This is a genomic window from Shinella sp. M27, assembly GCF_049199905.1.
Classification (GTDB): Bacteria; Pseudomonadota; Alphaproteobacteria; order Rhizobiales; family Rhizobiaceae; genus Shinella.
In genome coordinates, this window is record NZ_JBLZPK010000011.1 from 52,131 (window position 1) to 106,586 (window position 54,456).

Annotated in this window: 61 protein-coding genes and 1 pseudogene (1 of these 62 cut by a window edge); 33 read left to right on the forward strand and 29 right to left on the reverse strand. The window is 62.3% G+C overall.

Annotated elements, in window-relative coordinates:
* Positions 1-186: 186 nt before the first annotated feature.
* Genes ACOZK4_RS03450 through ACOZK4_RS03460 form a run of 3 tightly spaced genes read left to right on the forward strand, consistent with a single transcriptional unit; the run spans position 187 to position 5,634 of the window.
* Positions 187-945 (forward strand): ImuA family protein, encoded by a 759-nt coding sequence (locus ACOZK4_RS03450; protein WP_421590450.1) that lies wholly within the window; start codon positions 187-189, stop codon positions 943-945.
* Complete coding sequence (locus tag ACOZK4_RS03455) at positions 863-2,377, forward strand: Y-family DNA polymerase (RefSeq protein ID WP_421590451.1); 1,515 nt, start codon at positions 863-865, stop codon at positions 2,375-2,377. The genes ACOZK4_RS03450 and ACOZK4_RS03455 overlap by 83 nt, the downstream gene beginning before the upstream one ends.
* The gene (locus tag ACOZK4_RS03460) at positions 2,374-5,634 is read left to right on the forward strand and encodes an error-prone DNA polymerase (RefSeq protein WP_421590453.1); all 3,261 of its coding nucleotides are present in this window, start codon (positions 2,374-2,376) and stop codon (positions 5,632-5,634) included. The genes ACOZK4_RS03455 and ACOZK4_RS03460 overlap by 4 nt, the downstream gene beginning before the upstream one ends.
* Positions 5,635-5,679: 45 nt before the next feature.
* On the opposite strand, the gene ACOZK4_RS03465 is transcribed toward ACOZK4_RS03460, so the two are convergent.
* Complete coding sequence (locus ACOZK4_RS03465) at positions 5,680-6,720, reverse strand: RcgR family putative quorum lactone hydrolase (protein ID WP_421590455.1); 1,041 nt, start codon at positions 6,718-6,720, stop codon at positions 5,680-5,682.
* The gene (locus ACOZK4_RS03470; protein ID WP_313526218.1) at positions 6,710-8,326 is read right to left on the reverse strand and encodes an RcgA family putative transporter; all 1,617 of its coding nucleotides are present in this window, start codon (positions 8,324-8,326) and stop codon (positions 6,710-6,712) included. Before ACOZK4_RS03470 ends, ACOZK4_RS03465 begins: the two co-directional genes overlap by 11 nt.
* A gap of 194 nt (positions 8,327-8,520) precedes the next feature.
* Between ACOZK4_RS03470 and ACOZK4_RS03475 the strand changes: the two genes are divergently transcribed.
* Entirely contained in the window at positions 8,521-9,294 is a 774-nt protein-coding gene (locus ACOZK4_RS03475; RefSeq protein WP_313526215.1) for an SDR family oxidoreductase, read from the forward strand.
* Positions 9,295-9,377: 83 nt separating this feature from the next.
* Here ACOZK4_RS03475 and ACOZK4_RS03480 read toward each other — a convergent pair whose 3' ends face one another.
* The 15 genes from ACOZK4_RS03480 to ACOZK4_RS03550 all read right to left on the reverse strand — a co-directional run bounded on the left by ACOZK4_RS03480 (position 9,378) and on the right by ACOZK4_RS03550 (position 22,968).
* Positions 9,378-11,498 carry a type IV secretory system conjugative DNA transfer family protein gene (locus ACOZK4_RS03480; protein WP_421590458.1) on the reverse strand — a complete coding sequence of 707 codons (2,121 nt, stop codon included), beginning with the start codon at positions 11,496-11,498 and terminating at the stop codon, positions 9,378-9,380.
* Positions 11,495-12,493 carry a P-type DNA transfer ATPase VirB11 gene (gene virB11, locus ACOZK4_RS03485; RefSeq protein WP_421590460.1) on the reverse strand — a complete coding sequence of 333 codons (999 nt, stop codon included), beginning with the start codon at positions 12,491-12,493 and terminating at the stop codon, positions 11,495-11,497. Before virB11 ends, ACOZK4_RS03480 begins: the two co-directional genes overlap by 4 nt.
* Positions 12,490-13,908 carry a type IV secretion system protein VirB10 gene (virB10, locus tag ACOZK4_RS03490; protein ID WP_421590461.1) on the reverse strand — a complete coding sequence of 473 codons (1,419 nt, stop codon included), beginning with the start codon at positions 13,906-13,908 and terminating at the stop codon, positions 12,490-12,492. The genes virB11 and virB10 overlap by 4 nt, the downstream gene beginning before the upstream one ends.
* Entirely contained in the window at positions 13,905-14,687 is a 783-nt protein-coding gene (locus ACOZK4_RS03495; protein ID WP_421590463.1) for a TrbG/VirB9 family P-type conjugative transfer protein, read from the reverse strand. Before ACOZK4_RS03495 ends, virB10 begins: the two co-directional genes overlap by 4 nt.
* The gene (locus ACOZK4_RS03500; protein ID WP_313526202.1) at positions 14,687-15,421 is read right to left on the reverse strand and encodes a virB8 family protein; all 735 of its coding nucleotides are present in this window, start codon (positions 15,419-15,421) and stop codon (positions 14,687-14,689) included. The genes ACOZK4_RS03495 and ACOZK4_RS03500 overlap by 1 nt, the downstream gene beginning before the upstream one ends.
* Positions 15,422-15,575: 154 nt before the next feature.
* On the reverse strand, positions 15,576-15,947 hold the full coding sequence (locus ACOZK4_RS03505; protein WP_313526200.1) for a hypothetical protein: 372 nt from the start codon (positions 15,945-15,947) through the stop codon (positions 15,576-15,578).
* 16 nt (positions 15,948-15,963) lie between these two features.
* Entirely contained in the window at positions 15,964-16,197 is a 234-nt protein-coding gene (locus ACOZK4_RS03510; protein WP_313526198.1) for a hypothetical protein, read from the reverse strand.
* Between the two features lie 55 nt (positions 16,198-16,252).
* A complete protein-coding gene (locus tag ACOZK4_RS03515; protein ID WP_313526196.1) occupies positions 16,253-17,272 on the reverse strand; it encodes a type IV secretion system protein in 1,020 nt (339 codons plus the stop codon).
* Positions 17,273-17,276: 4 nt separating this feature from the next.
* Complete coding sequence (locus ACOZK4_RS03520) at positions 17,277-17,450, reverse strand: hypothetical protein (RefSeq protein WP_313526195.1); 174 nt, start codon at positions 17,448-17,450, stop codon at positions 17,277-17,279.
* A gap of 6 nt (positions 17,451-17,456) precedes the next feature.
* Positions 17,457-18,173: a type IV secretion system protein gene (locus ACOZK4_RS03525; RefSeq protein ID WP_313526193.1), complete on the reverse strand. Its 717-nt coding sequence runs from the start codon at positions 18,171-18,173 to the stop codon at positions 17,457-17,459.
* Positions 18,174-18,184: 11 nt separating this feature from the next.
* Positions 18,185-19,348 (reverse strand): transglycosylase SLT domain-containing protein, encoded by a 1,164-nt coding sequence (locus ACOZK4_RS03530; protein WP_421590465.1) that lies wholly within the window; start codon positions 19,346-19,348, stop codon positions 18,185-18,187.
* Positions 19,341-21,752 carry a VirB4 family type IV secretion/conjugal transfer ATPase gene (locus ACOZK4_RS03535; protein WP_313526187.1) on the reverse strand — a complete coding sequence of 804 codons (2,412 nt, stop codon included), beginning with the start codon at positions 21,750-21,752 and terminating at the stop codon, positions 19,341-19,343. The genes ACOZK4_RS03530 and ACOZK4_RS03535 overlap by 8 nt, the downstream gene beginning before the upstream one ends.
* Complete coding sequence (locus ACOZK4_RS03540; RefSeq protein ID WP_421590466.1) at positions 21,749-22,039, reverse strand: type IV secretion system protein VirB3; 291 nt, start codon at positions 22,037-22,039, stop codon at positions 21,749-21,751. Before ACOZK4_RS03540 ends, ACOZK4_RS03535 begins: the two co-directional genes overlap by 4 nt.
* A gap of 1 nt (position 22,040) precedes the next feature.
* Positions 22,041-22,364: a TrbC/VirB2 family protein gene (locus ACOZK4_RS03545; protein ID WP_313526182.1), complete on the reverse strand. Its 324-nt coding sequence runs from the start codon at positions 22,362-22,364 to the stop codon at positions 22,041-22,043.
* 43 nt (positions 22,365-22,407) lie between these two features.
* Positions 22,408-22,968, reverse strand: coding sequence for a lytic transglycosylase domain-containing protein (locus ACOZK4_RS03550; protein ID WP_421590468.1), 561 nt, complete (start codon positions 22,966-22,968; stop codon positions 22,408-22,410).
* Between the two features lie 236 nt (positions 22,969-23,204).
* On the opposite strand from ACOZK4_RS03550, the gene ACOZK4_RS03555 reads away from it, so the two are divergent.
* Together ACOZK4_RS03555 and ACOZK4_RS03560 are read left to right on the forward strand one after the other, a co-directional pair.
* Positions 23,205-23,675 carry a hypothetical protein gene (locus tag ACOZK4_RS03555; RefSeq protein WP_421590470.1) on the forward strand — a complete coding sequence of 157 codons (471 nt, stop codon included), beginning with the start codon at positions 23,205-23,207 and terminating at the stop codon, positions 23,673-23,675.
* Positions 23,665-24,171: a thermonuclease family protein gene (locus ACOZK4_RS03560; RefSeq protein ID WP_421590472.1), complete on the forward strand. Its 507-nt coding sequence runs from the start codon at positions 23,665-23,667 to the stop codon at positions 24,169-24,171. Before ACOZK4_RS03555 ends, ACOZK4_RS03560 begins: the two co-directional genes overlap by 11 nt.
* Here ACOZK4_RS03560 and ACOZK4_RS03565 read toward each other — a convergent pair.
* Complete coding sequence (locus tag ACOZK4_RS03565; RefSeq protein ID WP_313526171.1) at positions 24,121-24,378, reverse strand: hypothetical protein; 258 nt, start codon at positions 24,376-24,378, stop codon at positions 24,121-24,123. The genes ACOZK4_RS03560 and ACOZK4_RS03565 overlap by 51 nt on opposite strands.
* Positions 24,379-24,831: 453 nt before the next feature.
* Between ACOZK4_RS03565 and ACOZK4_RS03570 the strand changes: the two genes are divergently transcribed.
* Together ACOZK4_RS03570 and ACOZK4_RS03575 are read left to right on the forward strand one after the other, a co-directional pair.
* Positions 24,832-25,611, forward strand: coding sequence for a hypothetical protein (locus ACOZK4_RS03570; protein WP_421590474.1), 780 nt, complete (start codon positions 24,832-24,834; stop codon positions 25,609-25,611).
* A 708-nt stretch (positions 25,612-26,319) separates the two neighbouring features.
* Positions 26,320-26,577, forward strand: coding sequence for a hypothetical protein (locus tag ACOZK4_RS03575; protein WP_421590475.1), 258 nt, complete (start codon positions 26,320-26,322; stop codon positions 26,575-26,577).
* 74 nt (positions 26,578-26,651) lie between these two features.
* Here ACOZK4_RS03575 and ACOZK4_RS03580 read toward each other — a convergent pair whose 3' ends face one another.
* Positions 26,652-27,224: a UbiX family flavin prenyltransferase gene (locus ACOZK4_RS03580; RefSeq protein ID WP_313526162.1), complete on the reverse strand. Its 573-nt coding sequence runs from the start codon at positions 27,222-27,224 to the stop codon at positions 26,652-26,654.
* Positions 27,221-28,732: a UbiD family decarboxylase gene (locus tag ACOZK4_RS03585; RefSeq protein ID WP_313526160.1), complete on the reverse strand. Its 1,512-nt coding sequence runs from the start codon at positions 28,730-28,732 to the stop codon at positions 27,221-27,223. The genes ACOZK4_RS03580 and ACOZK4_RS03585 overlap by 4 nt, the downstream gene beginning before the upstream one ends.
* 107 nt (positions 28,733-28,839) lie before the next feature.
* Here ACOZK4_RS03585 and ubiT point away from each other — a divergent pair, with 107 nt between their 5' ends.
* The 3 genes from ubiT to ubiV are packed head-to-tail and all read left to right on the forward strand — an operon-like array spanning position 28,840 to position 31,257.
* Positions 28,840-29,346 (forward strand): ubiquinone anaerobic biosynthesis accessory factor UbiT, encoded by a 507-nt coding sequence (gene ubiT / locus ACOZK4_RS03590; RefSeq protein ID WP_421590478.1) that lies wholly within the window; start codon positions 28,840-28,842, stop codon positions 29,344-29,346.
* Positions 29,337-30,314 (forward strand): ubiquinone anaerobic biosynthesis protein UbiU, encoded by a 978-nt coding sequence (gene ubiU, locus ACOZK4_RS03595; RefSeq protein ID WP_313526154.1) that lies wholly within the window; start codon positions 29,337-29,339, stop codon positions 30,312-30,314. Before ubiT ends, ubiU begins: the two co-directional genes overlap by 10 nt.
* Before the next feature lie 10 nt (positions 30,315-30,324).
* The gene (gene ubiV, locus ACOZK4_RS03600; protein WP_313526151.1) at positions 30,325-31,257 is read left to right on the forward strand and encodes a ubiquinone anaerobic biosynthesis protein UbiV; all 933 of its coding nucleotides are present in this window, start codon (positions 30,325-30,327) and stop codon (positions 31,255-31,257) included.
* 8 nt (positions 31,258-31,265) lie between these two features.
* Here the strand turns inward: ubiV and ACOZK4_RS03605 are convergent, their stop codons facing one another.
* Together ACOZK4_RS03605 and ACOZK4_RS03610 are read right to left on the reverse strand one after the other, a co-directional pair.
* Positions 31,266-31,727, reverse strand: a complete 462-nt coding sequence (locus tag ACOZK4_RS03605) for a hemerythrin domain-containing protein (protein WP_313526148.1) — start codon at positions 31,725-31,727, stop codon at positions 31,266-31,268.
* 9 nt (positions 31,728-31,736) lie between these two features.
* Positions 31,737-31,892: a hypothetical protein gene (locus ACOZK4_RS03610; RefSeq protein WP_199564264.1), complete on the reverse strand. Its 156-nt coding sequence runs from the start codon at positions 31,890-31,892 to the stop codon at positions 31,737-31,739.
* Between the two features lie 99 nt (positions 31,893-31,991).
* On the opposite strand from ACOZK4_RS03610, the gene ACOZK4_RS03615 reads away from it, so the two are divergent.
* The 6 genes from ACOZK4_RS03615 (at position 31,992) to ACOZK4_RS03640 (ending at position 37,640) form a co-directional block, all read left to right on the forward strand.
* Entirely contained in the window at positions 31,992-32,552 is a 561-nt protein-coding gene (locus tag ACOZK4_RS03615; RefSeq protein ID WP_313526144.1) for a cytochrome c oxidase subunit 3, read from the forward strand.
* Positions 32,553-32,562: 10 nt separating this feature from the next.
* Entirely contained in the window at positions 32,563-32,838 is a 276-nt protein-coding gene (locus ACOZK4_RS03620) for a cytochrome C oxidase subunit IV family protein (RefSeq protein ID WP_313526142.1), read from the forward strand.
* A 158-nt stretch (positions 32,839-32,996) separates the two neighbouring features.
* A complete protein-coding gene (locus tag ACOZK4_RS03625) occupies positions 32,997-33,449 on the forward strand; it encodes a c-type cytochrome (protein ID WP_160862022.1) in 453 nt (150 codons plus the stop codon).
* A gap of 11 nt (positions 33,450-33,460) precedes the next feature.
* Entirely contained in the window at positions 33,461-34,807 is a 1,347-nt protein-coding gene (locus ACOZK4_RS03630; RefSeq protein ID WP_313526136.1) for a nitric-oxide reductase large subunit, read from the forward strand.
* 121 nt (positions 34,808-34,928) lie between these two features.
* Positions 34,929-35,732: a CbbQ/NirQ/NorQ/GpvN family protein gene (locus ACOZK4_RS03635; RefSeq protein WP_313526133.1), complete on the forward strand. Its 804-nt coding sequence runs from the start codon at positions 34,929-34,931 to the stop codon at positions 35,730-35,732.
* Between the two features lie 9 nt (positions 35,733-35,741).
* Positions 35,742-37,640, forward strand: a complete 1,899-nt coding sequence (locus ACOZK4_RS03640) for a nitric oxide reductase activation protein NorD (RefSeq protein ID WP_421590483.1) — start codon at positions 35,742-35,744, stop codon at positions 37,638-37,640.
* A gap of 58 nt (positions 37,641-37,698) precedes the next feature.
* Here the strand turns inward: ACOZK4_RS03640 and hemN are convergent, their stop codons facing one another.
* A complete protein-coding gene (gene hemN, locus ACOZK4_RS03645) occupies positions 37,699-39,051 on the reverse strand; it encodes an oxygen-independent coproporphyrinogen III oxidase (protein WP_313526125.1) in 1,353 nt (450 codons plus the stop codon).
* A gap of 225 nt (positions 39,052-39,276) precedes the next feature.
* Here hemN and ACOZK4_RS03650 point away from each other — a divergent pair, with 225 nt between their 5' ends.
* From ACOZK4_RS03650 to ACOZK4_RS03665, 4 genes are read left to right on the forward strand one after another with little or no spacing between them, the layout of a single operon-like run.
* On the forward strand, positions 39,277-39,558 hold the full coding sequence (locus ACOZK4_RS03650; RefSeq protein WP_313526122.1) for a DUF2249 domain-containing protein: 282 nt from the start codon (positions 39,277-39,279) through the stop codon (positions 39,556-39,558).
* A gap of 25 nt (positions 39,559-39,583) precedes the next feature.
* The gene (locus tag ACOZK4_RS03655; RefSeq protein ID WP_313526119.1) at positions 39,584-40,942 is read left to right on the forward strand and encodes a hypothetical protein; all 1,359 of its coding nucleotides are present in this window, start codon (positions 39,584-39,586) and stop codon (positions 40,940-40,942) included.
* Positions 40,942-41,457: a DUF2249 domain-containing protein gene (locus tag ACOZK4_RS03660; protein ID WP_421590486.1), complete on the forward strand. Its 516-nt coding sequence runs from the start codon at positions 40,942-40,944 to the stop codon at positions 41,455-41,457. Before ACOZK4_RS03655 ends, ACOZK4_RS03660 begins: the two co-directional genes overlap by 1 nt.
* A gap of 5 nt (positions 41,458-41,462) precedes the next feature.
* Complete coding sequence (locus ACOZK4_RS03665; RefSeq protein ID WP_421590488.1) at positions 41,463-41,762, forward strand: metal-sulfur cluster assembly factor; 300 nt, start codon at positions 41,463-41,465, stop codon at positions 41,760-41,762.
* Between the two features lie 40 nt (positions 41,763-41,802).
* Here ACOZK4_RS03665 and ACOZK4_RS03670 read toward each other — a convergent pair whose 3' ends face one another.
* Positions 41,803-43,020, reverse strand: coding sequence for an NnrS family protein (locus ACOZK4_RS03670; RefSeq protein ID WP_421590490.1), 1,218 nt, complete (start codon positions 43,018-43,020; stop codon positions 41,803-41,805).
* Positions 43,021-43,236: 216 nt separating this feature from the next.
* Here ACOZK4_RS03670 and nirK point away from each other — a divergent pair, with 216 nt between their 5' ends.
* The 9 genes from nirK (at position 43,237) to ACOZK4_RS03715 (ending at position 51,069) form a co-directional block, all read left to right on the forward strand.
* Complete coding sequence (nirK, locus tag ACOZK4_RS03675) at positions 43,237-44,379, forward strand: copper-containing nitrite reductase (protein ID WP_313526108.1); 1,143 nt, start codon at positions 43,237-43,239, stop codon at positions 44,377-44,379.
* Between the two features lie 131 nt (positions 44,380-44,510).
* Complete coding sequence (locus ACOZK4_RS03680; protein WP_421590492.1) at positions 44,511-45,425, forward strand: SUMF1/EgtB/PvdO family nonheme iron enzyme; 915 nt, start codon at positions 44,511-44,513, stop codon at positions 45,423-45,425.
* Positions 45,426-45,496: 71 nt separating this feature from the next.
* Complete coding sequence (locus ACOZK4_RS03685; protein WP_313526104.1) at positions 45,497-46,192, forward strand: Crp/Fnr family transcriptional regulator; 696 nt, start codon at positions 45,497-45,499, stop codon at positions 46,190-46,192.
* Positions 46,193-46,442: 250 nt separating this feature from the next.
* Positions 46,443-46,634, forward strand: coding sequence for a periplasmic nitrate reductase, NapE protein (gene napE, locus ACOZK4_RS03690; protein WP_313526101.1), 192 nt, complete (start codon positions 46,443-46,445; stop codon positions 46,632-46,634).
* 10 nt (positions 46,635-46,644) lie between these two features.
* Positions 46,645-47,145: a ferredoxin-type protein NapF gene (gene napF, locus ACOZK4_RS03695; protein ID WP_421590495.1), complete on the forward strand. Its 501-nt coding sequence runs from the start codon at positions 46,645-46,647 to the stop codon at positions 47,143-47,145.
* On the forward strand, positions 47,138-47,422 hold the full coding sequence (locus ACOZK4_RS03700) for a chaperone NapD (RefSeq protein WP_313526095.1): 285 nt from the start codon (positions 47,138-47,140) through the stop codon (positions 47,420-47,422). Before napF ends, ACOZK4_RS03700 begins: the two co-directional genes overlap by 8 nt.
* On the forward strand, positions 47,397-49,901 hold the full coding sequence (gene napA, locus ACOZK4_RS03705; protein ID WP_421590497.1) for a periplasmic nitrate reductase subunit alpha: 2,505 nt from the start codon (positions 47,397-47,399) through the stop codon (positions 49,899-49,901). The genes ACOZK4_RS03700 and napA overlap by 26 nt, the downstream gene beginning before the upstream one ends.
* On the forward strand, positions 49,871-50,362 hold the full coding sequence (locus ACOZK4_RS03710) for a nitrate reductase cytochrome c-type subunit (RefSeq protein ID WP_313522993.1): 492 nt from the start codon (positions 49,871-49,873) through the stop codon (positions 50,360-50,362). Before napA ends, ACOZK4_RS03710 begins: the two co-directional genes overlap by 31 nt.
* Positions 50,363-50,364: 2 nt before the next feature.
* Complete coding sequence (locus ACOZK4_RS03715) at positions 50,365-51,069, forward strand: cytochrome c3 family protein (protein ID WP_313523150.1); 705 nt, start codon at positions 50,365-50,367, stop codon at positions 51,067-51,069.
* 494 nt (positions 51,070-51,563) lie between these two features.
* On the opposite strand, the gene ACOZK4_RS03720 is transcribed toward ACOZK4_RS03715, so the two are convergent.
* The 5 genes and pseudogenes from ACOZK4_RS03720 to ACOZK4_RS03740 all read right to left on the reverse strand — a co-directional run bounded on the left by ACOZK4_RS03720 (position 51,564) and on the right by ACOZK4_RS03740 (position 53,327).
* Positions 51,564-52,016, reverse strand: coding sequence for a hypothetical protein (locus ACOZK4_RS03720; protein ID WP_313523162.1), 453 nt, complete (start codon positions 52,014-52,016; stop codon positions 51,564-51,566).
* Positions 52,017-52,074: 58 nt separating this feature from the next.
* A pseudogene (locus tag ACOZK4_RS03725) lies at positions 52,075-52,269 on the reverse strand (hypothetical protein); the annotation flags it as partial.
* 19 nt (positions 52,270-52,288) lie between these two features.
* Entirely contained in the window at positions 52,289-52,462 is a 174-nt protein-coding gene (locus tag ACOZK4_RS03730) for a hypothetical protein (RefSeq protein WP_313522994.1), read from the reverse strand.
* 79 nt (positions 52,463-52,541) lie between these two features.
* Positions 52,542-53,003 (reverse strand): hypothetical protein, encoded by a 462-nt coding sequence (locus ACOZK4_RS03735; protein WP_421590500.1) that lies wholly within the window; start codon positions 53,001-53,003, stop codon positions 52,542-52,544.
* Positions 53,004-53,126: 123 nt separating this feature from the next.
* Complete coding sequence (locus ACOZK4_RS03740) at positions 53,127-53,327, reverse strand: helix-turn-helix transcriptional regulator (protein ID WP_313522997.1); 201 nt, start codon at positions 53,325-53,327, stop codon at positions 53,127-53,129.
* 109 nt (positions 53,328-53,436) lie between these two features.
* Here ACOZK4_RS03740 and ACOZK4_RS03745 point away from each other — a divergent pair, with 109 nt between their 5' ends.
* The 3 genes in view from ACOZK4_RS03745 to ACOZK4_RS03755 are tightly spaced (at most 33 nt apart) and all read left to right on the forward strand, a layout consistent with a single transcriptional unit that may run on beyond the window.
* Positions 53,437-53,946: a hypothetical protein gene (locus ACOZK4_RS03745; protein ID WP_421590502.1), complete on the forward strand. Its 510-nt coding sequence runs from the start codon at positions 53,437-53,439 to the stop codon at positions 53,944-53,946.
* A 33-nt stretch (positions 53,947-53,979) separates the two neighbouring features.
* On the forward strand, positions 53,980-54,297 hold the full coding sequence (locus ACOZK4_RS03750) for a single-stranded DNA-binding protein (protein WP_313523001.1): 318 nt from the start codon (positions 53,980-53,982) through the stop codon (positions 54,295-54,297).
* Positions 54,294-54,456, forward strand: partial view of a thermonuclease family protein gene (locus ACOZK4_RS03755; RefSeq protein WP_421590504.1) — the start only. Its footprint extends 290 nt past the window's final position; only the first 163 of its 453 coding nucleotides appear in the window; it begins with the start codon at positions 54,294-54,296; its stop codon lies beyond the right edge, outside the window. Before ACOZK4_RS03750 ends, ACOZK4_RS03755 begins: the two co-directional genes overlap by 4 nt.

Below are 54,456 nucleotides of genomic sequence, written 5' to 3' on the forward strand. Positions count from 1 at the left end.
AAATTTTCCTGACCCTCCATCGGCCAGATATCCCCTTGATGCAGCTAACGGATTCGTTTCAACGGCTTAGCGGCGGCGGGTCATCCGGGGCGGAGGCCCGATTGACTCGTTTCGCCAATCGGAACAAATAATGAACATATCAGCTTGAAGACCTGCTGGAAACCCTGAAGGAGCAACAATTCTGCCGTGGCCAACCATGCCCTCAATCCTGTCCTTGCCGAACTGCGGGAGCGCATTGGCCGCCTCGAAGGCGGCGCGCAACGCGCAAGGCAGACGCTTCCGTTCGGTGTCGCGGACATCGATCGGGTACTGCCTGGAGGTGGGCTGGCCTTCGGCGCGCTGCACGAGGTTGCCGGCGGAGGAGGCGGCACTGTCGACGGTGCGGCTGCGGCGCTGTTTTCCGCAGGCGTCGCCGCGCGGACGAAGGGAAGGGTGCTGTGGTGCATGACGCGCCCGGACCTGTTTTTCCCGGCGATCTCGCAGGCAGGGCTGCATCCCGATCGCGTCGTCTTCTGCGAAAGCGACCGGGAGGAGGAGGTATTGTCGGCCTTCGAAGAAGGGCTGGCCTTCGGTGGTCTGTCCTGTGTCGTCGGCGAACTGGTCCGCCTGTCGATGACCGCATCCCGTCGGCTGCAGCTCGCGGCCGAGATGACCGGCAGCATGGGCATCGTCCTGCGCCGATGGCGGCGACAGAACGAGGCCTCGGACTATGGACAGCCGACGGCCTCGACGACGCGGTGGCGCATCAGCACGGTACCGTCCGAGAAGCTGCCGGTGGCCGGCGTCGGGAGGGCGCGCTGGCTGGCGGAGATAATGCGCGTGAAGGCGGGCGAATGCGCCGAATTTGAAATTGGAGCCCCCGATGACAAGGGTCGTATCTGTCTACTTCCCGCATCTGGCGACCGAACGCATCAGACGCCGCGCTGGCGAAGCCTTGCCGGCTGACAAGCCGCTCGTCGTGATCGCGCGGCGCGGATCAAAGCGCTGGATCTCGGCGGCCGATCCGGCGGCCGCAAAACTCGGCCTGCGCGTCGGCATGCCGGCGAGCAAGGCGCAGGCCATGGTTGCCGATCTCCTGATGATCGACGCCGCGCCCGTCGAGGATGCGGCCGCGCTCGAGCGGCTGGCGCTCTGGGCGCTCCGCCAATATAGCCCGGTGGTCGCCGTCGACGGCGCCGACGGTCTGGTGATCGATACCGAGGGCGCGGACCATCTTCAGGGCGGCGAGGATCTTCTCATCTCTGGGCTGGTCAATCGGCTGCGCGGTCATGGCCTGACGGCACGGGCAGCCGTCTCGGACACATGGGGCGCCTCGCACGCCATCGCCCGGCTGATCTTGGCGGAAACGACCGTTGTTCCGGTCGGGAATGTTGCGAAAGCGGTGGTCGACCTGCGGGTCGTCGCCTTGCGGCTGCCGGCCGAGACAATCCAGGGGCTTCGTGTTCTCGGTATCGATACAGTAGGCCAGCTTTCCGCCATGCCGCGCGCGCCGCTGACCCTTCGCTTCGGCCCGGAACCCGCCCGCCGGCTCGACCAGTTGTTCGGGCGGGTGGCGGAGCCGATCGAGCCGATCCGCACGCCCGAGTTGGTGGAGGTCGTGAAGAATTTCGCCGAGCCGATCGGCGCGCCGGAGACCATCGCCAAATATGTCCGGCGGCTGGTCGGGCAGCTGTCCGCCAAGCTTGCCGAAAATGGCCTTGGCGCGCGGCGCTGCGACCTCGTCATCCACCGCGTCGACAACACGCGCCAGCATCTTCGCGCCGGTCTTGCCAAGCCGGTGCGCGATCCGGCGCGCCTGTCCAAGCTGCTGTGCGATCGTATCGAGAAAATCAATCCCGGTTTCGGCATCGAAAAGCTTGTGCTCGTCGCCGTTTTCGCCGAGGCGCTGGAGGAGCGGCAGGTGGTCTCCTCACTGGTCGAGGAGGAGATTGCCGATATCACGCCGCTCGTCGACATCCTCGGCAATCGCGGTCATCGGCTGTTCCGGGTCGCGCCGGTGGCGTCCGATGTTCCGGAACGCTCCGTTCGGCGGATCCCGGCAACCGCGCCCGATATCGGGCAGACATGGGCCACCAAGTGGCCGCGGCCATCGCGGTTGCTGGCGAGCCCTGAACGTATCGACGTCATGGCGCTCCTGCCAGACCAGCCCCCCGCAGTCTTCACCTGGCGCGGCAAGCGCCGCAAGGTCCTTCGCGCCGACGGCCCAGAAAGAATTTTTGGGGAATGGTGGATGCGGCCGCGCGAATTCCAGGCGGTCAGGGACTATTTCGTGGTCGAGGATGAGCTTGGCGAGCGCTACTGGGTCTATCGCGCCGGCGACGGTATCGATCCGGAGACCGGTTCACATCTGTGGTTCCTGCATGGGGTGTTCGGATGAAATACGCCGAGCTGCAAGTCACGACGCACTTCTCGTTTCTGCGCGGGGCGTCCAGCGCGGACGAGCTGTTTGCGACCGCGGCCGCGGTCGGTATCGATGCGCTCGGTATCGTCGACCGCAACAGTCTCGCCGGTATCGTGCGCGCCTGGGAGGCGTCCAAGGCGAGCGGCGTGCGCCTCGTCGTCGGGTGTCGGCTCGATCTCACCGACGGCATGTCGATCCTCGTCTATCCCACGGACCGTCCGGCCTATTCGCGGCTGACGCGCCTGCTGTCGCTCGGCAAAGCGCGCGGCGGCAAGGGCAATTGCCTGATCGATTTCGCCGACCTTTCCGAGCACGCCGCCGGCATGATCGGCGTGCTAGTCCCAGACGAGGCCGATGAAGCATGCGCGGTACAGCTCCGCAGGATGGCCGATCTCTTCGGTGATCGTGCCTATGTCAGCCTGTGCCTGCGCCGTCGCCCGAATGATCGCGTGCGCCTGCACGGCATCGCCACGATGGCGGCACGCCACAGGGTAAGAACGGTCGTGACCAACGACGTGCTGTTCAACGAGCCGGGACGCCGGCAATTGCAGGACGTCGTGACCTGCATCCGCACCCGCACGACCATCGATGATGTCGGTTTCGATCGCGAGCGTCACGCCGACCGGTTCATCAAAACACCGGAGGAGATGCACCGGTTATTCGCCGACTATCCGCAGGCGCTGGCCCGTACGCGGGAAATCGCCGCGCGCTGTACGTTCGATCTTAAGGAGCTGCAGTATCAATATCCCGAAGAGGCGATCGTGCCGGGGCTCGACGCGCAGCAGTCCCTGATAAAATTTACCTGGGAGGGCGCGGACGTGCGCTATCCCGAGGGTATTCCGGAGAAGGTCCGGAAATCCGTGCGCGACGAACTCGAGCTGATCCGGGCGATGAACTACGCGCCCTATTTCTTGACGGTGTTCTCGATCGTTCGCTATGCGCGGTCGAAGGGCATTCTCTGCCAAGGTAGGGGATCGGCTGCGAACTCGGCGGTCTGCTATTGCCTCGACGTGACGTCCATCGACCCTGATACCAACGACCTGCTGTTCGAGCGGTTCATTTCCCAAGAAAGGGACGAGCCGCCGGATATCGACGTCGATTTCGAACACGAACGACGCGAGGAGGTCATCCAGTGGATCTACGAAACCTATGGCCGGAGCCGATCCGCCCTTTGCGCGACCGTCACTCGCTACCGCGCCAAGGGAGCATTGCGTGATGTTGGCAAGGCGCTTGGTCTACCGGAGGACATGATCGGGCAATTGTCATCCGGGGTCTGGGGCTGGTCGGAAGGGGTTTCGGAGCGTCAGTTGCGGGAGAACAACCTCAACGCCGCCGACTACAGGCTGAAGCTGACGCTGGAGCTGGCGCACCAGCTCATGGGCGCACCGCGCCATCTCGGCCAGCATCCCGGCGGCTTTGTGCTGACCCATGACCGGCTCGACAATCTCGTCCCGATCGAGCCGGCACGCATGGATGATCGGCAGGTCATCGAATGGGACAAGGACGACATCGAGTGCCTCAAGTTCATGAAGGTCGACGTCCTGGCGCTCGGCATGCTGACCTGCATGGCCAAGGCCTTTGCGCTGATGGCGGAGCACAAGGGCGACGTCCGCGACCTCGCCTCGGTCCCGGCGGAGGATCCCCGGACCTATGCGATGATCCGCAAGGCCGACACGCTCGGAACCTTCCAGATCGAAAGCCGCGCGCAGATGTCGATGCTGCCGCGCCTGAAGCCGCGCACGTTTTACGATCTCGTCATCCAGGTGGCCATTGTCCGGCCAGGCCCGATCCAGGGCGACATGGTGCATCCCTATCTCAGGAGGCGTGAAGGTCGCGAGCCGGTAGAGTACCCGACGCCGGAGCTTGAGGCCGTGCTGTCCAAGACGCTCGGCATTCCCCTGTTTCAAGAGTCTGCGATGAAGGTGGCGATGGTCTGCGCGGGCTTTACCGGCGGCGAGGCCGATCAACTGCGAAAATCGATGGCTACGTTCAAATTCTCCGGCGGCGTCTCGAGGTTCAAGACCAAGTTGGTCGCCGGCATGGTGAAGAATGGCTACACGGAAGAGTTCGCCGAGCGCACGTTTTCGCAGCTGGAAGGCTTCGGATCGTATGGCTTTCCGGAAAGTCATGCCGCCAGTTTCGCGCTGATCGCCTACGCGTCGAGCTGGGTCAAATGCCATCACCCGGACGCCTTTTGCGCCGCGCTGCTGAATTCGCAGCCAATGGGTTTTTACGCTCCTGCCCAAATCGTATCCGACGCGCGGACCCATGGCGTTGAGGTCCGGCCCGTCTGCGTCAACGCGTCTCGATGGGACTGCACGTTGGAGGACGCCGGCGAAGGCAGCCTGAAAGCCGTGCGCTTGGGCATGCGGATGGTAAAGGGGCTCTCGACCGCGGATGCCGCCCGGATCGTGGCGGCGCGCGCCGACGAACCATTCGCCTCCGCCGACGATCTATGGCGCCGTTCCGGCGCACCGACGGCGGCGCTCGTCAAGCTGGCCGAGGCAGATGCGTTTTTGCCGTCGCTCAAGCTCCAGCGACGCGACGCGCTTTGGGCGATCAAGGCTTTGCGCGATGAGCCACTCGCCTTATGGAGCGCGGCGGCGGAACGTGAAGCGCGCCAAGTTTCCGAAGCGCAGGAACCCGAGGTTCTGCTACCCGCCATGAGAACCGGGCATGAAGTCGTCGAGGACTACTCCCATGTCGGCCTGACGCTCCGCCAACACCCCGTTTCGTTTCTTCGCGAGGATCTTCGCCGCAAGCGGATTGTGACATGCGCCGAGGCGATGGCCGAGCGGGATGGCCGATGGCTGATGAGCGGCGGGCTTGTCCTCGTGCGTCAGCGCCCCGGCTCGGCCAAGGGGGTCATGTTCATGACGCTTGAGGACGAGACGGGCATCATCAACGCAGTTGTCTGGCCGAAGGTGTTCGAGCGCCAGCGCCGGCTGGTGCTGACGGCATCGATGCTCGCCATTAATGGCAAGATCCAGCGAGAAGGCGACGTCGTGCATCTGGTGGCGCAGCGGCTGTTCGATCTATCCGAAGATCTTTGCCAGCTGGGTGAGCGGGACGAGCAGTTTCCTTTGCCTCACGGGCGAGGGGACGAGTTTGCCCGCGGCAACGGGGCGCCTGACCCGCGGGAGCGACCCAAGGCGTCCGCGCCGCCGCGAGACATTTTCGTACCTGATCTGCTGATCGATCGGCTGAAGGTCAAGAGCCGGAACTTTCATTGAAATTCTGCGGCAATCACCGTTTACCGGTTTACATCCTTTTAAGGCTCACAGTGCTCGTAACCCAAGCTGTGGGTTTGGCCGATTCCTCGCATGCAGAAACCGATCTAAGCTCAAACCTGCCATTAGACTGTAAGGCGGCATTGCCAGTGAATAGTGGCCACAGTTCAAATCCAATATGCGTGGCCTTGCACCGGCGCCAGACAATTTCTGCATGAAGTTCTCTGACACCTCCGGTTTTACCGCTTTGTCCCTCTTTCCTAACACAACCTGGAGATTGAGACCGGATCTTGCCAAACGGTGCCCATAATTCTCCATATTGACATGACACCAGGCTCTTCTCAGATCGGTCAGCTCAATTCGGGGGGCGAGGCAACCTTGTATTGTGCGTGTCGCTCTCCCCGTCCAAACCATATCCGCCAGGCTTCCAGCCGTCAGAAACAACGAGGCTTTCGACACAGTCGAATCGTGCGCGGCGATGAGCCCTGCAACCCACGAGCCTAGGCTCATACCGAGAACAGATATCTGTTTGTAACCCTCGCTCTTCAGCCAGCGTATAAGCTTTCGCCCATCCAAAACGGCCTGCCGGATCGATTGAATCGTTCGGCCAAGACTTGCGCTGAGCATGTAATCAGCGTGCGTGGAGCCCGGGCGGCTACGCTCGAAGTGATAAGGCATGGCAATCTCGACGACGGTAATGCCACGCCGCGAAAGAAATCTGGCAAGCTGGTTGTTTCGCGCCCTCGCATTCCAATGATGAAAAACCACCAGCGCATGATCAAGCGATCCACTCTCGGCTATCTTCGCCCAAACGGTATTGTTTTCCTCAACGTCGGTCGTGATATCCGAGGGAAATTTGAGCCATTCATCTTGCCTCTGAAACCCTTGGTCGCCTCCATCAGGTCGTTCGAAGAAAGACTGATCGGCTTGAGCCTCTTCCGCAAGGAGGCAGAATTCCTCGATGCTCCGAACCTTGTCGGCTCCGGGAAAGGCGAGCTCCGCGTCGAGCGCGAAGGCGGTCGGGTGCTTCCCTTCCTCTCCCCGCCGCGCACGCCGCTCATCCCATCGATCTAGCCATTTATGATACATTTATCTTGGCTCCAAAACCCCGTGCTCGCCATGTTCCGAACCCCGGATTAAACAAGCCATAGAGCGCGGAAAGCACTGATAGCGCCAAAAGTATCGAGAAGCCACGGAACGCATCGATCAACAGATACGATGCAATAAGAAGGGCTACGACCATCGACATTCTCCAGAGAGTCTTGCGAAACCGGGTGTTCAATCCTAAGCGAACACAAGCGAACAAGAATACAATGCTCGTCGAAACAACGATGAGGAGGCTACTATAGTGCGTCGGCATTCTATATCCGGTTGCGACGTTCGGACTAATTCCTCCATGTAGGGCTGAGGACATGTCGCTGATCAACCACACCGCGATGTTCCGGCCAGCAGATGAGAGATAAGAGCTTTGGCCCTTCATGCATATAGCGACCAGGATGCCCAACGCAGTGCATCGGAAAATCGCACACATGGACTTGAAGGCGATCTCGTTGATCTCGCAAAGTTGATGTCCCTCCGGCCGAAGTTTCAGTTTCTTTGTAATTGTCGAGAAATCGTGGGCGATGGTGTAAAGCAGAATTAGGCCAACGAAGAAAATATAAAAGCAAATCGCCATATACGAGTAGGCGAGGCCTGTAAAAATGACCGCCTCGGGCACAGAAATGACATCCGGGCGCACGATCGCTATTTTACCCCAATCTATCGCATAGTCGCCTCCACCTTTCATCAAAGGAAGCAAACACACTTCGGCCCACTGGATCACTCCCGCGAATACGATGCAAACCAGAAAAACAGCCCAGCAGGTGAAGGAAGAACTTACAACAATGCGCGCCCATCCGTTTAGTCTTTCGCCCTGATCGCGTGACGCTCCGACCGCAAAGCGCCCCTCAGATTTCCAAAAGACGAGAAGGTCTATCGTAAAAGCCAGAAACAGCGGCAGCAACACCATGAAGACGAAAGTCCAATTCGGCGCCCAAAGAAATCCAACCTGCTTTGTGACCCCGTCCATCCGTTCGACGTTTGCGCTGTGAATACCAGTCACATAGGACAAAAAGCCAAGGGCGGTGGCGCCCGCAAATACCGCTGCGGGCAGGTTCAACGGGGATCCGCTGCTGAAGAGCGCCTCAGATCTCATTGCTAGCCCTGAAGGACGGGTTTTCCCATCAGCGGCATGGGAAAATTGCACCAGCCCTGCCGCGGACTCTAGGCCGGCGATCTCGGTTGCGGTGGGCGCCAAATCCCGGCCTTCGAATGGCGCACTTCCCGCCTCCCGCTTCCCTTCGCGCCTCTTAGCCGTCAGTCGAGCTTGCGCCGCGCTCAGTTCCATCTGCCATTCGCTGGTTGCGGCCGCATCATCACATCCGAAAATCCTCGCCAGCCACCGGATGTTGGCGGTGCTGATTCCTTTGTCATTGTCCTGGAACCAAAGCTGCACCGTGCGCAGATCGACCCCGACGCGGTTCGAATCAATTTCCGAAATCGCCGCTGCAAGAAGCTCCGGCGTCCACGGTCCTGCGGGAAATCCATCGCTTCCTAAGGGCCGTCCCGCTCCCGCCGCGGCCAATCGTTTGAAGAGTTCTTTGAAATCGCTCCCGTCTTTCGGCGGCGGGAAAAAAAACTTTCCATTGTTCAACAAGGACTTATCGCCTCGCGTTTCGTTTCGTTTCGCTCGATTTCGTGTCGTCTCGTGGCTTCGCCTCCAAAAAGAGGCGTCCCACGGCGCTGGATACCCACGACGATGCGGACCGATCGCGCCGCGCCGGCGGTACGTGACAGATGATTGTGTTTTCTCGTGGTCCTAAGCTCTGAATATTCACGGAGGTGAAGTGAATGATGGAACGGCATGTGGATAAGCCTCTGCGTGGGCAGACAATCCTGGTCACCGGAGCGTCGGGGGGCCTTGGGGCAGCTATTGTCGAGCGCGTCGCCCTGGAGGGCGGACGGCCGATCATTCACTATTGCCAGGACGAGCATACAGCGGAGACGCTGTTGGATCGGATCGACGGCAACGGCCTCGTTCTCCAAGCAGATCTGTCTGACGTCGACGGCCCGTTCGAACTATGGCGGAAAGCAGTTCATTTTGCGGGCCGTGTTCATGGCCTCGTCAACAATGCCGGCATCCGAACCGAAATCTCCATTGAAAGTTCGCCTGGGGACTGGAGAGCGGCGTGGCAGAATGAGTTCCAGGTTAATATTTTCGCCGCCGCCGATCTTTGCAAGGAAGCCCTCCAGCATTTCAGAACCGAAGGGGGAGGGCGCATCGTGAACATAGCCAGCCGTGCCGGCCAACGTGGGAGCGCGTCGGATTCCATCCCCTATGGCGCTGCGAACGCGGCAATGATCAATCTCACCAAATCAATCGCCCGCAGCTTTGGTCGCGAAGGTGCATCCGCGGTGTGTATCGCACCGGGGCTGGTGCGCACCGGTATGGCTGAACACTACATCGCGGCGCAAGGCGGGGAGACGGTGATGGACGAGATACCGGTGGGCGATATGGCCGAGCCCAAAGAAGTTGCAGAGCTTGTCGCCTTCGTGCTGCGGTACGGCCAGGACTCGTTGAACGGCGCGACGCTTGACGTCAATGGCGGCAGTCACATCCGTTGATCGATGTACTTCGTCGCCGCTATAGTGGCAACGGTGTTGTAGCGGTCCGTCTCTATCGGTGGCGATATGCGACACGATCGGCGCTAACTGTCGGAAAAGGCGGACGCTATCTCTTTCTGGACCTTCTTGGCCACCCGCTTCTTCGCGAGTGCGTTTTCGAGGGCGGACAGGATTTTCTCAAGCGACTTTTCCGCGTCGGCCCTTCGCTCTGCGCTTTTTCTCATGGCGGATTTGAAGTCCTGCCCGCGGGCGTCCACATCCCTGATAGCCGGTCCCTCGCGATGTTCTGATTTATGCGGAGCCGGTGAAGTGTACAGGTGACCTTCAGGATTCTTCGTCTTCGAGGGCGGCGCGGCGTCCGAACACCTTGCGGCAAACTTCGCTCCCGCTGCCGCAGGTGCAGGAGAAGGCCAGTCTGCGGATGCGTTGCTCTCGAAGTCCAATTCGGGAAAGGGCGTTGCGGGGCCGACGATGGATTGAGCCTTTTGCGCCTGGACCCGCAACCATGCCCGCTTCATCAACTCGCCATCAGCATAGTAGAAATTGCGAACACCGAATATCGGCTGCTGGTTACGCAGCTTGATGATGCATCTGGTCTCGTTCATCGCGCCGAGCTCGTCGGGCCGCATAAGCGGCCGCATCGTTGTCTTGTGCGACATGGTCGCGCCCTTGCGATCGAACAGGGTTACACCTGTCGACACCGCTTTGTCGACCGTGACTTCCTTCCGTTCGCCGAGAAGCTGCGAGACATAGCGCTGATCCTCTGGATCCTGCGCGCCGAGGAAGATCTGCGCGCGTGCCGAGTTCACCAGCGTCTGCCGGCCCTCGCGGGTATAGACGTTGTCGATCGAGCGGAGGGACTGGACGAAGAACCAGCATGGAATGCCATACCCGCCGAGCACGGCAGCGACGGTCAGCGCGTTTTCCAGCTTGCCGAGGTTCTGGAATTCGTCGAGAAGCACGAGCACGCGGCGCTCGCCGCGCTTCATCATGTTGCGCGACATGTAGTCCATGAACTGGACCATCAGCACATTGAAGATCGGCCCAATCGAGGCGATCTGCTGGATGCGGAAATCCAGATAGAGGCTCATGTTGTCGCGCCGCATCGCGCGGATGTCGAAGGTTGACCGCGCCGTCGCGCGCAGGATGCGATTGTTCTTGAAGGGGCGCACGGCGGCGGCGAGGGAGCCATAGACGCCGTCGAACTGTTTGCTGGCCATAACGGCAAATCGGGCGAGGGTGGTATAGGTGAAGGAGCTGATCCACTCGGCGCGAAGCTCGGGATTGGCAACCTCCTCCAACCACTCGCGGAGCGGCTGATCTCCACCCTCGACGACATTGAGGACGGTCCCAAGGTTCTTGTCCTTGTCGAGAATACCGGGGTTTTCCAATACCCAGGATGTGACGCCGGCAAACAGCGCTCGACCATCGGAAATCCAGTAGGCATCGCCCTTCGGCGTTGGCAGCAGCGCGGTCGCGATGGAGTTGATGTCGATATCGCGCTGGTCCGGGTCGATGGCCACGAAATCCAACGGGTTATAGCATTCGGTATCGCCATTCTCATCCGCCGGCGAGAATCGCAGCACCCGCGAGAATTTCGAGCGATAGCCAGCCGTCGCCTCATAGGTCTCGCCACGCATATCGAGCACAACGATACTATCAGGCCAGAGCAGGCAGTTGGGGACGATCAGCGAGGCGCCTTTGCCCGACCGCGGCGGCCCGATCACGAAGCCGCCGACGTCATCGCCATCGATCCAGAGCTTCTTGCCGCCGAACAGCATGGGCTTCAGGAACCGCCGCCGGCCGGACCCGCGCTGCGTGAAGCCGCCCGGTACCCTTATCAGGCTGCCGCCGATCCGGCCGACGAATACGCCGCCGGTACGGGTAAGGCCGAGGGATCGCGCTTCCAGCGGGGTCAAAAACCGCGCATCCGTCGATTTCTTCTTGCCCGTCATCGCCGTGATGAGCATTGCGAAACCAGCAACTGCGCCGGCGCCAGCCGCGATGGCGGGCCGATGCCAGTCGCCGGCGGCGAGGTCGAGACGCGCCGCGCGATAAGACGCGAGCATGTCGTCCTGCAGCGCCTGGAACATCCAGGTCGAGTTGTCGAAGGCACAATAGAGGCCGGCATAGGCAAGCGAGGCGACGAACACTGCCATCGCAGCCGCGATGACCAGTCCGAACAGCAAGATCGCCGGGTTCACAGCACGTCTCCCTTGGTGAAGATGATTTCCGACACGACGCGCCGTCCGTCTGGGAACCGATGAAGCTGCACAACCACCGGAATCACCTCCTTCAGATAGTCGATGATCTCGTGCTTCTGCAGCCGAACGCCACTTTGCATGACCATCAAGGCCAGACGGTCATAGGCGTCGCGAGCGGAATTGGCGTGGACCGTGGTCAGCGAGCCGGGATGTCCGGTATTGATCGCCTGGAGGAAGGAGAACGCCTCCTCGCCGCGAAGTTCGCCCAGCATCACGCGATCGGGCCGCATGCGTAGCGACGCTTCCAGCAACTGCTGTGGCGTCACCTTGGCCCGGCCCTGATCTCCCTTCGACGCGAGCAGGGCGACGGTATTCCGAGTAGGGGGCTTAAGCTCGCGCGTGTCCTCGATCGTCACGATGCGTTCCTCGTTTGGAACCTCCTTCAGAAGCGCATTGAGGAAGGTGGACTTGCCGGTCGAGGTGCCCCCGGAGACGGCAATCGAAACCCGCGAACGCACGGCGGTTCGGAGAAACTGCATGACGTCGACATCGCCCTGCAGCATGGCGGCAAGGGTCTCTTCGGCCGGTGAAAGCCTGAGTTGGCGACCAACCCGCGTATCCTCGAAGGCACCGCGGCTCTTGTAGACGTCCAGGCCGATGTCATGGATGACCTGCTTGCGGATGGAGATCGCGCCGCCGGCGGGTGCTGCCGGGGGCAGCACGCACTGGAAGCGCTCGCCGGTCGGAAGCGAGGCCGACAAGATGGGATGTTCCTCGTTGACAACCTGGTTGGTGGAGCCCGCCACCCGCTCGCTGAGCATCCTGATCCAGTCGGCGGTAAACTGCGCGTCGACAATACGTTCCATCCCGGCGACGCCAAGTCGCTCGATGAACACCTCGCCGGGGCGATTGACCGAGATTTCGGAGACGCGATCGTCCGAGAGGAACGGCTTCAGCCGTTCAAGAGCTTTATCGAGAAACGGGAACTGCTTCATTTGTAGACCGGCGCGATCGGATAGTAGGGCGTCGGGTCGACATTGCGGCGGATTTGGCCACCGCGCTTCAGGCGCATCATCTCCTGCCGGACCGGGTCGGCATAGAAGGCGGAGAAGTCGAGATCACGCCTGAGATAGACGATGATCGACTCGCCCTGGGAGACATAGATCGTCGGCGGGATCTTCGAGCTTTCCTTAAAGGCTTCGTTGGCGATGTCCTGGAGAACGGCCGACGATTTCTCGGTGGCGATCGAACGGGCTTCAGCGGCCGTGCGGCTCGGTTCCGTGGTGATCGTCGTCACCGCGCCGGTGATCGGATCGACCGTCGAGATCGACCGGGCGCTTTCCGTGGCGGTATTGCCCATCGCCGAGATATATTCGGCCGCGCCGCCGATCACCGACAGCATGATGGCCGATCCGAAACGCTCCCAGAAATGCGTGTCGATTTCACCGGTGAGCCCAGCGCGGCCGAGGCGATCGGCGCCAGGGGAAGCGATCTCGACGGAAACGCCGTCCGAGCGGATGACGCGGGACCAGACGATGAAGATGCGCTTCTGGCCGCGGGCCAGGCCGGAATTGTACTCCCCGATCAGCCGCGAGCCCTTCGGAATGAGGATGCGGCCGCCGTCGAGAGAGCGAACATCCTCGCGCACGACGGCGCGCACCATTCCAGGCAGGTCGGTGTTGATCGCCGTCTCTAGGAAACCACGGATCATGGTGCCTTGTGCGAGCAGCGCATCCGTCCGATCGAAGCGGGTTGCCTTAACGATGCCGGCGGTCTGCTTTTCCGACTGGGCGAGGAATGCCTTGTTGGCATCGCTTTCCGCGCCGGGGACGGCGACGAGCTGGCCATCGTCGGCGATGGTCACAGCCTGGTCGCCGGACAGCGTCTCCCGGGTCGAGCCATCGAGGACGATTTGCTCGGAGCGCAGCCGTTCCCACCGCGCTTTCTCCTCATCCGCCAGCCGCATGGCCTCCAGTTCGGCGAGACGAGCGTTTTCTTCCGCGCGCCGGCGGGCTTCTTCCATCCGCAGCCGTTCTTCCTCGGCCTTGCGACGCGCTTCCTCGATCTGCCGCAGCTTTTCGAGATCGTCGCCCTGGTTGACAGTGACGTCGACATCAGCGGAATCCACCGGCTTCTTCTCCGCGACCGGAATCTCCACCAGGTTCGGATCGGCCGCCTGCTTGACCGGCTCATCAGGGAAATCGCGGATGCTGGAATTCGAGGTCTCGAAGCTCTCACCGCTGCCTTCGGAGAGGCTGGGGTTCTGTGGTCCGGTCGGCCAGTTGACGTATGCCAGGACGCCCACGCCGACGACGAGCAGGACCGGAAGGGCGAGCTTGCCGAGGCGACCATTGCGGTCGCTTGCCACGCTGCTTTGTCCATCGAGATGATCGAAGTCGATTTTGCTCACCGCTGGCGCTCCTCTTTGTGGCCGAGGCGCTTCGGCCCGTAGGCGTCCTCGACGAGGTCGAAGGATTGGCGATTGGCCTGCCGGTTATAGAGGCAAAGCCATTTGTCGCCGGCGCGCAGGGTGAACTGTGCCGCGATCTTGTCGACGACGACATATTTGCCTTGAGTGCGCAGGTTCACGAGCGACTCTTGACGCTTACCCTCGACCACGAAGATCGCGGGGATTTCGTCGGGGAACTCCAGGTACATATGCGTGCCATCATCGAAGGCGACGCGCGGCTTCAGGCTCGTGTCGCCCTTGAATACGTAATCGTAGTTCAGGCGGTTCGGATCGAGATCCTTCAGCAACGGATCCTTTGCGCTCTCCTGCGCGGCGGCCAGCAGCCGGGCATTGACGTCCTCATCAGGATATTTGAACCGCACCTGAAACGCGGCGCGAAGGTCGGCCGCTGCGGACCCTTTGAGGAGCAGGGCATAGACGCGCTGGTTGGTGACGATATTGACGTTGGTCTCGGCATTTTCCCGCAAGGGCTTGACGAACAGGATGCCGGATCCCTTCTTCGGCACGATCGACCAGCTGGCGGTGTCGCCGGCGGAGATCGTCTCAATCACCTCGGAGCTGCCAAGCTGGATCATGGTGGAAACACCGAGACCGGCCGGCACGGTGACGACGGCATTGTTGTTGAAGGTGATGTAGCGGATGCGGGGATCGGCCGCAGGCGAGACGGTCGCGGTAGCGAGCAGCGCGAGCGCTGCGAGGGCGAGGATAGGTTTCCGCATCACCGCACCGCCTTGTCCGCCGGCAGAACTTCGGGCAGCGATTCCTGGTCGCGCCTATATTCGGTAGCCTGGAAGCCGAGCGGATTGTCAAAACGATATTCGTTCTTCAGCGGCGCGGTCGTGTAGCGGAAGCGAATCACCGAGACCCAATGCTCGCGGCGCAGGGTGTTGTCGCGGCGGGTTTCCGTCGAGAAGCGGACGGTTGCCGTCGAGGCATTTAGAAAGGATACCGATTTGATGGTGACGGCAATACGCGTGTCGCGGCCGAGCAGCTTGTCCTTCGACTGCGGGTTCGACGGCTCGAATTCGTGGCGGAGGTCGGCCGCGGCCTGCCCGGTCGAATAGAGCTGGGCGAGATCGTAATTGTCCTTCAACGCCCTCGGATCGTAGGTCTCGCGCGCCCGGATATAGCGGACGATGTTGGCGGTCTTGATGGCATCGTTCTCGGGAAGCTTGCTCTCGTTCAGGGACCGTGCGACCTCGACGAAGCCGGTGGTCTTGTCTGCGATCACCACCACGGCCTCGAACTGCTTCAAGGGAACGAGGAGATTGAGGGCTGACAGGCTGAGCAGCGTGGAAATGCCGGCGACGGTTGCGACCGTCCACGCGATCTTCCGCGAGCGGCGCTCCTTTCGATAAAGCTCGGCCTCCCAGGATGCGCCGGCTTTCCAATAGGCGGTGAGATCGATCGGCGGGGTCTCTGGCGTGTTTCCTGCGGCGTCTTCGTTGGTCATTTTGGCATCCGGTGATCGCCGACGGCGAAGAAAGAAACTATAGTTTATTCGCTTGGCAGAGCGATCTCCTCGACCGGGTGGACCGGCATCGGGATCAATCCGCGAAGCCTGAGTTCAGGGAGCGCTCAGTTCCTCGGTGCAGCCGAACGAGGCCCTAGCTGCACCGGCGCATCAGTGTTTTCTTGGACGCCGTATTGGAGAAGAAGAAGGAGCGATCGCCCTTCACCTCGATCGTGACGGTATCTCGGTCGCCATCCGCTTCGTCGGCGCCGGCCTCGATCCACAAAACATCGAGCGTATAGGCACTGCCGTCCTGTTTGACGGACAGCACCTTGCCGGCGGTCTTGTTGGCGCCGATGGCCTTGTCCTCGACATAGATAAATGCGGCGGCCGCGGCTTCGCAGCCGCTTTGAGCGGGCGCATAGGCACCGGTCAGCACAGGAAGGATCGAACTTGGCGATTGCGCCTGCGCCGCCCCGGGAAGCAGCAGGCCGAGCGCAAGCATCATCGACACGATTTTCTTCATTCTCACGCCTCCTTGTTCAGAAACCGAACAATGCGCTCAGGCTTTGGGCATAGCCGGCGAGCGTGTTGTGAAGATCGCTGCAATAGTCTGCGAACGGCTTGATGAAGATGACGACCAGGATGAAGACGACGGCCCACTTGGCTTCCCCTGGCTTCGCGTCCGATTTGGATTGTTCGGCGATCTCTTCGTTGATCCGGATTTGCTCGTGCATGGCGCCGTTAAGGCGCCGAGCTTCGTCGAGATTTCGCATGCCGGTCTCCTCTTGCCGAAACTATATTTAACTCGCCACGCCGGCATGTTCCACCTCAAAGTTGGCCATTTTTCTCGGTTTCGCGTTGGATTTCTCTCGCTCGTGCGACCTTCACGTCTGCAGCGGTCCGGCGTTTTCCAAGACCCGCCGACATTATTCTGGCTCGCCCTGTTACCTGTCTTGTCGCCCATAGGGTGGAGCGCCAACCGCCGAGCGCTGGGGTGTCTCCCTGACCGAGTGGCATGCCGCCGACGATCGCGCTCGCGAAGGAGGGAATGAAACGAAACACCACGATCCCGAGGAGGCAGACGATCACGAAGGGAGCGACATAGGAGAGCTTGCTTTCCGTCGCCGTGTTGTTGGCGGTGTTGATGGCGAGCTCGATCAGCTGGTAGAGAAACGCGAGGAACGCCATCATCAGCGTCTGCGTCACCATCAGGTTGACCATCAGCAGTAGCCAGCCGTCGGTGAAGCGGAAGGTCCAGCGATAGAGCGCCAGGATGATGAACACCGGCGCCAGTGCAAGCGTGATGAACAGCATCAGCTTGGCGGCGAGGATCGCGGCGGCCGCGACGGCGATGAAGATCATCGCGACGACAAAGACGATCGCACCGATCAGCGCGCCGACATATTCGAAGGTGCCTGTCGCCACCTGCTCATAGATCTTACCCGCGGTCTCGAACACGGCGTCGAGGATTTTCACGACGCCGGTCGTGTCGCCCGTGCCGCCATCGAGCGCGCCACCGGAACCCGCGATCGATTCGATGATCGTGTCCGAGATCAGGTTGGGCACGGACTGCACCAGCTGGTAGAGGGTGGCGGAGAACGCCCCCCAGTTCGTGGCCATATAATAGATGGCGAAGGCGCGCCCGAGCCGCCAAGCCGCCTCCGGCACGGAGAAGCCGTCGCGGCCGGCAAGGATCATGTATCCCCACCAGATGACATAGAGGGTGAGCATCGACCCGAACAGGACATTCACCTGAAGCGCAAGGCCGTCATAGGCGTTCTTGATGAACGTCTCGCCGATGCCGTCGAGCTTCGCAAAAATGTCCGAGATGATCGTGGTCGCTGCCATTGGCCTATTCCTTCAGCACGGGCGCGAACACGTCGTTGACCGGCCAAGCCGGTCCGCATAGGTCATCGGCCGCCGAATATCCCGAGATCGGCGGGCAGGGAGCCTTTTTCTCCCCCTTCGTCTGGCAACCGGCGAGCAGGACCAGCCCCGCCAGCATCGTGGCAACGAGCGAACGCATGCGGCCTCACTTGAACGGGTTGATGTCTTTGTATTGCAGCATCTTGGCGGTCTCTGATTGCTGGGTAAGCCGCATCTGCATTTCGGTGTTGAGCGCCGAGACCGCGCCATTCGAGACGCCGATCAGCTCGTTGATGGTGCGCGCCGTCTCCAGCTGCATGCGGGTGTTAGCGTCGACCGAGCCCTTGACGTCCTCGGCCGAGCCGATCTGGCCGGTGGCCGACTGCAGCGATTGTTCGCGCTGCGTCACGCCTTTCGTCGCCTGCTGCGTCAGGGCCGAGAGTAGCGCGACCGTGTTGACGGCACCCGAGAAGGCGTTGTTCATGGCGCCGGCATCCTCGCCTTCGACGACCGCCTTGACCTGCTTGACGAGCTGAAGGCCGTTGATCAGCGTGGCCGCGATATTCTGCGCGTCGGAGCCGAGCCCGCCGAAGGAAAGCGTGCCGCCATTCATGATCGACGAGAAGGACGGCGCGGCCGAGACCGACATATTACCGCCGAGACCGGTCGAGGAAATGCCCATCGACCCGTCGCGGCTGCCGGAGAGCGCGCCGAGGATTTCCTTGGTCTTTTCCAGGATGTTGGTGTTGGTCTTCATGATCTCGCCGGTGTTCTCGGCGTTCTTCTTGGCGATGGCGAGATTGGTGTTGTCGATCACCGGAATGTCCGCGAGCGCCGGCGTCGCGAAGATGAGGGCGGTGGTGATGACGAGAAGCTTGTTCATGGAAAACCCCCTTAATCGGCCGCGTTGGCGGCGTTCTGAATGGATGAGAGATTGTCGCCGATCGAGCGATTGGAGCCACCGGACGACAGAAACTCGGTATCAGCGTCCTCTGCCGCCACCACGGCGCAGCGCGGCCAATCCTCGCGCGGCACCTTCATCTCTTCGAGGATGACGGGGTCGCAGCTGTACGGATTGACCTTCGAGTCCGATTTCAGCGTCTTGGCGGTCTCGGATGTTTTCGAAAGCCGCATCTGCATACGCACCTGCAGTAAATCATTGAAAAGGTTCCGGGCGGTGATCAGGTTGTTCAGAAGCTCGGCATTGACGGCGCGCGCCAGCGTATTGTCGTCCCAGGCATCCTGGTAAATTTCCGACGCGCCGACGGAGGCCGACAGCGCATCGATGCGCCGGCCCGCCTCCTGGACGCGCGCCGAACTCGCGTCGATCCCGGAAACCGCCCGGTCAACCGCGCCGGCCGCGGCGCTGTTCGAGCTGCGGGTGGCGCCCGAGCCATAGTCGACATAGGATTTATACGAGGGCGAGGAGATATCCTCGATATTCGAGCCGCCGGCATAGGCGTTGAACCAGGTGTGGTTCCGGCCGACCTTGCCGGCCCAGTTCTTCTGCTCAGCCGCAGTCGATCCGTTGTACCAGGAGGCGAGGCAGGCATAGTCGGTGCTGCCGCATTTGTTGACGCCCATGCCGAGATATTTGACGCCGCCCTCGATATTCTCCTCGTTGATGTCGCGGTCGAAGCCCATGCCCTTGCCGGTCCGCTTCGTCAGCTGCATGACGCCCTTAACGCCGGTCGGCGAGCCCGAGCATGTCGAAATCCCCGACTCCGCATGCGCGACCGACAGCGCAAGGCCGACGGGCACGCTGTACTTTTCCGCATAGTGCTTGATCAGTTCGACGTTTTTTGCGTCTTCTTTCACGGCCTGCGCCGGCGAGCGGTAAAGCCGGCGGTTCTTCTCCTTCTGGGAGATGTTGCAGTTGGTGAGCTCCTGCTCTTCGAGCTGGTCAGCCTGCGTTTCCGTGTCCTTCTTCGAGTGCTCCTCGTCCTCAGCACGCTTGTCCTTCACATCGTCGTCGATGACGGGAATATCGGCCCAGGCCGACGGCGCTGGCGCTCCCGCCATTGTCGCGGACAGCAGAAGAATGATCGCTCTACGCATCGGTCGCCTCCGGGATGGTCCAGCCGCAAAAGTGGGGAAGCCAGGCCGCCGGCGCGTCGCCATAGGTTTCGCGCAGCGTCTGGCACTCGCGCACCGTCTCCGGCCGCCCTGACAGCACCTTCACCAGATCGGGCATCGCCGAGAGGTCAAGTCGGGCGATGATCGAGTCCTGAGCGTGTTTGATGAGAAAGGTGCGGCTCGCCTTGTCCGCCTGTTTGACGAAGCGGAATTCCTTTTCCGAAAGGCCGAATGCCTTACGGTAGCTTTCCTCGTCGGCGGACGCGTTCGGGAAGAAGATGTTCGTCATCGTCTGCTCGATGATCGTGTTGCGCAGATCGGAGCGCACGACGTCGGCCGCCGATTGCGTGCCGAAGCCGACGATGCCGTTCATTTTGCGGATGGTTTTGAGCCAGTCCTTGATGAAACCCGAGAACACCTCGTCATCGAGCAGCCGCCAGCCTTCGTCGAGAAAGATCATCGATGGGTGGCCGTCGAGGATTTCCCCAATTCGATGAAACATATAGAGGAGCGCCGCCGAGCGCGTGCGCTTGTCGGAGAGGATCTCCGTCATGTCGAAGCCGATGACGGAGCCGTCGAAGTCGAGCTTGTCCGTTGGGTTGTTGAACAGCCAGCCCTTGTCGCCCGTGGTCCATTCCTTCAGCCGGTCGGCCAGATCGCCGATCCCCGACCGCATCCGGCCGCGCATCGCCTCGGCAAGCATGTCGAGCCGGCGCTGTGGCCGCTCGAAATCGGTGTAGATGCTGTCGACCGCGTCGGAGATGACCGCCATTTCCTCCGCATTGAGCACCCGGTCCGAGGGCGTGACGAGATAGGAAACCAGCGTTTTGCCGAAGCTCCGGTTTGCCGGCGTGTCGTCGAGCTGCAACGGCGCGAAGCCGGTCGGTTCTCCCGGCGACAGCCGCTCGTAGCGGCCGCCCATGGCGCGCACGAAAATCTCGCCGCCCCGATCCTTGTCGATGAAGACGCAGCGCGGGCGCGGCTGGATGCGCATTCCCTGGGCAAGCAGGAAGGAGAGAGCGACGGTCTTGCCTGAACCGGTCGGGCCGATGACGGTGAAGTTGCCGACATCCGCCTCATGGAAATTGAAGAAGTAGGCCGTCTGGCTCGTGGTCTCCAGCAGCGATACCGGCATTCCCCAATGAACCTTGTGTGTCTGCCCGGACGGAAAATTATGCGCCGAGAATAGGCCGGCGAAGTTCACCGATGAGATCAGGCCCTGCCGGGCGATATAGGCGAAATTGGTCGGCAGTTGCGCCCACCAGGCCGCTTCCAGATTGAGGTCTTCACGCACGGCGACGACGCCCATGCGCGCCAATTCGGCGGTGACGTCGGCCACCGCCCGGTTCAGCCGCGGCAGGTCGCGCTCGAGGAGCGCGACGGTCATATGGTGCTTGCCGAACACGACCTCGCCGGAAGCCAGCCGGTCGCGCGCCGTCTCGATATCGTCCTCGACGACCGTGCCGCCGTCGTCGGAGTTGGAGATCTGGCGGCTGATCGTGGCGATCGCTTCGGTGACCGTGGTGCGGTCCTCCGGCGCAAAGGAATGGGTGAGAATGAACTCGTAGGGTAGACGGAGCAGCCCGTCGAGCTGGCCGGGTGTCGTCATCGGCGGGTATTCCTTGATCGACACCATGGCCGCTACCTTCGACGTCGCGCCGTCGGCCGACCAGATCTCCGTCGCCTTGCGGCCAAACATGATCCGGCCCGTCCCGACATAATCGGCGAGCGACATGCGGGGCAGGGGCATGCTGCGCTCGTCACCGGCGGCGAGGATTTTCGCGAAGAATTCGGCCGGTTCGGAATAGAGGCCGCCATCGCGCGTAACGCAGGAGAGGATCTCCGGGCGATAGGTGCGGAAATCGCCGACGATGCCAGAGACCATGTCCTTGAGGTCGCGCAACGCCTCGCCCCTGGCCTCGACCTCGTTGTCGGCCATTCGGAAAATGTCGAACATGCGGTCGACCTTGCCGGCGCGCCCGGTCATCGGTCGCCGGATGACCGTCAGATAAAGCTCGTTGACGAACATCGTCCGGTGCTGGAGGCCATCCATGTAGCGGGCGTTCAGCTCGTCAGCGAAAGGATTGTCGAAATCGCCATCGATGGCGGGCGCGATCTTGCGCCGGATAATGGTGGCATAGAGCGCGAAACGCGACGAACCGAGCGAACGCACCGTCATGTTGCGGTTGGCAAGACGCGCATTGATCTCCGCTTGGTCCATGGTCTGGTAGGGCAGGCCGGAAAGCCGGATCACCTGCAGCAGCAACCCGGACTTGGTGACGATCGTCTCCTCGTCGACATGGCGAAGGTAGGGAACGTGCGTGCCGATCCCCAGATCGCGGGCGCGCTCGCGCCCGAACTTCAGGTCGTGATTGACAATGTTCATGGGGCGTAGCTCCCCGCTTTCCAGAAGCGACGGTTACGGATCGCCCTGCGCATCGAAAGAAACACCTTCGCCACGCGGACGAAGTGGATGTCGCGCTGGCACAGGTAGAGCCCGATGAAATGGACGGGCAGCACGACCAGCGGCGCGAGAAAGCTCGACGATGCGATGAAGATGACGATCCCGAAGATGCCGTTCACCACGAACACGATGATGTCGACCCCGAAATATGTCGGCGGCCGGGTCAGCGGCTGGATGAGCGGTTCGACATCGGGCGCATCGTCACGCATGTCAGACACCCCCTGCCGCCTTCATGGCGTCGACCAGCTCGGCGGCGCCAAAGATGATGGCGATGCCGATGACGATGGAGATAGCGCCCTGCCAGGCCATGCGGCCGGTCAGGAACAGGAAGCCGAGGAAGCAGACGGCGATGATGGCGAGCGACCGAGCGACACTGCCCTGCAGGACGCCGACGAACCATTCGAGGATGCCTTCGACGGGCGCGGCCGACTGCGCATAGGCAAGTTCGGGCACCAGGGCGATTGTCGTCGTGAGCAGCGCCAGCGACAGGACGGCCTTGCCGCGCGGGCGCGGCGTGATCGGGGTATTGCTCATGCGAAGTCCTTCATGTCTTGGGAGGATGATCGGGGGACCAGCGCTATTCGGCGGTCCATACGTGTTGGTCGCGCCAGGGCGAAGGCGCCAGCGCAACGGTCTCTTTTCGGGGGAGGCGGTTTCCGCTGCGCTTTTCCTGCGCCACGGACGCCTTGGCGTTCAGCGTCCAGCGGTTCATCACTTTGACGATGTACTGGGCGGTCTCGTTGAACTCGGGAATGCCGCCTTGTCTGTAAACCCGCTCCGGGCCGGCATTGTAGGCGGCGAGCATCAGCAGCGGATCGTCGAACTCCCCGTAGAGCTTCTTGAGGTAGCGGACACCGGCGCGGATGTTCTCCTCCGGGTCGCAACGGTCGGTCACGCCATAGTCGGTGGCGGTCTCCGGCATCAGCTGCATGATGCCGACGGCGCCTGCTTCCGAGACTTGGTGCTGACCGCCGGCGCTCTCGACGTCAACCACAGCGAGCGCCAGATCGGGGTCCAGGTCTTCTTCGGTAGCGATGGTCCGCACCATCTCCAGAACGCGGTCCGTATCGATCGGATCGCAGGCTTGGGCCGCGATCGGCGAGGTTGAGACGAGGAGGAAAAGCAGGGTGGTTTTCAATTCGAATGTCCGGGTTGCCGCGTTTGCGAATAAACTATAGTTAATTCGCGAGGGATTCTTCTGTCAATTCAGAAATGGCTTTTTCTGCAATGCGCAAACAACTCAAGGTTCTCAGGATAGCCGCTTGGCTCCTCGTCGGAGGCGCGGAATTCGCCTTTGCGGAGGGTGAAGATCCCTATCGTGAGCCGTCGCCAAACAATCTTCGACAGTTCCGGGAAGAGGGGACGAAGACGTTCGTGCTGGAGCGCTTCGACGCCGAAGGTAGGCTTGCGGCGCGGTCTGTGGAAAAGCTTGAAGGGGAGGTCGAAATCGGCGGCCCGGTCGAGCGGATGATTGCCGGCCGGCGGTTCTCTCTGCGCGGCCTGAACGCCTGCCCGACGGAGAAAGTCGTCTATAATCGGGTTCAGTCCTGGAGCTGCGCCGACGCGGCACGCGACTATGCCGAAGCGGTCTATAACAGGCGCGCCGGCGTCATCCTCTGCAAGACCCTGGTGCTGACGCCGGCCGCTGGCGAGACCACTCCGGCCTCATGTTTCGTCCTCGTCGGCGGCAAGGGCGAACCGTTCAAGACCGTCAACGATGACGACAGCATGGTCTTTCTTGGCCTCGCGGCAATCGGGCGTACACCGGACGGTCGATCCCGCCGCCCGGACCTCGAAGCATCGCAATCGCTTTCACGGTCGATGGGGTTTCAGAATGCGGATTGAGCTTTCTCTTGCCATCGTCCTCCTGCTGGCGACGACGGCGCGCGCGCAGGAGGAGACCATCTCGTTTCCCGCGGCCGTGAGTTTTGAAACAGGCGATAGCTGGCAGTACGAAGGCCGGAAATTCAGGCTGTTCGGCGTGCAGGCATGCATTCGAGGAACGGTTTATCGTGCCCCTGACGGCGCTGAAAGCGATTGCGGCATGCAGTCGATTGCATCTCTTGCGGCGCTGTTCTCGACAGGTTCGATCGGTTGCCAGCCGGTCAGTCGGGCCAAGGACGATGCGACATTCGTCGTCTGCGCCGCCCAGCTCGACAGCACCACCGTCGATGTCGGGACCGCGCTGATCTCTTCCGGCGCGGCGTTCACCGCCGTGTTTCCGTCCGGCGCTCCTGTGTCATCAGCCTATGCTGTTGCCGAATCGTCGGCCAGGGACAGCGCGAGCGGCCTATGGTCGGGGGCGTTCACCCATCCTGTTTCCGTGCTTCTGGACAAGTGACCAGATCGCCGTGAAGTCGACATGCAGGCACTCGGCGATGGCGCCGATCTCCTTGACCGTCAGGCGATGCCAGGCGCCGGCCTGAAGGTATTCCAGCCGCTCTTCCGAAATACCCGTCATTTCCGAAAATTCATGGAGCTTTGTCCCTCGCTGTCGAAGCTCCTCCGCGAGGAATTGCACAAGTTCGGCGGCACTCTCAATGGCCATTTGCGGTCATCCTTTCCTCGTCCTGTCGCACGGCGTCGAAGGGGCGGGAACCGCTGGCCCTGATCGCGGAGTATGGCGGAGGATCGTTCGATAAGCTGATGGCGGAGCGGGCGGATACGAGACCGCCAGACTCCAGTTTTGTCGCGCAACCTCTACACGAGTTAAAAGCGGCGTTTTCGCGGTGTCTCGGCTTTTTGGTTGGTTTACGAATAAAATATAATTACTGTCGTGACTCGCTTCGTCAGCAATCGAGCGGTGGAGGCGCCATGCCGTAGACAAAATAAAACCCGCCTCGGAGAGACGGGTCGAGTGACACACGAAAATGTGCGCAAAAGTCTTATAGCCACCGATTTTTTCGCACATTGACGCAGCCGCTGCAAGTTAATTCTTGCCACGGATACGTGTGTCCTCCGCGCCGGTCCCTCCCTGATCATCGTTGAGAATGGAGAGATCATGCTTGCCACGATCCGGACGGCCTATGGGCCGAGCCTATTGGCGCGTCTGCTCGTAGCGGACACGCAACAACAAGTCGATGAGTGCGCGAAAGCGGCCTGGGTGCTGAACGGCGAAGGACTGATCGCCGACGATGAGATGGAATATCTCGCTCCTGTCATCGAGCACCGGCGGATGTCGATTGGCACGGGAGCGCGAGCAGCTCGCACGAACGGATGCGCCCGTCATTGCCGTCCGGCGATTCCCCTGCACAAGCGGGCCGCCTGCTGGCTTCGCCGGCGGGGGCTCGCGAAGGACTGCATCATTCCGACATGCCTTGCCCAGGCCTTCACCGTCAGCAAGCTTGCGGTGCTCTCCGTCATCGCACGTGCGGTGATGGATCGCGGCCAATCGACGATGTCACTGCCTGAAATCGCCGCGCGCGCCGGCGTCGGATGCACGACAGCGCGCTATGCCATTCGCGACGCTGCAAGGTTGGGCCTGATCAGCGTGTCCGAAAACCGCATCAATGGGTTCTGGAACCGCCCGAACACGATCAGGATCGTCTGCGTACGTTGGCTTCGTTGGCTGAATGAACGCGCGGCATACCGCGCACAAAAATCAACGCGCTCGACGGGGCGCAACTATTTCGGTACCCCCCTCAGAAATCTGATCCCCACGATTGAAATTACAAGATTCAATCCACAGACCACTGTCCTACACGCCGCAGTTGGAGGCATTTCTTCGTCATGCTGGAGGGGCTGCATCAAGCTGCGCAGCGGTGAAGTGCTTCTGGAATAGAATTCAGAGATCGGCATGATGCCAACGCTGATCGCTTGGGTTATCCTAGTTGCGTTGGCTATGTGGCCGCGATGGTCTTCGTTTGCCGAGCGCGTGGGTGGAGCGGCACCCGCAAAATCCGAATGCCGCTTTCCGTCTCGGGCTTAGGCGTCTTTCGTCGTCTCGACACGCGGGAGAAGCACCGTACTCTGCATGTGCAAGACGAGATCATCGGTGAGCTTGCGCAGCGCCGTATCGAGCGCCGTTCACGAACCGCAGCTCCCTCCGGCAGCGCCATGCCGTGGACTACTTGCTCGGTATCCCTGAAGAAATCTGAGGGCATCGGCATATTCATGGCGCATTTGCGCAATCGGGCGGGAGCATGTTTTGCCCCTGCCGCATCAGGGGTAAGAGGATCTGCTCCTCAGTTGCCATGTGGTTTTCCAGTTCCACCTTCAGTGCGCATAGCGTCTTGTGCGGCGGAGCGGTGGATCGAATTCCTGCGACGGACCAGTCAGAGAACGATCTGGAGCTTCCCGCACCCGGCGTGAGGCTGCTTGAAGCGACAAGCGGCCACTGAACCCGAAAAAGCCGGCGCTTTCGGGCGACGGTCCATCTGTTCTCGTAGATTGTCGCGCGGAACCATCCTGGCCAGACCTGTATCCAAGTCTTCTGACCGGTATCCTCTGGTGCTGTCTCGCTGTGGCGGTGATGGCACATGCCTCGTTGATGAGCGCGGTACCGGCTGACGGCGCTGTCGTCAATGCACTGCCAAAAACCCTGCCTATGTCCTTCAGCGAGCCGGTGTCGCCGCTCGTGCTGCGGCTGGCACCGGATTTCACGGCTACCACGCCGAGAGAAGTGACTTTCGTGCTTTCCAATATGCAGGCGGATATCAAGCCGATGCGCCGGAAAGCCATCTTGGAGGCCGACGGCGTGGGCGTGACGCTGACGTCGTCTTGCCCCGCGCCGGACGATGGCGCCTGAGAGTCGATATTCTCGTCAGCGACTTTGAAGTCGTGCGGTTGCAGGACACGGTCCAGATCAACATAGGGCTTCGCTCAGCCTTGCCAGCTATTCGCCAGGGGCGGCTGGGAGAGGGCGAGCAGGTCGATGGCGCGGGCGGCGAGGTGGTCGATGATCTCGGCGACGGAGCTTGGGCAGTGATAGAAGGCCGGGACGGGCGGCATGATGATGGCGCCCATCTCGGTCGCGGCGACCATGCTGCGCAGGTGCCCGAGATGCAGCGGCGTTTCCCTTGCAAGCAGGACGAGGCGGCGGCGCTCCTTCAATTGCACGTCGGCGGCGCGCGTCAGCAGCGTGTCGGTGCGCCCGGTGGCGATGGCGGACAATGTCTGCATCGAACAGGGCGCGACGATCATGCCGTGGACCGGAAAGGACCCGCTGGCGATGGAGGCGCCGACGTCGCCGACCGGGTGGTGATGGTGAACGAGGGAGGGAAGCCGCTCGAGCTTGTCAGGCGCGCATTCCAACGCAAGCGTGCGCCGCGCCGCGTTCGAGACGACGAGATGGGTTTCGATATCGGGAAGTGCTGCCAGCCTTTCGAGGATGCGGACACCGAGTGCTGCGCCCGATGCGCCGGAGATGCCGACGATGACGCGTTCGGCCGTCATGCGCTCGTCTCCCCAAGGCCGAGCGTCTGCCAGAGGCCATCAATGCGAGCGGTCACATCTGGCGACATGGCGAGGGGCCGACCCCATTCGCGGTCGGTCTCCGCGCCGATCTTGTTGGTTGCGTCAAGGCCGAGCTTGCCGCCGAGGCCGGATTTGGGCGAAGCGAAGTCGAGATAGTCGATCGGCGTGTTGTCGATGACGACAAGGTCGCGGCTTGCGTCGAAACGCGTGGAGAGCGCCCAGATGACATCCGGCCAGCTTTTGACATCGATATCGCCATCCACGGCGATGACCAGCTTGGTGTAGCTGAACTGCGGCAGCATGGACCACAGCCCCATCATCACACGCCGCGCCTGACCCGGATAGCGCTTGTCGATGGAAACGACCATGGCACGATAGGAACAGGCCTCGGGCGGCAGCCAGAGATCGCGGATTTCGGGAAACTGCCGTTTTACCAGCTGGACGAAGAGATCGTTCATCGCCTCGCCGAGCCGCGAGGGTTCATCGGGCGGACGGCCGGTATAGGTCGAGAGATAGAGCGGGTTCTTCCGCATGGTGATAGCCGACAGCGTCAGTACCGGGAAGGCTTCGACGGAATTGTAGTAGCCGGTATGGTCGCCGTAGGGGCCTTCGTTCGCCGTCTCCCGGGCGGAGACCGTGCCCTCCAGCACGATTTCGGCGCCGGCCGGAATGGGCAGCGGCACGGTGATGCCCTGCGCCGTCTGCTGCCGACGACCGCTGAGCACGCCGGCAAAAGCCAGTTCGCTCATGCCGTCAGGCAAGGGCATGACCGCTGAGAGGATTGTCGCGGGATCGGCGCCGATGACGATCGCGACCGGCATGTCTTCGCCATGTGCCTGCCAGAGCCGGTGATGGCGCGCGCCGCCGCGATGCGCCAGCCAGCGCAGGATCAACCGGTTCTTGCCGAGCTTCTGCATGCGGTAGATGCCGACATTGGTGTCGTGGGGATCGTAAGGCGCCTGCGTGATCACCAGGGGCCAGCTGACGAGCGGCGCCGGCTCGCCGGGCCAGCAGGTCTGGATCGGCAGGCGATCGAGATCTATGGCGTCCCCCTGCCAGATCGTGTGCTGGCAGGGTGGGCGGGCGATGGTGCGCGGGTTCATCGAAAGCGCGGCTTTGAGATGCGGCAGCCTCTGCCAGGCGTCCCGCATCGATCGCGGCGGCTTGGGATCGCGCAGGTCTGCCAGGAACGAAGCAAGCTGCGGCAGGCCGCCGGCCTCCAGGCCGAAACTCCATTCGATCCGCTCGCGGGTGCCGAAAAGATTGGCAAGGAGTGGAATGGTCTGGACAGTGCCGTCAGCATCGACCGGTTGCTCGAAGAGCAGCGCGGGGCCCTCCTGTGCCAGCACGCGGCGATGGATTTCGGTGATCTCGTGCACCAGCGAGATGGGCTCTCGGATGCGTTTCAGCCGCCCTCGCTGCTCCAGCAGAGCGACGAAATCCTGAAGGGTGTCATAGCGGCGGGGAATGGAGTTCTCGGCTTTCATGCCGAACTTCTGCAGGGGAAAAACAGCGTGGTCTTTGTGCTGGCGCAAACACTTGGGGGCCGTGGCTCCCTAGGCTTTGTGCGTTCCTTCCCGTCAAGGCGAGCTGCATGCCCCATCTCTCTCCCCTCCTTGCAAAACCCGTCGAAATCGTGCCGCTCTGGTTGGTGGAGCGCGTAGCGCGCACCATCTTTGCCGGTGTGCTGAAGGGGCACCCCGATCTTTTCGACCGTCTCGGCGAATTCCAGCAGACTCGCTATTGCTTCTCGCCTTCTGATCTCCCCTTGCATTTCCGCGTCGTGCCGGCGGCCCGGACACTGTCCGTCTTCCGCGGCGAGCCGCCTCTGGCGGACGCGCGCATCGAGGGGCCGCTCGCGTTGCTGCTGGGCCTTATGGAAGGGCGTTGCGATGCCGATGCGCTGTTCTTTTCGCGCGATCTCTCGGTTACCGGCGACATGGAGGCAATGCTGGCGCTGCGCAATGCACTCGATGACAGCGCCATCGATTTGCCGCGGGAACTCGGCGCGCTCGCGGGTCCGTTTTCGCCGCTGGTAAGCAAGGCTGCGTGCCACATCCGGACGTGGGCGCTCGAGGGGAGGGACGCGGCATGGAACTGATCTGCCCGGCCGGCACCCCTGCCGCCTTTCGCGAGGCGATAGAGGCGGGCGCCGACGCCATATACTGCGGCTTTCGTGATGAGACCAATGCCCGCAACTTTCCGGGCCTGAATTTCAGCCGCGAGGAGCTGCGCCAGTCCATCGCGCTCGCTCGCCGCAGGGGCGTCCAGACCTTCGTGGCGCTCAACACCTTCATGCGGGCGGGCGACGAGGCGCTCTGGTACTCAGCCGCCGACGATGCGGTGAAGGTAGGGGCCGACGCTCTCATCATCGCCGATTTCGGGTTGATGGCCTATGTGGCGGAGCGATATCCCGAGCAGCGCCAGCATGTTTCCGTCCAGGCGTCCGCCTCCAATCCGGATGCGATCCGCTTCCTCGTCGAGGCCTTCGGTGCCAAGCGCGTGGTGCTGCCGCGTGTTCTGACCGTGCAGGATATCGCCCGGCTGACGCGGCAGATCGATTGCGAGGTGGAGGTCTTTGCTTTCGGCGGCCTCTGCGTCATGGCGGAGGGGCGGTGTTCGCTCTCGTCCTATGCAACCGGCAAGTCGCCCAACATGAACGGTGTGTGCTCGCCCGCCAGCCATGTCCGATACCGGGAGGAGGGCGGCGCACTCGTCTCCGAGCTCGGCGCCTATACGATCAACCGCTTCGGCCCCGGCGAAGCCTCCGGCTATCCGACGCTGTGCAAAGGCCGCTTCGATGTCGGCGGCATGGAGGGCTATGCCTTCGAGGACCCGGTTTCGCTCGATGTGATCGACGAGATCGATGCGCTGAAGGCGGCCGGCGTGTCGGCCCTGAAGATCGAGGGGCGGCAGCGCGGCAAGGCCTATGTCGCGGAGGTTGTTTCCTCGCTGAAGAAGGCGCTCGGCGCGACGCCGACGGAGCGCGCCGCGCTTGTTTCCCGTTTGCGGGGGATGAGCGAAGGACAGCGCACCACCTCCGGCGCCTATGACAAGCGCTGGCGATAGGAGACAAACAATGGAAACGAAACGGGCGGCGCTGAGCCTCGGGCCGATCTATTATCTGTGGGACGGGCCGAAATGGCGGGATTTCTATTTCCGCATCGCCGATGAGGCGGATATCGACCACGTGACGCTGGGCGAGACTGTCTGCTCCAAGCGCCAGCATTTCAGCGAGCCGCATATCGCCGACGTCATCGAGCGCCTGGAAGCAGCCGGCAAGCAGGTAACGCTCTCGACGCTCGCCATGGTGACCCTGGAGCGCGAGAGCCGGCACGTGCGCGACCTCATTCGCGACAGTGACCACAGGGTGGAGGCAAACGACCTGTCGGCCCTTGGGCTCCTCAAGGGGCGGCCGCATTCCATCGGACCGCTGGTCAACGTCTACAATACCGCGACGGCGCGCACGCTTGCCGCACGCGGTGCGGACGTGATCTGCCTGCCGCCGGAGCTGCCTGCCGTCTCCATCCGGCAGATGTTGCAGGCCATGCCGGACTTTGCCTTCGAACTCTTTGCCTTCGGCCGCATGCCGCTCGCCATTTCCGCGCGCTGTGCCCATGCCCGCTCGAAAGGACTGACCAAGGACAATTGCCAGTTCATCTGCGGCGAAGATCCCGACGGCCTGCCGTTGCGCACGCTCGACCGACAGTCTTTCCTCGTTCTGAACGGCGTCCAGACGATGTCGAACAGTTGTGTCGTGCTCCTGGATGATCTCGCGCCGCTGATAGAGGCAGGCCTCGCTCGCGTCAGGCTTTCCCCGCAGGATTGCGACATGGTCGGGATTGCGGCTCTCTACCGCGCGACGCTCGATGGGCGGCTCGAAGGGAAAGAGGCTCTTAAAGAACTGGAGAAAGCGTATCCCGGCATACCCTTTTCGAACGGCTTCCTGCACCAGCAGGAGGGGGCCGCCTGGGTGGCGCGGGGGCGCAGCGCGACGACGGCGGATGGATGACAAGCATTTCAACCAAAAATCTTGCGCTCATCATCCTTTGCGGCCAGCAGGCTTTCGAGGATCAACTTCTCTGAAAAGACGTGGCGGCGCAGGCTTTCCTGGAAACCGCCCAGCATGCGCGCGATGGTGTCGGGTGAAAGCCCGCAGCGATCGTCGGCGATGGCTTTGAGGGTGAGCGACAGCTCCTCTGCCGCTAGGCGGTCGCAGCGGTGCTCGGCCTTCAACCGATCGATGGTCATTGCGGCGAAGCAGGAACCGGCGTGGCGGTCGAAATCCGGGAAGAGCAGGCGCTCCTCCAGGTCGTGTACGGATTTCAGGAGCGGCGGGATGGCGTCGGCAAGCTCTCGCAGCTCTCCGGCGATGGTGGGGTCGCTGGCGGCTTCTTCGAGGCGCAGGCATAAGTCGAGTAGATCGCTATGCAGGGTTTCCAGCCGACCGATATCGGCGGCGGTGAGGTTTTGTCCGCTCATGCTTCCACCTTATTGGCCGAAGAACAATACGGCGGCGATGACCACGGAAGCGCCGACGGCCGAGACTGTGCCGGCGCCCTGGAGCACGCCCATGCGGTAGAGCATCAAGGCGAAGCCGATGATGACGGGGGTCGCGACGAGAAGGCCGATCTGCGCGTCGGTCATGAGGGTATCCTTTCCTTTGTCGCTATCCTGCTGCGTCCGCGCGCGCTGGTCTTTGTGCCGGCGCAAAGAAGGTCTCGTCTTGCTCGGTTAAAAAGGGGCATGGCGACGACGGATGATTTCAGCATGGCGGTGACGAAGGCGCAGGGTGGCGAGGGCGACGGTCTGCTTTTGTGGATATTGGTCTGGAGCGAGCTTGCCGCCTTCGGCGTGCTGCTCATCGCCTTCATGATCATGACGATGCTGGACCCCGATGGTGCCGCATTGTTCCGCGGCCACCTTCATCCCGGTCTTGCGGCTGCCAATACGATCATCCTCGTGCTGAGCGGCTGGCAGGCGGCGCTCGCCGTCCGGCTCGGTGCTGACGGCAAAGCGGTCCGTCGCTCCCTCGTGCTGGCGGCTCTCCTGGGTCTTGCCTTCGCAGCCGTGAAGGCTTTCGAATACGCGCTGGAGATCCGCTCCGGTATCGGCGGTCTCGGCCGGCTTGCCGAACTCTATTTCCTCGTCACGGGCTTCCACCTGCTGCATGTCGTTTTCGGTGCGGCGATCCTCTTTCTCGTCGCCTGGCGGCCCTCGCGCGGCAATGTCGTGATGATCGCGACGCTGTGGCATGCGATCGATCTTGTCTGGCTCGTGATGTTCCCCATCGTCTATCTCACCTAAGGATATCCGGATGACCCGACAGGCCCGCGAACAGTTTTTCGCCACCCTCGCCATGCTGCTGACGCTTGCCGCTGGTGGCGCTTTCGTCGGCGGTCTTTCGGGCGGGCTGCTTGTGCCCATCACCGCCGTGCTCGTCATGGCCTATGTCAAGGGGCGTTTCATCGTGCTCGATTTCATGGAGCTGCGCGCCAGCCGCGGTGTCCTGAAGTCCGCATTGCTCGCCTGGCCGGCGGTTCTTCTGTCGCTGGCGCTCGTGCGCGCCGTTACCGCTTCGCTCATCGGCTGACGAACCGTCCCGCTCTTTGCCTGCGCGCAAAGAAGCCTTTTCCCGCCGCGCTAGAACGGAAGCGTCCCGCATCGTCGGCGAGGGGATCGCCGGCACCCAACTTCGCGGGGTTTGACGCCAGTGCCCAAAGGGTTTCTGGCCAAGGAAAGGACCAGGGGATGGCAGAGCGCCTAACCAAGACCGGGGCCCGCAACGTCTTCTATGGCGGGTCCATCTTCTTCTTCACGATTTTCGTCGGGCTGACCGCCCATTCGCATTACTACATGCGCACGGTCTCCACCGACGAGACGACGCTGACCGACAGCGTCGCGCGCGGCAAACATGTCTGGGAAAAGAACGCCTGTATCAATTGCCACACGCTGCTGGGTGAGGGGGCCTATTTCGCACCCGAGCTGGGCAATGTGTGGAAGCGCTATGGCGGCGTGGAAGACCCCGAAGGTGCACGCGAGGCGCTGAAGGCCTGGATGGCCGCCCAGCCGAGCGGCGCGGAAGGCCGGCGGCAGATGCCGCAGTTCAATCTCACCGAACAGGAGGTCAACGATCTCGCCGACTTCCTCGAATGGACGAGCAAGATCAAGACCCAGAACTGGCCGCCGAACGACGCCGGTTAAGGAGAGACGACATGAAATATCAAACGCAAAAGGTCGCGATGCTGTACTTCTACGGCGCGCTCGGCCTGTTCCTCGCCCAGGTGCTCTTCGGCGTCGTGGCCGGCACGATCTATGTGTTGCCCAACACGCTGTCCGAACTCTTGCCCTTCAATATCGTGCGCATGATCCACACCAATGCGCTCGTCGTCTGGCTGCTCATGGGCTTCATGGGGGCCACCTACTACATGATCCCCGAGGAGACCGAGACGGAGCTGTACAGCCCCAGGCTCGCGGTCGCGCAGTTCTGGATGTTCTTCGTCGCGGCCGGCCTCACGGTCGTCGGCTACATGTTCCGCATCCATGAAGGCCGTGAATTCCTCGAGCAGACCTTCATCGCCAAGGTCGGCATCGTCGTGGTCGTGCTGATGTTCCTGTTCAACATCACCATGACGGCGCTGAAGGGCCGCAAGACAACGGTCATCAACATCCTGCTTTTCGGTCTTTGGGGGCTGGCGCTGTTCTTCCTCTTCGCCTTCTACAACCCGGCGAACCTCGCGCTCGACAAGATGTACTGGTGGTACGTCATCCATCTCTGGGTCGAAGGTGTCTGGGAGCTGATCATGGCCTCGGTACTCGCCTTCCTGATGATCAAGCTCAACGGCATCGACCGCGAAGTCGTGGAGAAGTGGCTCTATGTCATCGTCGGCCTGGCGCTGTTCTCGGGCATTCTGGGCACCGGCCACCACTACTACTGGATCGGCGCACCCGGCTACTGGCAGTGGATCGGCTCGCTGTTCTCGACCTTGGAAGTGGCGCCCTTCTTCACCATGGTCATCTTCACCTTCGTGATGACCTGGAAGGCCGGCCGCAACCATCCGAACAAGGCAGCGCTTCTATGGTCGATCGGCTGCTCGGTCATGGCCTTCTTCGGCGCCGGTGTCTGGGGCTTCCTGCACACGCTGTCGTCGGTGAACTACTACAGCCACGGCACGCAGATGACGGCTGCCCACGGACACCTCGCCTTCTTCGGTGCCTATGTGATGCTGAACCTCGCCATGATGGCCTATGCCATCCCGGAGATCCGCGGTCGCCAGCCCTACAATCAATGGCTCTCGATCATCAGCTTCTGGATCATGTGCACCGCCATGTCGGTCATGACCTTCGCGCTCACCTTCGCGGGCGTTGTGCAGATCCACCTCCAGCGCGTGCTCGGCGAAAGCTTCATGGACGTGCAGGACCAGCTGGCGCTGTTTTACTGGGTCCGCCTCGGCTCGGGCGTCGTCGTGCTCGTGTCGGCGCTGATGTTCATCTGGGCCGTGCTGGTGCCTGGCCGTGAGCGTACCGACAGCCTCACCCGGATGGTCCAACCGGCCGAGTGAGCGCTGGCCGGCCCCGTCATCCCGCGGGGCCGGCACCTTCTTCCTCGCAAGCAATTCCAGCAAAAGTGCATAGCGGTTTTGCGTCCGGAATTGCGCAAACGCTTATGACTTGGAGATCGAAATGACCGTCATGCTCAAGGCCGCCCGCGCGGACATTCCCGCCTACAGCCCTTCCGGCAACGAATGCGAGCTGTTCGAAAAGGCGTGGGTGCGCCAGCTTCCGCTTCTCCTGAAAGGCCCGACCGGCTGCGGCAAGACCCGCTTCGTCAGCCACATGGCGGCAAAGCTCAACCTGCCGCTCTCGACGGTCTCCTGCCACGATGACCTCTCGGCCGCCGATCTGACCGGCCGCTATCTGCTGAAGGGCGGCGATACCGTCTGGGTCGATGGTCCCCTGACGCGGGCCGTGCGCGAGGGCGGCGTGTGTTATCTCGACGAGATCGTCGAGGCGCGCAAGGACGTCGCCGTCGTGCTGCATCCCCTGACAGACGACCGTCGCATCCTGCCTTTGGAGCGCACTGGCGAGGTGCTGGAAGCGCCTGTCGGCTTCATGCTCGTCGTTTCCTACAATCCCGGCTACCAGAATCTTTTGAAGGCCCTGAAGCCTTCCACGCGTCAGCGTTTCGTCGCCATCGAGTTCGATTTCCTGCCCAAGGCGGCGGAGATCACCGTGGTTGCCACGGAAAGCGGGTTGGACGAGGCGCGTGTGGCGCCGCTCGTCGCGCTGGCGCACAGGCTGCGCGCGCTGAAGGGCCATGATCTCGAAGAGGGCGTCTCGACGCGCCTGCTCGTCTATTGTGCCTGCCTTATTGACAGCGGCATGAGTGCGCGCGAGGCGGTACGCGCGGCGATGATCGAACCGCTCACCGACGAACCCGATGTGCGCGCCGCCCTTCTCGAAATCGCCGATGCGATGATCCGGTGAGGTCTGATCATGCTGGATTTTCTGGAGCTTGAGGAGACCGTCGGCCGTGCCTGGCACCGGCTGGTCGGCAATATCGGCAGCTGGCCGCGTCATCCGGATCAGGCGGTACGGCTGGAGGATATCCGCCCGGTGCTCGCCGTCTGCTTTCGCGGCTTCGGCGGGGAGGGCGCGGTGCAGATCGCGCCGGCGCGTGGGCGCACCTCGACGCACCGGTTGCGGTTGCGCCAGCGCATGGGGCTCGGCGAGGAGAAGCTGGTGCAGCCCGGCCGCGACCACGCGACCGTCATGCTTCCCGGCGCAATCGACCTTTTTCCCGAACGCGCGCTCAACCGCGATCTCTATGTCTGGCTCGCCGCCGCGATGGCCTTGATGCCGCTCGAGCCGGTTGCCGAGAGCGATCCACTGCTGCGGGACCTTGCCATTCTCCAGCGCGCGGAAGCGACGGTGAAAGCGGTGCTTGTGGCCTTTCCCGGCCTAGCAAGGCGCTACCGCCGGCTTTCGTCCGCCATGCTGGACGCGCGCCAGCACCGCCCGCTTCCCTCCGTCGAGCGCCATGTCGAGAACCGCATTCTCAGCCTCTTGCGCAAAGGCGCGGGGCTTGCCGACGAGACGCTGCCCGTGATTTTCCCGCATCGCGCACCGGCCGGCTATCTGCCGATGCTTCCCGTGCCGCTCTGGCCGGATGCACTGTGGCGCGAGGAGGGTGAGGGACGCGGTGAGGAAGACCAGCCGGCCGCCGGGGCAAACCCCGACGCACCGGAAACGGAGCGTCATGTGGCGCTGCGCGAGAAGGCGGAGAACCGCAAGAGCGAGCGCATTCCCTTCATTCTCAACCGCTTCGAGAAGATTTTGGCGATGGCCGAGATGGTCAATGTCGACCGCCCCGGCGACGACAGCGACGACCACGATTCCTCGGCGGCCGATGAACTCGACGACATGACGCTCGGCGAGCGCAAGGGCCGTCCCGCCGCACGCTTCCGCTTCGATCTCGACCTGCCGCCGGAAGCGCTCGACCGCACACGGCTGACGGGCGAGTTCACCTATCCCGAATGGGATTATCGCACGGCCACCTATCTGCCGGACCATTGCCGCGTGCTGGCCGCGCCCGCGCCGGATACGGCCGAGGTGCCCGAGGCCGATGCCGATACGAAAAGCCTGATCCGCCGCGTGCGCCGGCAATTCGAGGCGCTGCGGCCGCGCCATGAAATGCTGCGCGCACAGCTCGATGGCGCCGAACTCGACCTCGATGCCGTGGTCAGGGCGCGCAGCGATCTCGCCGCCGGCGGGCAGGGCAGCGACCGCATCCACCTGGTGAGCCGGTCGCAGGCGCATGACCTCGCCGTCACCATTCTTGTGGACGTGTCGCTCTCCACCGATGCGTGGTTCGAAAACCGCCGGGTGCTCGACGTGGAGAAGGAGGCCCTGCTGGTGCTGTCCCATGGCCTTGCCGCCTGCGGCGACAGCCATTCCATCCTCACCTTCACGTCGCGCCGCCGCTCCTGGGTGCGCGTCGAGACGGTCAAGGATTTTGGTGCGCCGATGGGACATGGCGTCGAGGCGCGCATCGCCGCGCTGAAGCCCGGTTTCTACACCCGCATCGGCCCGGCGATCCGCCATGCGGCAGCGACGCTGCGCGAACAGCCGAACCGCCGCAAGCTGCTGCTGATCCTGACGGACGGTAAGCCCAACGATGTCGACCACTACGAGGGCCGTTTCGCGCTGGAGGACAGCCGCCGCGCCGTCAATGAGGCCCGGCGGACCGGCCTCAGCGTCTTCGGCGTGACGGTCGATCGGGAGGCGCAGGCCTATGTGCCGGCGATCTTCGGCCGCAACGGCTATGCCATCGTCAGCAATATCGCCCGGCTGCCAGCGGCGCTGCCGGCGATCTATCGCGGTCTTGTGGGATAGAGGACACGGGATCTGCGAGAAAGGCCCGGCGTGCCGCACCACGCCGGGCCTTTTGCATTCAGGCGGCCTTGCTGTGCGTGCGGGCCGACTGATCAATATAGGCATCGAAGGCGGCGGCGACGGCGCGGATGATGAAACGATGGTCCTGCCGCACCGTGACCGTGCCGCCTTGGATATCGACCGCGCCATCTTGGGCGAGCGCTGTCAGCCGCGCATTGCCGTCGAGGAGAGGAGCCGCATCGAAACCGTGACGGGCGGCGATGGTGGTGATGTCGGCGCGGAAATCGCACATCAGCCGCTCGATAATCGCGGCGCGCAACCGGTCTTCGGCGGTCAGCCTATAGCCCTTGACGGTGGCCAGCCGACCCGAGGCGATGCGCTGGGCATAGAGGCCGGGCGGCACCTCGTTCTGGACATAGCCATCCGGTGTACGGCCAATGGAGGAGGCGCCGAAACCGATCAACGTGTCGCAGGCATCCGTCGTATAGCCCTGGAAATTGCGCCGCAGCCGGCCGCGTTTTGCGGCGATCGCGAGATCATCGCTCGGGAGCGCATAATGGTCGAGACCGATGCGGACATAGCCGGCGGCAACGAGCGTTTCGGCAATCGCCTCGGCCTGCACGGCGCGTGCGGCGGCGTCCGGCAGTGCGCGTTCGTCGATCAGCCGCTGGTGCTTCTTGAAGGAGGGGATGTGGGCATAGCCGAAGACGGCGAAACGCTCCGGCCGCATGGCGACCGCCGCCTTCGCCGTGTCGATGCAGGATTGCACCGTCTGGTGCGGCAGGCCGTAGATGAGGTCGAAATTGATGCCGCCGACGCCGGCCGCGCGCAGCCGGGCCACGGCCTCGGCGGTCTGCGCCTCGCTCTGCATGCGGTTGATCGCCTTCTGCACGACGGGGTCGAAACTCTGCACGCCCAGGCTCGCGCGGGTGACGCCCGCCTCGCCGAGCGCTGCCGCCATCTCCGCCGTCAGCGTGCGCGGATCGATCTCCACAGCGATCTCCGCGCCGGTGACAAGACCGAAGCGGGCGCGCAGGAGACCGATGATATCGCGGAACTCTTCCGGCTGCATGATCGTCGGCGTGCCGCCGCCGAAATGGATGTGCCGGACCTTGATGCGGCTTTCCACACGGTCCGAGACGAGGCCGATCTCCTGCCGCAGCATGTCGAGATAGTCGAGGATGGGCGCGTCCTTCTGGGTGATGGTGGTGTGGCAGCCGCAATACCAGCACATGGACCGACAGAAGGGGATGTGCAGGTAGAGCGAGGCTTCCGTGCCCGGCTTGATGCCGGAGAGCCAGTCGCCATAGGTGCCGGCGCCAACGACGGGGGCGAAGGCGGGCGCGGTCGGATAGCTCGTATAACGCGGCAGCCTCGCCTCGCCGTATTTCTCGATCAGGGCCTGTTGCATGGCGCGTTCCTTTCCGTGTGTCGATTGCCGAAACGGTAGGAGCGGCAGGCACCCCTTTCTTTGCGAAAAGCCAAGCAACGGGGCAGAAGGCCTGAAAATCGTCAATTGTTTGCGCAGGGTCAAAGTGCCCGGCGGCGCGCAGGGTTAGCGTCAGGTGGTTCCGGTCGGGTCGGGCCGTGCCCTTCCGGAACGGTATCGGAACGGCCGGGACGGAAACACCAAACCATGTCTGAGACCCTGGACAAGCCCCTGATCGACGTGCGCACCATTCCGCCGCGCGAACGCCATCCGCGCATTTTCGGTATGCTAGGCGCCCTGATGCCCGGCAAATCCATGCTGATCACCAGCGATCACGATCCGCGGCCGCTGCACTATCAGCTCGAAACCAATTTCCCCGGCCAGTTCGGCTGGGATTATCTCGAGCAGGGTCCGGAAGTCTGGCGCGTCGAGATCGACCGGTTGGAAGACGGCGGCAGCTGCGATTGCTGCTGCGGCGCAGAACACTAAGTCAGGCGCGGCGAAGGAAACCGACATGCCGGGCGCAACCCTCTCCCGCTGGACCATGTCCTACTTCGCCGCCGCCTGCCTCATGCTTTTGTTGGGGCAGGGGCTGATGGTTACCGGTTACGGCTACCCCTTCGCCGATCCTGGCGCGCCGGAAACCCTTGTCGTCGTCCATCTCATCGCCATCGGCTGGCTCAGCCTGCTGATGGCCGGCGCTCTGCTGCAATTCGTTCCCGTGCTGATCGCCCGGCCGGTCGTCGGTGCCCGCTTTGCCGCGCCCGCCCTGCTATTGTTGCTCGGCGGGTTGGGCTGCCTTGTGGCCGGGTTCGTTGCATTGTCCGGAGCATTGGACCTGTCGCTTGCCCTGCTGCCTGTCGGCGGCGTGATGCTGTTGGCGGGTTTCGGCCTGTTTGCTGGCATTCTTGCCACTACGCTGTTTTCAGCGCGACCTCTGCCGCTTCCCGCCCGCTTTGTTGCCACCGGTCTTGCCGCGCTTGTTGGCGCAGCCCTCATCGGTTGCGCTTTCACTGCGGCGTTGTCCGGCCTCGCGGAAAGTTCATTATTCGACCGGCTCGTCGCTGACGGCGTCGCGCTGCATGCCGCTCTTGGCCTCGGCGGTTGGCTGAGTGCGACGGCGGTCGGTGTGAGTTATCGGCTGTTTTCGATGTTCCTGCTGGCGCCGGAGGTTGAGCGTTCGACCAGCCGCGCCACCTGGTGGAGCGCAAGCGTGGCTGTCGGGCTTGTTGTCGTGGCGGTGGTCTTCGTGCTGTCCGGATTGTTCGGTAGTACGCTGCTTTTGGCCGCCGCGCTGCTGCTGACGCTGATGGCCGTGATGCTCTACGGCGCGGATGTTCTGTACATCTATCGCGGGCGAAAGCGCAAGCAGGCGGAACTGAACATTCGCGCGAGCTTCGCGGCACTTGGCCTGTTTGCCCTGTCTATTCTCTTTCTTAACGTGCCCGCCTTCAGGGCTGGCGACATGGTGGCGGCGGTCGTCTACCTGTTCGTTTTCGGCTGGCTCACCGGGCTCGGCCTTGCCCAGCTTTACAAGATCGTCGCCTTCCTCACCTGGCTTGAGGCCTATGGTCCTGTCCTGGGCCGCGTGCCTGTGCCGCGGGTGCAGGATCTCGTCGATGAGCGCCATGCGCTTGTCCTGTTTCGTCTCTACTACGGTGCCGTCGGCGTCGCGGCGCTCTCCCTTGCTGCCGGAACAACCGGCTTTTTCCGGATGGCCGTCGCAGCACAGCTTTTTGCGACGCTCTGCCTGATCCGCGAATTCATCCGGGCGCGCCGCCTGTCCATCGTCCCGGCCGCCCTGCGTGCGCCTGCCGGCATGGTGCGGCCGCACCTCTTTCTGCCTCTATCCGCTTTCCAAGGAGATAAATGATGTCCGAGATTACACCGAAGGTGCTCGACGTGCGGCCGATCCTGCGCAGCGGCGGCGAGCCGTTCCAGGCGATCCTGCAGGCTGTTCAAGATCTGCGACCCGGGCAGGCGCTGACGCTGCTTGCCACGTTTCGTCCGCAGCCGCTGTTTCGTGTGATGGAAGGGCGTGGCTTCGACCATGAAGCCCGCGAGATCGACGGCGGCGACTGGGAGGTGCGGTTCACGCCGAAGAAGGAGACGGTGCCGGTCGAGACCTCCGTCGATGCCGACCGCCCCGAGACCTGGCCGGATCCTTCAAAACATCTCGACCTCACCGATCTCGACCCGCCGGAGCCGATGGTGCGTATTCTCGCCGCCGCCGAGGCGCTGGAACCGGGTGACGTGCTCTTCGCCGTGCTGGCGCGCGAACCGCTGTTCCTCTTCCCGGAACTGAGCAAGCGCGGCCACCAATGGGCCGGCAATTTCGACGAGACGGGATCGGCCTATCGCATCCTCGTGCGGATCGGGGAGGCTTGACGGCGATGAACGAGACAGACAAGGCCACGTTGACCGAGTACATCCGCACGGCGCTGCGCATGATCATCGATCCCGAAATCGGCAAGAACATCGTCGATCTCGGTCTGGTCTACGATATCGTGGTGGAGGAGGGCGGTGTCGTCTACGTCACCATGACCACGACGACACGCTTCTGCCCGGCGACGGATTTCCTCAAGGAGGCGGTGCAGGCCTGCGTCTGGTATGTGCCGGGCGTCGAATATGCCGAGGTGCGGCTGACCTACGAGCCGCCGTGGACGCCCGAGATGATGTTGGACGTTGCCTGAAAACAAAACGGCCCGGAGAGAACCTCCGGGCCGTTTCGTTTCAGAGTGGTGCGCGGCGTTTTCGCGCGAGGATCGGCGCGTATTCCAGGCAATAGAGGCCGAAGGCGGCAATCCAGAGCAGGCCCGAGGTGGCATAGACGGCGCGGCTGAGGTCCGGCAGGATTTCCGCGAGCGGGCGCACCAGTGCGCAGAGGATGAGAGCGGCATAGGAGGAGACCGTGATCTTCGAGGCGACCAGGGTGCGGCCGGTATGGCCAAGGCTTGCCCGGGTCATGACCGCCAGCATCATGCAGGCGATGGCGCCGACCGAGAGCAGATGCAGCACCGAGCGTTCTTCGAGATATCCTGATGCACTAAGGCTGATCGCCAAGAGGCCGAGCGGAATGAAGATGTAGGCGATGTGCAGGATGACGAGGATCCGGTCCCGCGCCACCGTCCAGCCGCGCCAGCGGTGCAGACGGATGCAATGGAGGGCGGCGGCGGTCATGCCCGCAGCAGCGGTTGCCGGGTGCGCCGGCAGGACGGCCCAGAGGCCGAGCGCGCCGGTGCCGGCGAGGATCGCGATCATGTCGTAGCTGTTGTAAGGCACCGGAAAGTCGGTGCGGCCGAACTTGTTGAGCCAGTTGCGCGTAAAACTCGGAATGATGCGTCCGCCGACAATCATGACCAGCACGACATAGGCGGCGACGGCAAGCCGGATCGCCATAGGATCATGCCCACCGTGAATGGCCGCCACGTGATAGAGCGCGTTGGCGAGCGACAGGGCAAGCAGCCCGGCCAGGACCTTCAGGTCCTTCCATTTGCGCCCGGCCACGACCTCGCGCGTGCAGATAGCGAGCAGAACGGGCAGGAAGAGCGCATCGATGGTGGCGGCAACGGCAACACCGATCGTATCGGAGCAGAAAAGCGCGATGCGCCCGGCGCACCAGAGCGCGAAGAGGCCCGCCAGCGGCCAGCCGGACACCGGCAGGCGCCCCGTCCAGTTCGGCACGGCCGTCAGCAGGAAACCGGCGAGCACCGCGGAGGCGAAGCCGAACAGCATTTCATGCGCGTGCCAGTTCGGCGCGCCATAGGTTTCGGCAATCGTGATGTGGCCGGTGATCGCGGCGATCCACAGGCCCATCGCCGCGATAGCCCAGAGCGCGCCGCCGAGAAAGAATGGCCGGAACCCATAGGAGAAGAGCACCGGTCCGGTGCGGGAAAGGCCGCGTGGCACGGGGCGGCTGACGGATGGACTGACGGGGGGATTTGCAGACATTGATGTCACTTTCCTTTGCAATCGTCAGCTGTTTCTAGGGCTTCCATCGGGCGCTTTCTTTGCGAGATGGCAAAGAGCAAATCAGCATCTGCCAAAATGCCGCAGCAGCCGGAAGGGCCTGTTTGTCCCATCACAAAGAGGTTGGCGCGAATGCTCCTAGAACAGAGAGGACCGGGCGATAGACATCGCTCTGTCCTTTCGAAAAGGAGAAATTCAATGACCGAGCAGTTTGAGATGACCCGCCGCACGATCCTCGGCGGTGCCGCGTTTGCCGGCGTCCTGACGCCGATCATTGCGGCGTCGATGGCCCGCGCCGAAGGCGGCGCGATCGAAACGAACGCCGCGGCGACCGCGGCCGATATCGCAAAGCTGGAGCGTGTGAAGGTCGAGCTCGTCAAGCCGCCCTTCGTGCATGCCCACACCCAGAAGGCCGAAGGTGGCCCGAAGGTCTATGAGTTCACCATGACGATCGAGGAAAAGAAGATGATCCTCGACGACAAGGGCACGGAAGTGCACGCCATGACCTTCAACGGTTCGGTTCCCGGCCCGCTGATGGTGGTGCACCAGAACGATTATGTCGAGCTGACGCTGATCAACCCCGAGACCAACGAGCTGCAGCACAATATCGACTTTCATGCGGCAACCGGCGCGCTCGGCGGCGGCGCGCTGACGGTGGTCAATCCCGGCGAACGCACCGTGCTGCGCTTCAAGGCCACCAAGGCAGGCGTCTTCGTCTACCATTGCGCACCTCCCGGAATGGTGCCTTGGCACGTCACCTCGGGCATGAACGGTGCCATCATGGTGCTGCCGCGCGAAGGCCTGACCGATGGCCACGGCAAGGAGCTGACCTATGACCACATCTACTATGTCGGTGAGCAGGACTTTTATGTCCCCCGTGATGCCGAGGGCAACTTCAAGAAATATGCCAGCGTCGGCGAAGCCTATGACGATACGCTGGCGGTCATGCGGACCCTCACCCCGAGCCACATCGTCTTCAATGGCGCCGTGGGCGCACTGACGGGCGATAATGCGCTGAAGGCCAAGGTGGGCGACAGGGTGCTCGTCGTTCATTCGCAGGCCAACCGCGACACCCGCCCGCACCTCATCGGCGGCCATGGCGACTATGTCTGGCAGACCGGAAAGTTCCATAATCCTCCGGATGTCGACCAGGAGACCTGGTTCATTCCGGGCGGCACGGCGGGCGCGGCCTACTACACCTTCCAGCAGCCGGGCATCTACGCCTATGTGAACCACAACCTCATCGAGGCCTTCGAGCTCGGTGCCGCCGGCCACTTCGCCGTCACCGGCGACTGGAACGACGATCTTATGACCTCGGTCACACCGCCCAGCGGCGCCTGACATCGTCGGACAATGGTGCGCCCGTTCATGGGACGGGCGCGCTCCCGGATCGCAAGGCTGCGATCCCCATACCAATCGGCGCCCGTCCCGGACGTCGAACGATCGTCCGGGCGAGGTGCGAGGAGGCCGCCATGGCTGCGCTGACATCGAAACCCGGCATTCCCCTGAAATCGCTTGCCATTCCCGCCCTGTTGCTGGCGGCACTTGCCGGCACGGTCGCGATCAAGGCTGATCTTATCGGCGCTGCGCCTGCCGGTCCCGTGCTCGACGAGCCGCTGACGGTGGAGATCGCGCCGCGCAGTTTCGACTATCGCGACAGCGGCGAGTTCTTCCGCAACGGCTTTGCCGTCGATGGGCCGGTGAAGAGCGTCACCGTGCGCCGCCCGCTCACCATCATGAAATATCAGGTGACGGCTGCGGACTATGGCCGCTGCGTGGCCGACGGCATCTGCCCGGCGGCCGAGCCGGGCTTTGCGCCTCACGATGCCACCACGACGCCGGCGACCGGCGTCAGCTATGACGATGCCATCGCCTATGCCGGCTGGCTGAGTGCGCGCACCGGCGAGGTCTGGGTGTTGCCGACCGATCAGGATCTCGCCTTCGCCGCCGGCTCGCGGTTTCCCGATGATGCGCTCGGCGTCGATATCAACAGCACCAATCCGGCCGATCGTTGGTTGGCCGACTATAACCGCGAGGCGGCACGCAAGGCGTCGCGCGATCCGGTGCCGCAGCCCCTCGGCCGTTTCGGCGAGAATGAATACGGCTTTGCCGATTTCGCCGGGAACATCTGGGAGTGGACGGCGACCTGCAACCGGCGCGTCAATCTCGACAAGGCTGGTGCCGTCGTGAACGACGTGTCGTCCTGCGGCATCTATGTCGCAAGCGGCAAGCACCGGGCGGCGCTGAGTTCGTTCGTGCGCAACCCGAAGGGCGGCGGCTGCGCGGTCGGGGTTCCGCCCGACAATGTCGGCTTCCGGCTGGTCAAGGATACGCACTGGTATGCGCCGCTCTTTGCCAGGCTGAGAGAGAAGGGACTTGCGTTCTGAACTTTTTACCAGCGGAGAGGCGTGATAGAAGCCGGGTGCGCCGATGAAGGCGCACGCAAAGGGACACGATTGTGAAGATTGACCGGACCGTTGTCCGGTCGCTTGCCCTGTTCGACAGGATGAGCGACGAGGACCTAGACAGGCTGCTGAACCATGCGACCGCGCGCCGCGTGCCGCAAGGCGATGCCGTCTTCGAGCAGGGTCAGCAGGCGGTGAGTTTCTTCCTCCTGCTGCACGGTCGCCTGAAGGTGACGCAGGTGACGGAGGACGGTCAGCAGATCATCGTGCGCGTCGTGCATCCCGGCGACCTCTTCGGCTTTGCCAAGGCCTTGCAGCGCTCCGACTATCCGGGCACCGCGAAGGCTGCGACGGAAAGCGTCATCCTCGGCTGGCCGACAGATCTCTGGCCGCATTTCGTGGAGCAAAACCCCCGCCTCGCCGTCAGCGCCATGCAGACGATCGGACAGCGGCTGGAAGAAGCCCATACCCGCATCCGTGAAATGTCGACGCAGGAGGTGGAGCGCCGCGTGGCGCATGCCGTGCTCAGACTCTCCAAGCAGGCCGGTCGCAAGGAAGGCGAGGGGGTGCGTATCGACTTCCCGATCTCCCGGCAGGACATTGCAGAAATGACCGGCACGACGCTGCACACCGTCTCGCGCATCCTGAGCGCCTGGGAATCACAGGGTCTCGTCGAGGGCGGTCGGCAGAAGCTTCTGGTGCGCGATATGGCGGGCCTTGCCGCTCTCGCGGATGGCGGCCGCGACTGACGGTTCGGTGTTTATTTTACCTAGTCATTATTCAGTAATTGCTGAATTATTTTGCTTATAAAATTATTTATCTTAAATTTGTTGTATTTTTCGAGAGTGTTTCATGGCGTCGGTGTATTTCCGTCGATGTGTCCGGAATTGACATTGCGCAAACAGAATCATGATTAAAGAAGTATAGTTTATTATTCTTTCTTTCTGCGGGATGGGTGCTAGTATCGCGGCAATGAATTGTCGCCGGAGGTAAGCATCCTTGTCCGACGTCTTGACAGATCATCCCCCGCCGCCCGCGCCGAAATCCAGCCGGCGCCGCGAATTGCTGACATTCTTCATCCTGGCCTTCGGCATCTGGCCCATCCTCGCCGTTGGTATCGTTGGGGGGTATGGCTTCCTTGTATGGGGCTTCCAGATCATCTTCGGGCCACCCGGCCCGCCTGGCCATTGAGGGGGTGGCCATGCGACAGGAAGCACTATCCCGGCGTGATTTTCTGAAAGGCAGCAGGCGGAGCGTGGCCGCCTCTATCCGGCCGCCCGGCATGCTGGATGCGGCGCTCGCCGATTGCACCGGCTGCGGTGCCTGTGTCGAACAGTGTCCGACCGGTATTGTCAACCTCGTCGACAACCTCCCTGTACTCGATTTTGCCGCAGGCGAATGCACCTTCTGCGGTGCCTGTGCGGAGCACTGTCCCGAGCCGGTCTTTTCCGAGGGCGCGGCGAACCGCTTCGATCACGTCGTCGCCATCGCCACGTCCTGTCTGCCGTTCCAACGGGTTGATTGCCAGGCCTGTCGGGATGTCTGTCCCACCGGCGCGATCCGGTTTCGTCCGGTGCTTGGCGGTCCCTTCGTGCCGGAGCTGGTGGCGGAGGCCTGCACGGGCTGCGGCGCCTGTATTTCCGTCTGTCCCGTCGGCGCGGTTTCGATCGCGCCACGGAGCACGGAGGCCGCCTATGTCTGAGCGGCGGCAACATCACATTTCCAGTGCGGTCATCGCCACCAGATCCGGCGGGATCGACGGTGTGCTGGCAGCCCTTGCCGGCTTCGACAATATCGAGGTGCACGGCGCGGACAAGGGCAAGATCGTCATCGTCATCGAGGGACCGTCGACCGGGGTGCTGGGCGATACGCTGATGCGCATCTCGCTCCTCGACGGTGTGATCGCGGCAAACATGGTTTTCGAACATGTCGACATGGAAGGGGACGAGGCTGATGGGCAGCGAACTGACGCGGCGTGACATCCTGAAGGCCCAGGCGGCGGGCGTCGCTGCGGCGGCGGCCGGCATTGCACTGCCGGCGGCCGCCCAGCCGGTGCCGGGCGGCGTGAGCGCGCTCGAAATCAAGTGGGACAAGGCGCCGTGCCGGTTCTGCGGCACGGGCTGTGGCGTCATGGTGGGCGTCAAGGAAGGCAAGGTCGTCGCCACACATGGCGACATGCAGGCCGAGGTCAATCGCGGCCTCAACTGCATCAAGGGCTATTTCCTGTCCAAGATCATGTACGGCTCCGACCGCCTGACGACGCCGCTTTTGCGCAAGCGTGACGGCGCCTATGCCAAGGACGGCGAGTTCGAGCCGGTGACCTGGGAAGAAGCCTTCGACGTGATGGCCGAGCAGGCCAAGAAGGTGCTGAAGGAAAAAGGTCCGACGGCGCTCGGCATGTTCGGTTCCGGCCAGTGGACGATCTTCGAAGGCTATGCCGCGACCAAGCTGATGCGCGCCGGCTTCCGCTCGAACAATCTCGACCCGAATGCCCGCCACTGCATGGCCTCCGCCGCCGTCGCCTTCATGCGCACGTTCGGCATGGACGAGCCGATGGGCTGCTATGACGATTTCGAACATGCCGACGCTTTCGTGCTCTGGGGCTCGAACATGGCGGAGATGCACCCGATCCTGTGGACCCGCATCGCCGACCGGCGGCTCGGCCACGACCATGTGCGCGTGGCGGTGCTCTCCACCTTCACCCACCGCAGCATGGACCTGGCCGATATCCCGATGGTCTTCAAGCCGGGCACCGACCTCGTCATCCTCAACTACATCGCCAACCACATCATCCAGACTGGGCGGGTGAACGAGGACTTCGTGAAGAGCCACACGAAGGTCGTGCGCGGCGTCACCGACATCGGCTATGGCCTGAGGCCGGATAATCCGCTGGAGGTAAAGGCGGCGAACGCCGCCGATCCCGGCAAGACGGAACCGATGGACTTTGAGGCCTTCAAGGCTTTCGTCGCCGAATACACGCTGGAAAAGGCCGTCGAGATGACCGGCGTCGAGGCCGGTTTCCTCAAGCAGCTCGCCGAGCTCTATGCCGACCCTGATCGTAAGGTCATGTCGCTCTGGACCATGGGCTTCAACCAGCATGTGCGTGGCGTCTGGGCCAACCAGATGGTCTACAACCTGCATCTCTTGACGGGCAAGATTTCCGAGCCGGGCAACAGCCCGTTCTCGCTGACCGGCCAGCCGTCGGCCTGCGGCACGGCGCGCGAGGTCGGCACCTTCGCCCACCGCCTGCCGGCCGACATGGTGGTGACCAATCCCGAGCATCGCAAGCACGCGGAGGAGATCTGGCGCATTCCGCATGGCATCATCCCGGAGAAGCCGGGTTACCATGCGGTTCAGCAGGACCGCATGCTGCGTGACGGCAAGCTCAATTTCTATTGGGTGCAGGTCAACAACAACGTCCAGGCCGGCCCGAACACCTCGAACGAAACCTATCAGGGCTACCGCAATCCCGAAAATTTCATCGTCGTCTCGGATGCCTATCCGACGATCACCGCGATGAGCGCCGATCTTATCCTGCCCGCTGCCATGTGGGTGGAAAAGGAGGGGGCCTACGGCAATGCGGAACGGCGCACCCATGTCTGGCACCAGCTGGTGCAGGCGCCAGGCGAGGCGCGCTCCGACCTCTGGCAGTTGGTGGAATTCTCCAAGCGCTTCACGACCGACGAGGTCTGGCCGGCGGACCTTCTGGCTGCGAACCCCGATTACAAGGGAAAAACGCTCTATCAGGTGCTCTATGCCGACAGCGATGTCGCGAAGTTCCCGATCAGCGAGGTCAAGCCCGAGCATGCCAACAACGAGGCCCAGCATTTCGGCTTCTACATCCAGAAGGGCCTGTTCGAGGAATATGCCGCCTTCGGCCGCGGCCATGGCCATGATCTGGCGCCCTACGACACCTATCACGAGGTGCGCGGCCTGCGCTGGCCGGTCGTCGACGGCAAGGAAACGCTGTGGCGCTACCGCGAGGGCTACGATCCCTATGTGAAGCCCGGCGAAGGGGTGAAATTCTACGGCAACAAGGATGGCAGGGCGGCGATCATCGCCGTGCCCTACGAGCCGCCGGCGGAATCGCCCGATGCCGAATTCGATACCTGGCTCGTTACCGGCCGCGTGCTCGAGCACTGGCATTCCGGCTCGATGACGATGCGCGTGCCCGAACTCTTCAAGGCATTTCCCGGCGCACGCTGCTTCATGAATGCCGACGATGCGCGCAAGCGCGGCCTCAATCAGGGCTCGGAAATCCGCATCATCTCACGGCGCGGCGAAATCCGCTCGCGTGTCGAGACGCGCGGGCGAAACCGCATGCCGTCAGGCGTGATCTTCGTGCCGTGGTTCGATGCCAGCCAGCTCATCAACAAGGTCACGCTCGACGCCACCGATCCCATCTCGAAACAGACGGATTTCAAGAAATGCGCAGTCAAGATCGAACCCGTCGCATAACCCTTCCCAGAGGATGGGTACTGGCCGCGCTCAGCGCCGCCGTGATCGCCACCAGCGCCATGGCGCAGATGGTGCCGCAGCTTTCCGGTCCTGACGGAGACAAGATGCAGGAAGTGCCGGCCGATCCGCTGCCGAAGTGGATCGTCGACGATATCAGGCGCATGCGCGCCTATCCCGAGCAGCCGCCGATCATCCCGCATTCGATCGACGGCTACCAGCTGTCGGTCAATGCCAACCGCTGTCTGTCCTGTCACAAGCGTGAATTCTCGCAGGATGCCGGCGCACCGATGATCAGCGTCACTCACTATATGACCCGTGAGGGCCAGATGCTCGCCGACGTCTCGCCGCGGCGCTACTTCTGCACGGCCTGCCATGTGCCGCAGGCGGACAGGAAGCCGCTTGTCGGCAATACGTTCAAGGACATGAGCGAACTCGGCGTCACCGGTGCGGGAAGCGAGTGATGATGGCACGCATCAAGGCAATCCTCCTCTGGGTCTGGACCATTCTGACGACGCCGGCTGCGACCCTCAGCCTCGCCTTCCTGACACTCGGCGGCTTCGTCGGCGGCGTGATGTTCTGGGGCGCGTTCAACACGGCGCTGGAATTGACCAATACGGAGAAGTTCTGCACCTCCTGTCACGAGATGAAGGACAACGTCTATCAGGAGCTGACCAATACGGTGCACTTTACCAATCGCTCCGGCGTGCGCGCCTCCTGTCCAGATTGCCACGTGCCACATCAATGGACCGACAAGATCGCCCGCAAGATGCAGGCGTCGAAGGAGGTCTGGGGCAAGATCTTCGGCACGATCAACACCCGCGAAAAATTCCTCGCCAAGCGGCTGGAGCTTGCCAAGCACGAATGGGCGCGCCTGAAGGCGAATGACAGCCTGGAATGCCGCAATTGCCATTCCGCCGTGGCGATGGACTTCACAAAGCAGACGCAGCGCGCCGCCGACATCCATTCGAAATATCTCCTGCCGGGCAAGGCGACCTGCATCGACTGCCACAAGGGCATCGCCCACGAACTGCCGAATATGAAAGGTGTCGAGCCTGGCTGGAAGATGCCTAAGGAATTGGAAGGCCAGGAACTGCCTGCAGCTTCGAATGACGCCATCGGAGATTTGCGTAGGGCTGTCGCGAGCGTACACGGGGTGGCGACGTTTTGAAAGCTGCCTTCCGTGGGAAAAGACCATCTGAGTGCTAACGCGCTTCTCCCTCCGAGTTCAAGGCCTGTCCTTTGATTAGCAAGTGGCCGTCCGGGATCAATAAATCGATTGTATGACTTGCTGGTTGCTTCTGCTCAAGCGTTACTTTGGCACAAGTTGATTATGGCCAGGACGCTTGGCAAGGGCTACGATTGCGTGCCTCGAAGGTTGCCGACGAGGGATCCTCAGTTTGCCGGACGGCGGTAAGGATCGTCTTACTGTGATGTGCGCAAGTTGCAAACCCGCATAAGTGTCGACAGACGAATTATAGGGCGTGTCTGGCGGCGCCGTCGATGAACCTTGAGGATTGGTCAGTAGTCAACAGGATGATTAAGGTATGTGATGGGGTCACCAGTCGGCGAGCGGTTCCATAATAGAACTTATACAATGTTATAACGTAACGTTATGCCGAGTTAGCGAGCTGCCGATAATTGATCAATTCGAACATGCTGCTCTCACTTCGTGCCCGGAGGTTTGGCCTGGTGACTAGGCATGTTGCAAAGGATCTGTTCCGTGGTATCCGCTATCAGTTGATCATCCACTTTCGCGTCCTCGAAACCACCACGCACTCGCGTCAGCCCGTAGGCCTCGCAAACCTTGGTCGAAAACAGGCGATGTAGCTCTTGCGTGTCGTCGATGTCGAAGGATTGGACCTGGCCGGCGGTAATGATGAAGACCTCGTGAGGTTCGAGTCCGCTATTGTCCACGAGCACGACCTCGTCCACGACCTTCAGGGCTTCGGATAGCTTGGCCAGCGATCCCCTATGCCGCCTCCGGATGTCGTCCTCAGGAATGTCGTGGCCGCCCTTGAGCACGCGCTGCCTGACGCGCTCGATGTTTGTCTCGACAGAATCCAGGGCCGTGTAATAGAGGCCTACCGTGAACCCCGCCGCCTTTGCATCGCGCATCAGCCGAAGCGACTGCTGGCTGCTGGCTGCTCAAGGTTGTCTCGAAGACGAACGATTGCCGAGTTTCGATCATATCGGCAATCTTTCGAAGCGCGGCCTCTGAAGCTCGCCGTTCCTTCGATTTGCCGTCGTCGGTGTTGGGCAGAACCCTTGCGATTTCGTCAGCGTTGATCCACTCGCCTTCGAGGTTCAGCTTGGGGAAAGCGGAGGACTTGCCGGAGCCGTTAAGCCCTGCGAGAAGGATACACGACAATTCCGGCGTGAAACAATTGCTACCTCACGGTAGCGGGAGCGCGATTTTTACGCTCGGATTTCGCCTGCATATTTGCCTCGTTCCGGCGATCCTTAGCGGAAATCGTAAGGCCCAGGCGGCGGCTCTCTGTAAGCGCTTCCCGGCCGATCTGCTTGAGGGCATCCTTGTTTTCACGGTACTTCTTCAGCAGCATGATCGATCTCCTTTCTGCGGAGGAATATAGCGCTTCACGATCTCGGCTGCAAATAGATGTCGATCGAGCGGGACATGCATCATGTCGGTTTGCAGACCAACGGCCGAAGCTCCTGAACGACGCCCGTCTTCGGCGACAACATCGCGCCGATCCAGTTATCCGAAAACACCCCTGCCCCGTCGGCCGGTGAAAGCCAGATCACCTCGTTCGTATCGAGTTCGATCTTCACCTCGCTCCCGATCGGGCTGCCGGCGACCGTCTGGGCATAGTGCCGCTTGATTGGATGAACCGCCCCCTTCTCATCCGTCAGCCTGTTTTCGCGATAGTCGAGGGCGAGTTCGCCCTCCTCCGCTACCATCGCGCAATCCACCGAACGCTCGCACCGAATGACCGACGAGAACGCGCAGGTCCAGTTGAGGCTCGTCGGCCACATCGGGTTCTCGCCCGCATGTGCGGCCGAAGCAATCATGAGGAAAACGGAAGCAGCGAAAGACTTCATGCCTGCAATGCCCAGATGTGGCGCCGGCAGCCCTGCGGCCATCCGGCGATCAATTTCATAGGTCGAGTAATTAAATATAGTTTATGTTTTGGCAACCATTTTAGCGAGAAAATGGGTTTCGTCCATGCGAGCAAAACCGAAGATGAACTTTCCCAACGTTGCCGATCAGAGAGGAGCTGCCCCGCTCACGAGTTCCTGGAAAGGTACATCGAGGTTGACGCAGATTCGTGTGATGGTCTGCAAAGAGGGATTTGCCTTCCCCTCAAGGATTTGAAAATAAAAGGGATAAGTCACTTCGCAAAGCTCGGCCATCTCTTTCTTGTTAAGGCCGCGCTTTTCACGCTCACGCTCGATGACCCGTGCCATGTTTCGCAGGATCCTCGTACCAAGCTCGGTGTCTGCCTTCTTGCGCTTGCTCGTCGTTGCCATATAAACTATAATTTACTCGTTAGTGTGTTTGATGGGAAGAGTGCCAATGACCGCCAAAGCCATGCCTCACCGTATTGTGCTCGCATTGTATCTGGCGGCCACAGCGCTTCCCGTTCCTGCAGCCGCCAGCGAATGGGGCTGCCAAGTCCTTCTGTGCGCGTCGTCTTCCAATCCATCCTGGCGGGGCATGTCCGCCTGCCATCCGCCCATGAACCGCCTCATCTCCGCGATGAAAAAGCCTGGCTTCGATTGGCCGACCTGCCCCGAGGCAGGAACGGGCTCGCCGGGCCACGAGCGATATGGGAACTGCCCGGAAGGCTATCGGGTCGGAAGCAGGAGCGACCGCAACAGTTTTGCCGGCAAAGGTGATCTTTGCGTCAAGACGGTCAATTTCTGCCAGGGCAATGCGCACGGGTCCTACATTTCTGATCGGCAGCGAGGCTGCATTCAAAGGGTCACTATGCCCCGACCGCTGCGGTCAGAGCCATATTATTTCGATATCAAGAACGACACCTCAGGGCAAACCCAGCGGCATTGGTTCAGCCTCAACAGATAGACGGTATTTTCCACCTTAGAAAGGTATGAGTCCATGCGCAGCGTCAACCGCCATACCCTGCTTGGTCACGTCGGAAACGTCATCCCGCTGAAGGGCGTGTTGAAGGTGAATGTGGCGAGCAATCGCGAATGGCAGTCGGATGGCGAACGCAAGAGCGCCACCGATTGGGTTCAGATCACCGTCCTTGACAAGAAACAGGCGGAGTGGATCGAGGAATACGTCGGAGAGGGTGACCTCGTCTATGTGGAATCCCGCGTGTGCAACAGTAGCTATGACCGCGGCGGTGAAAAGGTCTACGCCACCGACGTCATCGCGCAGCTCTTTAATCTCGTATCGAAAAAGACCTCATGATGCTGGCGCGGTGCGTGATGGTCGTGGGGGTCTCGCAATTGCTGATGCTCGCCGGCGCCTCGGCTTCAACGAACCGTCACACGATTGTCGGTGCAGCGGTCTGTGATCGTGGCGCCTGCCAGGATGTCACGCTCTGGATCTGGGATGGCGATACCTTCA

Coding starts and splice junctions, on each gene's coding strand:
- ACOZK4_RS03460 (WP_421590453.1), top strand. CDS start 2,374: ATGAAATACGCCGAGCTGCAAGTCACGACGCACTTCTCGTTTCTGCGC.
- ACOZK4_RS03580 (WP_313526162.1), bottom strand. CDS start 27,224: ATGACGGCCGAACGCGTCATCGTCGGCATCTCCGGCGCATCGGGCGCA.
- napA (WP_421590497.1), top strand. CDS start 47,397: ATGGGCAGCGAACTGACGCGGCGTGACATCCTGAAGGCCCAGGCGGCG.
- hemN (WP_313526125.1), bottom strand. CDS start 39,051: ATGCAACAGGCCCTGATCGAGAAATACGGCGAGGCGAGGCTGCCGCGT.
- ACOZK4_RS03650 (WP_313526122.1), top strand. CDS start 39,277: ATGTCTGAGACCCTGGACAAGCCCCTGATCGACGTGCGCACCATTCCG.
- nirK (WP_313526108.1), top strand. CDS start 43,237: ATGACCGAGCAGTTTGAGATGACCCGCCGCACGATCCTCGGCGGTGCC.
- ACOZK4_RS03540 (WP_421590466.1), bottom strand. CDS start 22,039: ATGCGTGACGATGCGCCCGATGTCGAACCGCTCATCCAGCCGCTGACC.
- ACOZK4_RS03620 (WP_313526142.1), top strand. CDS start 32,563: ATGACCCGACAGGCCCGCGAACAGTTTTTCGCCACCCTCGCCATGCTG.
- ACOZK4_RS03500 (WP_313526202.1), bottom strand. CDS start 15,421: ATGACCAACGAAGACGCCGCAGGAAACACGCCAGAGACCCCGCCGATC.
- ACOZK4_RS03515 (WP_313526196.1), bottom strand. CDS start 17,272: ATGGCAGCGACCACGATCATCTCGGACATTTTTGCGAAGCTCGACGGC.
- ACOZK4_RS03680 (WP_421590492.1), top strand. CDS start 44,511: ATGGCTGCGCTGACATCGAAACCCGGCATTCCCCTGAAATCGCTTGCC.
- ubiT (WP_421590478.1), top strand. CDS start 28,840: ATGCCCCATCTCTCTCCCCTCCTTGCAAAACCCGTCGAAATCGTGCCG.
- ACOZK4_RS03525 (WP_313526193.1), bottom strand. CDS start 18,173: ATGAACAAGCTTCTCGTCATCACCACCGCCCTCATCTTCGCGACGCCG.
- ACOZK4_RS03655 (WP_313526119.1), top strand. CDS start 39,584: ATGCCGGGCGCAACCCTCTCCCGCTGGACCATGTCCTACTTCGCCGCC.
- ACOZK4_RS03625 (WP_160862022.1), top strand. CDS start 32,997: ATGGCAGAGCGCCTAACCAAGACCGGGGCCCGCAACGTCTTCTATGGC.
- ACOZK4_RS03715 (WP_313523150.1), top strand. CDS start 50,365: ATGGCACGCATCAAGGCAATCCTCCTCTGGGTCTGGACCATTCTGACG.
- ACOZK4_RS03560 (WP_421590472.1), top strand. CDS start 23,665: ATGCGGATTGAGCTTTCTCTTGCCATCGTCCTCCTGCTGGCGACGACG.
- ACOZK4_RS03635 (WP_313526133.1), top strand. CDS start 34,929: ATGACCGTCATGCTCAAGGCCGCCCGCGCGGACATTCCCGCCTACAGC.
- ubiU (WP_313526154.1), top strand. CDS start 29,337: ATGGAACTGATCTGCCCGGCCGGCACCCCTGCCGCCTTTCGCGAGGCG.
- ACOZK4_RS03750 (WP_313523001.1), top strand. CDS start 53,980: ATGCGCAGCGTCAACCGCCATACCCTGCTTGGTCACGTCGGAAACGTC.
- ACOZK4_RS03670 (WP_421590490.1), bottom strand. CDS start 43,020: ATGTCTGCAAATCCCCCCGTCAGTCCATCCGTCAGCCGCCCCGTGCCA.
- ACOZK4_RS03495 (WP_421590463.1), bottom strand. CDS start 14,687: ATGCGGAAACCTATCCTCGCCCTCGCAGCGCTCGCGCTGCTCGCTACC.
- ACOZK4_RS03735 (WP_421590500.1), bottom strand. CDS start 53,003: ATGGCCGCAGGGCTGCCGGCGCCACATCTGGGCATTGCAGGCATGAAG.
- ACOZK4_RS03530 (WP_421590465.1), bottom strand. CDS start 19,348: ATGCGTAGAGCGATCATTCTTCTGCTGTCCGCGACAATGGCGGGAGCG.
- ACOZK4_RS03610 (WP_199564264.1), bottom strand. CDS start 31,892: ATGACCGACGCGCAGATCGGCCTTCTCGTCGCGACCCCCGTCATCATC.
- virB11 (WP_421590460.1), bottom strand. CDS start 12,493: ATGAAGCAGTTCCCGTTTCTCGATAAAGCTCTTGAACGGCTGAAGCCG.
- napF (WP_421590495.1), top strand. CDS start 46,645: ATGCGACAGGAAGCACTATCCCGGCGTGATTTTCTGAAAGGCAGCAGG.
- ACOZK4_RS03535 (WP_313526187.1), bottom strand. CDS start 21,752: ATGAACATTGTCAATCACGACCTGAAGTTCGGGCGCGAGCGCGCCCGC.
- ACOZK4_RS03665 (WP_421590488.1), top strand. CDS start 41,463: ATGAACGAGACAGACAAGGCCACGTTGACCGAGTACATCCGCACGGCG.
- ACOZK4_RS03745 (WP_421590502.1), top strand. CDS start 53,437: ATGACCGCCAAAGCCATGCCTCACCGTATTGTGCTCGCATTGTATCTG.
- ACOZK4_RS03575 (WP_421590475.1), top strand. CDS start 26,320: ATGAGCGCGGTACCGGCTGACGGCGCTGTCGTCAATGCACTGCCAAAA.
- ACOZK4_RS03520 (WP_313526195.1), bottom strand. CDS start 17,450: ATGCGTTCGCTCGTTGCCACGATGCTGGCGGGGCTGGTCCTGCTCGCC.
- ACOZK4_RS03640 (WP_421590483.1), top strand. CDS start 35,742: ATGCTGGATTTTCTGGAGCTTGAGGAGACCGTCGGCCGTGCCTGGCAC.
- ACOZK4_RS03630 (WP_313526136.1), top strand. CDS start 33,461: ATGAAATATCAAACGCAAAAGGTCGCGATGCTGTACTTCTACGGCGCG.
- ACOZK4_RS03615 (WP_313526144.1), top strand. CDS start 31,992: ATGGCGACGACGGATGATTTCAGCATGGCGGTGACGAAGGCGCAGGGT.
- ACOZK4_RS03505 (WP_313526200.1), bottom strand. CDS start 15,947: ATGAAGAAAATCGTGTCGATGATGCTTGCGCTCGGCCTGCTGCTTCCC.
- ubiV (WP_313526151.1), top strand. CDS start 30,325: ATGGAAACGAAACGGGCGGCGCTGAGCCTCGGGCCGATCTATTATCTG.
- ACOZK4_RS03700 (WP_313526095.1), top strand. CDS start 47,138: ATGTCTGAGCGGCGGCAACATCACATTTCCAGTGCGGTCATCGCCACC.
- ACOZK4_RS03660 (WP_421590486.1), top strand. CDS start 40,942: ATGTCCGAGATTACACCGAAGGTGCTCGACGTGCGGCCGATCCTGCGC.
- ACOZK4_RS03475 (WP_313526215.1), top strand. CDS start 8,521: ATGATGGAACGGCATGTGGATAAGCCTCTGCGTGGGCAGACAATCCTG.
- ACOZK4_RS03465 (WP_421590455.1), bottom strand. CDS start 6,720: ATGTATCATAAATGGCTAGATCGATGGGATGAGCGGCGTGCGCGGCGG.
- ACOZK4_RS03605 (WP_313526148.1), bottom strand. CDS start 31,727: ATGAGCGGACAAAACCTCACCGCCGCCGATATCGGTCGGCTGGAAACC.
- ACOZK4_RS03510 (WP_313526198.1), bottom strand. CDS start 16,197: ATGCGAAATCTCGACGAAGCTCGGCGCCTTAACGGCGCCATGCACGAG.
- ACOZK4_RS03585 (WP_313526160.1), bottom strand. CDS start 28,732: ATGAAAGCCGAGAACTCCATTCCCCGCCGCTATGACACCCTTCAGGAT.
- ACOZK4_RS03710 (WP_313522993.1), top strand. CDS start 49,871: ATGCGCAGTCAAGATCGAACCCGTCGCATAACCCTTCCCAGAGGATGG.
- ACOZK4_RS03565 (WP_313526171.1), bottom strand. CDS start 24,378: ATGGCCATTGAGAGTGCCGCCGAACTTGTGCAATTCCTCGCGGAGGAG.
- ACOZK4_RS03455 (WP_421590451.1), top strand. CDS start 863: ATGACAAGGGTCGTATCTGTCTACTTCCCGCATCTGGCGACCGAACGC.
- ACOZK4_RS03730 (WP_313522994.1), bottom strand. CDS start 52,462: ATGCTGCTGAAGAAGTACCGTGAAAACAAGGATGCCCTCAAGCAGATC.
- ACOZK4_RS03740 (WP_313522997.1), bottom strand. CDS start 53,327: ATGGCACGGGTCATCGAGCGTGAGCGTGAAAAGCGCGGCCTTAACAAG.
- ACOZK4_RS03720 (WP_313523162.1), bottom strand. CDS start 52,016: ATGCGCGATGCAAAGGCGGCGGGGTTCACGGTAGGCCTCTATTACACG.
- ACOZK4_RS03545 (WP_313526182.1), bottom strand. CDS start 22,364: ATGAGCAATACCCCGATCACGCCGCGCCCGCGCGGCAAGGCCGTCCTG.
- ACOZK4_RS03570 (WP_421590474.1), top strand. CDS start 24,832: ATGCTTGCCACGATCCGGACGGCCTATGGGCCGAGCCTATTGGCGCGT.